The sequence below is a fragment of the Brevundimonas sp. FG8 genome, assembly GCF_057808845.1.
Map to the genome: position 1 here is coordinate 1 of NZ_JBMDIU010000016.1, position 42554 is coordinate 42554.

Sequence of the window (42554 nt, forward strand, 5' to 3'; positions counted from 1 at the left end):
GACGTCCTAACCGATAGACGAAGGGACCGCGGCGCGGGGAAGCGGCGATATAGCCAACGCCTCCGAAGGCTGCAACGCCTTTTTCGAGAAAAGTTCAGATCGCCGTTACGGTCGGGGTCAGGGCTGGGCCATGCGGGGATCGGCGACGTCCTCGATCTCGAATTGCACGCCGCGACGGCCGTTCCAGTCGTCCGCCTTCAGACGACCGACCACGCTCAGCCCGCCGCCGCCCGACAGCAGGGCCTGACCGGTCGGCAGGTCGGCGCAGCGCCAGGCGATGGCCTTGACGGAGGCGCCGTCCGGGCCGGTCAGGCGGCACCGCACATGGCCGCCGTTCATGGCCACGGGCTCGCGCACCTGCACATGCTCCATGGCGAACAGGGGCTCGGGATTGCCCGGCCCGAAAGGCGCCAGGGCGTCGAACTGTTCGAACAGGGCGCGGGTGGCGGCGCGTGGCTCGATCAGGGCGTCGACCTCGACCGCGTCCAGCGCCTCGGCGGCGGCCTGTTCGCCGGCCATGCGGCCGTTCAGGAAGTCGCGCAGCTCGCCGATCCGGTCCGCCTTGACCGTCAGCCCGGCCGCCATGGCGTGCCCACCGCCGGCGAGGAGCACGCCCTCCTCCCACGCCGCCTGCACGGCCTTGCCCAGGTTCATGCCCGGCTGGGACCGGCCCGAGCCCTTGCCCACGCCGTTCACCGCATCCACGCCGATCACGATGACCGGCTTGCGCCAGCGCTCGCGCAGGCGACCCGCGACGATGCCGACCACGCCCGGATGCCAGTCCTCGCCCTCGACCACGACCACGGCCGAGCCGTCGTCATGCGCGCCCGTCGCCTCGACGCGTCGGATGGCCTGATCGGTGACCGCCTTCTCGACCTCGCGCCGGGCGATGTTCAGGCTGTCCAGCTCGCGGGCCAGCTCTGCGGCCTCGGCGGGATCGTCGGTGGACAGCAGGCGCGCGCCCAGATCGGACTTGCCGATGCGTCCGCCCGCATTGATGCGCGGCCCCAGAATGAAGCCCGCGTGATTGACCTTGGCCGGACCTTCCTCGGCGCCCGCGGCGGCCAGCAGGGCCTTGAGGCCCGGATTGCTCCAGCTGGACATGACGTTCAGCCCGAGACTGGTCAGCGCCCGGTTGAAACCGGTCAAACCGGTCACGTCGCAGATGGCGCCCATCGCGGCCAGATCCAGCCACTGGCGGATGTCCGGTTGCTCGCGCGCCTCAAAGAGCCCCCTGCCCCGCGCCTCGCGGTTCAGCGCCGCCAGCAGGACGAAGACCACCCCGGCGGCGGCCAGATTGCCCTGCCCGGAGTTGCAGCCCGGCCGGTTCGGATTGACGACCGCCAGACAGGCCGGCGGCTGCTCGCGCATCATATGGTGGTCGATGACCACGACCTTCAGCCCGATCGCCGCGGCATGGGCGACCGCCTCATTGGCCGCCGCGCCGCAGTCCACGGTGACGACCAGATCGGCGCCGGACGCCTTCAGGGTGTCGAAGGCCTTTGCGCTGGGGCCATAGCCCTCGGTGATGCGGTCCGGGACATAGATGGGCAGCTCGGCCCCCATCTGGCGGAACCAGCGCACCAGCAGCGCCGCGCTGGAGGCGCCGTCCACGTCATAGTCGGCGAAAACGTGGATCGACGATCCGGCCTGCAGGGCGTCGATGATCGCCGTCGCGGCGGCGTCCATGTCGGTGAAGCTGGACGGGTCCGGGAACAGGGCCTTCAGCGTCGGCGCCAGAAAATCCTGCCCCTGATCGGCGCGCACGCCGCGCGACGCCAGCGCTCGCGCCAGCGGTTCATCGAGCCCCAGCGCCTGCATATGGGCGCGGATGACGCCCGGCTCGGCGGGCCTTTGCCGCCATGGGCGACCGGAAAGCGAGCGGGAGACGCCCAGAAAGGCAGACGCCGAGGCCGGGGAGCTCCCGCCGCCGTCCGCCATCAGGCCACCGGACGCGTCGTGCGGATGCGCTGCACGGTGCGGGTCGAGGAATCCATCACCAGCGTATGGGTGGTGACGAAGCCGTCGCGGAAGTGGACGCCGTCCAGCATCGCGCCCTTGGTCACGCCCGTGGCGGCGAAGATGGCGTCTTTCGAAACCAGCTCGTGCAAGTCGTATTTGCGGTCGAAGTCGGTCACGCCGGTGCGGCGGGCGCGCTCGCGCTCGTCATCGTTGCGGAAGACCAGACGCCCCTGGAAGAAGCCGCCCACGCACTTCAGCGCCGAGGCCGCCAGCACGCCTTCCGGCGCGCCGCCCTGACCGAGGTACAGGTCGATGCCGGTTTCCGGCTCGGCGGTATGAATCACGCCCGCCACGTCGCCGTCGGTGATCAGCACCACCTTGGCGCCGACCTCGCGCAGGGCGGCGATCAGCTCGGCATGGCGCGGACGGTCCATGACGCAGACGGTGATCTCGGTCGGAGAGACGCCCTTGGCCTTGGCCAGATTGCGCACGTTGTCCTGCGGGGTGAAGTCCAGATCGACCGTGCCGGCGGGGTAGCCCGGGCCGACCGCGATCTTGTCCATATAGGTGTCCGGCGCGTGCAGCATGCCGCCGCCCGGCGACATCGACAGCACGCACAGGGCGTTGGCCATGGCCTTGGCCGTCAGGGTGGTGCCTTCAAGCGGGTCCAGCGCGATGTCGATGGCCGGGCCTTTGCCGGTGCCTACCTTCTCGCCGATGTAGAGCATCGGGGCCTCGTCCCGCTCGCCCTCGCCGATGACGATCTTGCCGTCGATATCCAAGGCGTTCAGCGCGGTGCGCATGGCGTCCACGGCCAGCTGGTCGGCCTTCTTCTCATCGCCGCGGCCGATCTGGGCGTAGCTGGCGATGGCGGCCAGTTCAGTGACGCGGGCGGCGTCCGCGGCGAGGGTCGAGGCGTAGGGGGCCGTGTCGGCCATGGGCGGTCTCCGTGAGCTTGATCCCCGGATTCTGTCGCCCGGGCGATTCTGAAAGGGGATTAGCGGCGGGCGACCGGCGGCGGGGCGCGGCCCCGTTCGCGCGCGGCCCGCAGATTCGCCTCGATCTCCGCCAGGGTTTCGGCGGTGGCCGGAGCGACCGGCGTGGCGGCGACCCGCTCGCGCACCTGATCGGCGAAAGCGGCGGCGTCGCCGGTGGTCTGCCAGTCGATTCGCGCCGCCTCGCCCGCCAGGGCTCCGGCGGAAACGCGCAAGGTGTTCACCTCGACCGCCAGCTGAACCGGCTCAGGCGCGGCCTCGCCCTTCGGAAAATCCTCCCAGCGGGGATATTCGCGGTTCGCGTCGACCAGCGCCTGGGCCTGCGGCAAGACCGGCGAGCTCATGTCGCCGCGCGGAGAGAACGCGGCCCCGCAGGCCGACAACAGGCCCGCGCCCGTCAGGACGACGCACAGCGCAGCATTTTTCCGGATCAGCGCGTTCATTTCACTGGCGGTCATATGCCATGATCGTGACAGGCGGAAGGGCGGCGCGAGTCCTTTACGTCCAATAATGACGCGCAGCAGGAACCGCAGCATGGCCCGACGCCCCACCGTCCCGCCGCCCGCAGCCTCCTCCGGGGAGGCGGAAAAGGCGCCGCGCCGCTCCGGCCGCCCGACCTCGGCCAAGCCCCCTCGTCCCCGCGCCGCCAAGTCAAAGGCCGCCGCCGCGCCTGAGCCGGATCCCGCTCCCACGCCTCAACCTGAGCCGCGACAGGAACCGGACCCCGGCTCGCAAGCCGGGCCGGACGCCGGGGCCTACGGCGCCGAGCAACGGGAAATGCTCGAGACCCTGTCTTTCAATCTCGCCAAGGCGGTGATGACCGCCCAGACCGCCATCGCGGAGGCCGCGCTCAGTCAGGCGGATCGCCCGGCGGCCCTGTCGCCCGATCCTTTCAACGTCGGCCCGGCCATGACTTCGGTGATGTCCAGCCTGGCCGCGCGTCCCGACCGGCTGTTCAGCGCCCAGGCGGACCTGTTCAACCGCTATATGGACCTGTGGGCCACCACCGCGCGCCGCGCGGTCGGCGATGACGTCGCCCCCGCCGCCTCCCGGGACAAGCGTTTCAAGGATCCCGCCTGGTCCGAGAACCCGATGTTCGACGTCATGCGCCAATCCTATCTGGTCACCGCCGACTGGATGAACGGACTGGTCGCCTCGGTCGACGATGTGGATCCGCGCACCAAGCGCCGCGCCGAGTTCTTCACCAAGCTGCTGACCGACGCCTTCTCGCCTTCGAACTTCCTCGCCTCCAACCCGGTCGCCCTGAAGGCGCTGGCCGAGAGCAACGGCGAGTCGCTCGTGCGCGGGATGCAGAATTTCGCCGCCGATCTGGAGCGCGGCCACGGCAAGCTGAAGATCAGTCAGGCCGACGACGGCGGCTTCGAGGTCGGGGTCAATGTAGCCACCGCCCCGGGTCAGGTCGTCTGGCGCGACGATCTGTTCGAACTGCTCCAGTACGACCCGGCTACCCCGACCCAGCACGCCGTCCCGCTGCTGATCTTCCCGCCGTGGATCAACAAATTCTACATTCTGGACCTTCAGCCGGCGAACTCGATGATCCGCTGGCTCTCGGCCCAGGGCTTCACGGTCTTCGTCTGTTCATGGGTCAATCCGGACAGGGACAAGGCCGATTACGGTTTTGACGATTATCTGGAGAAGGGCGTCTACCGCGCTGTCGAAAAGGTGCTGGAGCAGACTGGCTCCAAGCACGTCAACACGGTCGGCTACTGCATCGGCGGCACCCTGATGGGGGCGGCGCTGGCCCATATGGCGGAAAAGGGCGACGACCGGGTCTCGGCCAACACCTTCTTCGCGGCCCAGCATGACTTCGCCGAGGCCGGCGACCTGCTGCTGTTCACCGACGAGCACTGGCTGGCCGAAATCGAGCAGCAGATGGACGCCGCGGGCGGCGTGCTGCCCGGCGCGGCCATGGCGGACACCTTCAACGCCTTGCGGGCCAACGATCTGATCTGGTCGTTCTTCGTCTCGAACTATCTGATGGGCAAAGCGCCGCCCGCTTTCGATCTGCTGGCCTGGAACTCGGACCAGACCCGTATGCCCAAGGCCCTGCACATGGACTATCTGCGCTCCATGTACGGACGTAACGCCCTGACCGGTGGCGACTTCACCATCGGCGGCGTCACCGTCGACCTGTCGAAGGTAACCATCCCGCTCTATTTCCAGGCCAGCCGCGAGGACCACATCGCGCCGATGAACTCGGTCTATCGCTCGGCCCGCGCCTTCTCCGGCGCCGACGTGACCCTGACACTGGCCGGCTCCGGCCATATCGCGGGGGTCGTGAACCCGCCGTCGGCGAACAAGTACCAGCACTGGATCAACCCCGCCCTGCCCGCCACGCTCGAGGAATGGCAGGCCGGAGCCGTTGAACATCCCGGAAGCTGGTGGAACCACTGGGCCGACTGGCTGCATGACAAGTCCGGCCCGCAGGTCCCCGCCCGCGATCCGAAATCAGGCCCGCTCAAGCCGCTCGAACCGGCCCCCGGCAGCTATGTGAAAGTAAAGTCTTGAAGCGTATCGAACCCAATCTGCTGCTGGCGATCTCGACCGCCAGCGCCCTGATCCTCGTCCTGGCGACCATCCATCTCTTCGGCGCGCCGGGCCAGGATCTGCGCAACATCCTGCTGGTGATCATCTGCACCGGGGGCTTCGTACTGCTCAACCCGATCATGCTCAAGATGATGAAGATCGCGCCGCGTCCGCCGCTGATCCACCCGGACAGCCCGTCGACCATGCTGTGGGCCGCCCTGTTCCCGATGGCGATCATCCTCGCCGCCGCCGTGCCGGTGTTCTGGCCCGGTCAGGATTACGGCCTCCTCGTCCTGATCGCCGCGGTATGGTTCGGCGCGACCGTGGAGTCCGCCCTCAAGGTGCTGCGCCCGCGCTGACTGTTCACGCTCTCGCGGGCTGCTAAGCTACTCGCATGAGCCGTATCACCGCCGCCCTCGCCGCCCTTGCCCTGCTGGCCGCCGCCACGCCCGCGCCGGCCCAGCAGCCGACGCCCGAGACCAATCCGTCCGGCGTCCTGTTCTGGTCGCCCGCCGATCGCGAGCGCGCCTTCCGGACGATGGACACCATCATGCCGCACGCGCCGGTGTCACGCGGCGACGGCCCGGTCCGGCCCCTGCCGCAGGGCGCGCCCCTTGATCTCGACCCGGCCGCTTACATGGTGGATCAGCGGGTCGCCGGGGTGCTGGTCCTTCAGGACGGCAAGATCAGGCTGGAGCGCTACGGCCTGGGCATCGACGCGGACACCCGCTGGGTCTCCTTCTCCATGACCAAGAGCCTGACATCGACCCTGGTGGGCGCGGCCTTGAAAAGCGGCGCCATCGCCTCGCTGGAGGATCCGGTCACCCGCTACCTGCCCGCCCTCGCCGGCGGCGGGTATGACGACGTGACCGTTCGTCAGTTGCTGACCATGACCTCGGGCGTCGCCTGGAACGAGGACTATTTCGACCCGAACGCCGACGTGGCCCGCTTCCTTCAGGAGCCTCCGGTTCCCGGACAGGACCCCGTGGTGACCTATATGGCCCGTCTGCCCCGGGCGGCCGAGCCCGGGACGCGGTGGCGCTACTCCACCGGCGAAACCAATCTGGTCGGCGCCCTCGTCGCCGCGGCCGAAAACAAGCCTCTGGCCCAACTGCTCAGCGAACACATCTGGTCGCGCGCGGGCATGCAGGCCGACGCCGTCTGGGCGCTGGATCAGGGCGGGCGCGAGATCGGCGGCTGCTGCGTCTCCGCCGTGCTGCGCGACTGGGGCCGCATCGGGCTGATGGCGCTGGAGGACGGCGTCCTCGGCGGCGAGCGCATCGTCCCCGACGACTGGTTCGCCCAGGCCGTCCGCAAACAGGCGGAAACCGGCGAGCCCGGCGAGGGCTATGGTTTCCAGTGGTGGACCCAGGACGACGGCGTCTATGGCGCTTACGGCATCTTCGGCCAGAGCATCCGCGTCGACCCCGAGCGCAGGCTGGTCATCGTCCTGCTGTCCGCATGGCCCCAGGCCGTGGGCCGGACCCAGAGCGCCGCCCGTCGCGCCTTCTTCGCCGATGTCGTCCGCGCGGTGGACGCCACGCCGCAGCCGTAAACCCCGACCGCTGTAGCGGTCAGCTCAGGCCAGCACCCTCGTCCAGACCCAGCATCAGGTTCAGGTTCTGGACCGCCGCGCCGGACGCGCCCTTGCCGAGGTTGTCCAGCAGGGCGACCAGACGCACCTGCTCCCCGCCGCGATCGCCGAACACATGCAGGCGCAGGCGATTGGTGCCGTTCAGACCTTCAGGGTCGATCCCGGTCATGGCCTCGGTCTCCTCCAGCGAGGCGACCTCGACGAAGCGCTGACCCGCATAGGCCTCGACCAGCGCGCCGTGCACCACCTCGACCGAGGGCGAGCCCGGCAGGGCCGACAGATGCAGCGGAACCTCGACCAGCATCCCCTGCCGGTACGATCCAACCGCCGGGGTGAAGAGCACCTTGCGCTCCAGCCCCGTGTGCGTCGTCATCTCGGGCACATGTTTGTGCTTCAGCGTCAGGCCATAGGCGCGATAGGCCTCGGCCTCGCCGCTCTCGAACTCGGCGATCATGGCCTTGCCGCCGCCGGAGTAGCCGCTGACCGCATTGACCGTCACCGGCCAGCCCGCCGGAATGATCCCCGCGCTGACCAGAGGCCGCACCAGACCGATGAAGCCGGTCGGATAGCAGCCGGGGTTCGACACCCGCGTCGAGGCCGCGATCTTGTCGCGCTGATCCGGCGCCATCTCGGCGAAGCCGTAGGTCCATTCCGGATCGACGCGATAGGCGGTCGACGCGTCAATCACCCGCACCTTCGGGTTTTCGATCATCGACACCGCTTCCTTCGCCGCTTCGTCCGGCAGGCAAAGGATGACCGCATCAGCGCTGTTCAGCGCCTCGCGCCGCGCCTCGACGTCGCGACGGCGATCGCCCAGCAGCAGCAGTTGAAGATCGGCGCGCGCTTCCAGACGCTCGCGGATCTCCAGCCCCGTGGTTCCGGCCTCGCCGTCGATGAAGATGGTGTGGGTCACGATAGAACTCTGCTCAGCGCCGGAGAGCACGCTCGCCCGCCGGGGGTCACGCACATAGGGCCGGTTTCGGATCGACGCCAGAGTTTCCGCCCTTGGCCGTGCGCCGGACTTCAGAACAGCCCGCGCGCCGTGATCTCCTGCTCGATCAGCCCGGCCAGCACGACTTCGTCCGCCAGTGACGGATGCCAGTCGCAGCCCTGCAGCTCCAGGCCGGTGAACGGCACGACCGTCGCCAGTCCGGGCGTCCGCCCGTTCACCGCCTCGGCCACCTGACGAACATCCCCCACAAAGGCGTCCCCGCCCATCAGGATGAAGCGCGCCTGCGGCTGCCGCCCGGCCAGTTCGCCGAGGAAGGCCACATAGCGCTCACGATAGGCCGCCCGCAGACCCGCATCATCCGCCCAGCGCTCATCGGAATGCAGGGGCGTCGAAAAATCGTTGGTGCCCAGGTTCACGACGATGACCTGCGGCTTCCAGTCGCCCGGTGCCCCGTCCAGCGCCTCGGCCATGTCCGGCTTCAGTCTTCCGTACAGCTCCGGCAGACTCAGATCACGCGACCCGCCGTCATAGTTTCGCACGATGCCGAAGCCGGAATAGGCGTTGATCCGGTAGTCCGCGTCGAAATGGCGGGCCACGCGCGGCCCAAAGGCGCTCTGGGTGTCCGTGGTCGCCGTGATCTCGTCCGGCGAGCACGTCCGCCCGCGCGCGGTATTGCCGTAGCCCACGGTGTAGGAATCCCCGATGAACTCGATCTGGCGCGTCTTCGGGACAGCAGGGAGCGCATGCCCCGCGCCGATCACCTCGAATCCGATGAACCGCCCGCCGCCCGTCTGGCTTTCGCCCTGCTTCTCCAGCCGCACGACGTGGTCGCCGACCGCCATCCCGGTCAGGGTCAGGTCGACCGCGCCGGCCTGCCGGAACACCGCGCGCTCCTGCCCGTCCAGCAACAGTCGCATACCACCGGCCGGAGCCTCAAAGCGGACCCGTACCGCCTCGCCGTGGAACCGGCCCTCGAAGTAAACGCCCGGCCAGCCGAAGCGCAGGCTCCCGTCCGCCTCATGGATCACCCGCCCGCCCATATGCAGCGGCAGGGGCTCGTCCGCGACCGCAGGCGTCGCCGCGACGGCCAGAACCGCAGCGGCGGCGGTCATCAGTGTCTTCAGCATTCTCAGGCCGTGAAGTCTTTGGTTTGGAGCGCCTCGGCCACCGCGCGGATCAGAGCTTCGGCGGCGACCGGCTTGGACACCGCGCCACAGAACCCTTCCGCCCGGAGGTCGGCTTCCAGACCTTCTCCCGCATCGGCCGTATAGGCAAGGATCGGCGTCAGGCGGTTCGGCCCGGCGCCCTCGCGGATCGCCTTCAACGCCTCGCGGCCGCCCAGCCCCGGCATCCGCATGTCCATCAGGATCACGTCATACGTCGTCCGTCCGGCGCACTCCACGGCGGCCAGACCGTCGACCGCGTCCTCGACCTCGACCCCCATCCCGCTCAGGAAGGCGCGGGCCAGCTCGCGGTTGGCCGGGTGGTCGTCGGCGATCAGCACCTTCAGTCCACCCACCTCGGCCGCCGCCATCGGGGTCGTCGCCGGCGCGACTTCCCGCTCGGCGCGCGGCGCGGGAATGTCGAACCAGAAGACGCTGCCCTGTCCCTCGACGCTCTCCGCGCCGATAGCGCCGCCCATGGCCTCGGCCAGACCCTTGCAGATCGCCAGCCCCAGACCGGTGCCGCCGACCGCCTTGTTCTGGGCTCCGTCCACCTGCGAGAACCGAAGGAACAACCGGTCCAGCTTGTCCGCCGGAATCCCCGCCCCGGTGTCATGGACGGCCACGCGCAGCCGCTCGCTCTCCGGCGACCAGCGGACCTCCAGGCGCACCTCGCCGGTGGCCGTGAACTTCACCGCATTGCCGACCAGATTGAGCATGATCTGGCGCAGACGGTCCGCATCCGCGACCACCGGCGGGGCCGGATCGGCGTCCAGCGTCAGGGCCAGATCCTTCGCGCCCGCCTGCGGCGTGAACAGCTCCAGCGTGGCCGCTGACAGCGCGACGACGTCCATCGGCTGGGGCCGGATCACGACCTGCCCGGCTTCCAGCTTGGAGAAGTCCAGAATGTCGTTGACCGTGCACAGCAGGGCCCGGCCCGCATTGTCCACCCGCCCGATGTAGCTGCGCGCCGCGTCCGGCAGGTCCTGCTCGAGGGCCAGTCCGGTGAAGCCGATGATGCTCGTCAGCGGAGTCCGCAGCTCATGGCTCATATTGGCCAGAAACTCGGACTTCACCGTCGCGGCGGCCTCGGCCTCGGCGCGGGCCAATTGCAGCTGCGTCTCCAGCGACTTGCGGCGGGAGATGTCACGGATCACCACCACGGTCTCGACCGGTCGCCCGGCGTCGTCGCGGATCAGCTGCATCCGGGTCTCGCCCCAGACCTCACGTCCGTCACGATGCAGCAGGCGATGCTCCAGTGTCGCCGAGTCCAGCCCCCGCCCCATCTCGGCGAAGGTCTCGTCCAGTTGCGCGCGGTCTTCGGGATGTACGAAGGCCGCCGCCGACCGACCCGCCATCTCGGTCGGCGTCCAGCCCAGCAGGCGCTCGATGGCCGGCGAAATATAGTTCGATGAACCGTCCAGCTGAACCCGGGCGATCACGTCGGCGGCGTGATCGGCCAGCAGCTTGTAACGGCCCCGGCTGCGCTCCATCACCGCCATCGCCTCGCGCTGGTCAGTCACATCCTGGAACACCCCGAACATCGCCGGAGACCGGCCGTCCAAGGACAGTTCCGCCGCCCCCTTGGCCACCACCCGGCGCTTCACCCCGTCGGCCCGGGTGATGCAGAGCTCGACCGAGAACGGCCCGTCGCCGGCCATCGTCCGCTCGCAGTGCTGCGACAGGATCGCGCGATCGGCCTCGGGGTAGAAGTTCAGGGCGCTTTCAAAGGTCGGGCTGTAGGTTTCCCGGGTCAGGCCGTGAATCGCATAGACCTCATCGGACCAGACGACCTTCTGATCCACCATATCGACCCGCCAATGGCCGACACCGGACAGGCCCTCGACCATGGCCAGCATGTGCTGGTTTTCGCGCTGCAACCGATCCGCCCGTGCCCGCTCCAGCTCGCCGACCACCAACCGCGCCAGATCACGCAGTCGGCCCAACAGGGTTTCGTCGGGCCTCGGTCGCGGCTTGGTGTCGATCACGCAAAGGGCGCCCAGACTGGCGCCGTCCGACGCGGTCAGCAGGGCCCCGGCGTAGAAACGGACGTTCATCGACCCGGTGACGTTCGGATTGTCCACAAAGCGGGGGTCCTGCGTGGCGTCCTCGACCACCATCACCGCATGCGCCGGCAACTCCAGGGCGTGAACACAAAACGAATCCTTGCGCGGAATGGAACAGACATCGACGCCGCACACAGCCTTGACCCACTGGATCTCGTCCTCGATCAGGGTCACCAGCCCGATCGGGCAATCCATCAGATGGGCCGCAAGCCGCACCGCGCCCTCGATCGCCGGACCCGGCGGGGCGCCGACCGCTCTCAGCGAGCGAAGAGTCGCGAGGCGTTGGGCTTCGTCCATTGGAACTCTCTCGGGTACGCCCGGTGAATTCTGGAGGACCAAAGCTGACGTTTCGTTAGCGCGCTGACGATCTCAACTCGTCGGCGGCGTCGCGATCACGACCGGAGGCGCCGAAAGTTCCGTCGCCGGACTGACCCAGGCGTCGCCGCCGAGAACCCGCTGACGGCCCAGTTCGAACACCCGCGTCATCGACTCATTGTCGAATTTCAATGACGACGCATCCTCGTCCGCCGGGATGGAGGCGACCCTGAAGGTCACGCCGTTGCGCTCGGCGAAGGCGGCGTTGGCGGCTATGAAGGTCCGCGCCGTCGCCTTGCTCATGCTCTCGTAGGTCCGCGTCAGGATGGAGGACAGGTTTCCCCGCACCACGCCGGACGTCCGCCCCACCTGTCCGTTGACCACCACATAGAGCGACGCCCGCTCCGCGCCGGGGAACCGGTTGGAGGTCGCCAGCAGTTCTTCGGGCACGGCGAGGAAGGGCATGTTCACCCCGCCGTCCACATGCATTTCCTGAACAATCTGATCGCCTTGCAGCGATGAAATCAGAACCGGCGGGAAGACGCCGGGAATGCTGGCCGACGCCACCAGCACTTCACGGAACAGCACCAGCGCCTGCTCGTCGCCCTGACTGGCCAGCTGGCCCATGTCCCAGATGACCGACTCCTGGGTGTCCAGATTGGTCGTCACCACCAGCAGCCGCCGTCCCTTGGCATGCTCCACCGCGATGGCGCGCAACAGCTCGGGCGTGACGTTCTGTTCGACCAGCCGCCGCAGCGGGGCGGCGCTGAACATGCTCGGGCCGACCAACCCCGCCAGCGCGCGCGGACTCAGGATGCTGGAGGCGCCGCCGCCGGTATAGGCCTCGCGCAACTCGTCGTCCCAGTCAGAGCCCAGGAAGGCGAACGGAGCCGAAAGCGCGCCCGTGCTGATGCCGGTGACGATGTCGAACTCGGGCCGGGTTCCCATCTCGGTCCAGCCGATCAGAAGCCCCGCGCCGAACGCTCCGTTGGCCCCGCCGCCGGACAGCGCCAGCATGGCTCCGCTGCCTTCATGTGAGGCCAGCCGCCGGGCCACGAGGTCGATGACCTCATGCTCCAGCACCTGATCGCCGGGGCGAATGCGGGGGTCTTCTGTCGGCAAGACCGAGGCCTCGACCTGGCGCAGGGGCACCGGCTCAAGTCGCGCCACCGTGCCACAGGCCGACAGGGTCATCGCCAGCGCGACGATGATCCCGACACCCGGCCATCCGCTCAGTCCTGATGGGCGAACCATGATCCTCTCCGGCCCGCCCCGATCATCCCGACCGGGGCTCGCGAGGAGGAATGCCTAACAGCACAGGTTGGTTCGCGCCATCACATCGGACCGGTGTTCTGACGCGGACTATTTCCTGTCCGGCAGGTTGCTCCAGATGGAGACGCCGCCGACCACCAGCATGAAGACGGAAAAAAGGCCGACGATGGCGATGACGACGGGGACAGCGGATTCGGGCATGACAGGCTCCTGTTCTGGCCCGCCTTCTCCACCCGCACCCGGAGCAACGCCTTGATCAGGATCAAACGGCGACGCTGGCGGAGCGCAAGATGGACAACAGCCGGTCCTGATCAGGCCTCAACCTCAACGCCGCCCTGATTGGCCGAAGCCAGATAGGCATGACACGCCCGCGGCAGCTCACACCGCAGCCGATCCAGCGTCTCCTCGGACGGATCGGCCTCCATGACCACCCGAACCGATCCGCCCAGGATGGCCGTCAGCATGAAGGCCGCGGACGGCCGATCCTCGAACCGGGCCTCGGGCGCGTGGGCCAACAAGTCCTCGAACAGGCCGGACAGCATCTTCGCGGCCCGATTCATGTGTTCCGACAGATCGAACTCGGCGGCGATGCCGTAGATGGCCCGCGACGAGACCATGTCCGCCAGCTTGGCGTCGAGCCAGGCGGCCGACAGCCCCTCCGCGATCCCCTTCAGATCACTCCCCCTCAGTCGCTCGGCCGCCGCGCACATCGCCGCCTCGATCAGCGCCATCTGCCGTTCGACGATCCCGAACAACAGGGCCTGCTTGTGCGGAAAGTACTGGTACATCGTTCCGACCGAGACACCCGCCCGTTCGGCCACCCGCGTCGTCGTCAGCCGCCCGACGCCCTCGGCCAGCAAAACCTGAATGGTCGCCTGCCGGATCGCCTCGATGGTGGCGGCGGATCGGGCCTGTCGTGGCGATTTGCGGGGCTGCAGCAGCGCGGGCCGGGGCCGGTTCAAATGCGAATTCCAAACCTGAAGGATGCTTCATATTTTGAAGCCTCAGTTCACCCCCCGCAAGGAGTTTCCCATGCAGACCGTCCTCATCACCGGCTGTTCGACCGGCTTCGGCCGCGAGGCCGCGCTCCATTTCCTCGAAAGGGGCTGGTCCGTCGTCGCGACCATGCGCAACCCGGCCGCCGGCGACCTTCCCGCCTCCGACCACCTGCGGGTGCTGCCGCTGGATGTCACCGACCCTGACAGCATCGCCGAGGCGGTCGCCGCCGCCGGCCGCATCGACGTGCTGGTCAACAACGCCGGCATCGGCTGGCTGAACGCCGTCGAAGGCACGCCGATGGAGACCACCCGCCGGGTGTTCGAGGCCAATCTGTTCGGCGCCATCGCGATGATGCAGGCGGTGCTGCCGGGCATGCGCGCCCAGCGCTCGGGCGTCATCGTCAACGTCAGCTCCAGCTCGACCTACAAGCCCCTGCCCCTGCTCTCGGTCTATCGGGCCAGCAAGGCGGCGATGAACGCCCTGACCGAGTCGGCGGCGCCCGAACTGGCCGAGTTCGGCATCCGCGCCCGCGTTGTCCTGCCGGGCATGGCGCCGTCCACCGCCTTCGCCGCGAACGCGCAGGAACAGGTCTTCGGCGCAGGTGGTTTCCCCGAGGCCTACGCCGACTTCACCCAACGCACCATGGCCGCCCTCCACGCCGCCACGGCCGGCCCGGTCACCGTCGCCCGTGATGTGGCCGAAGCCGTCTATCGCGCCGCCACTGACCCGGCCTGCCCGATGCTGCTGCCCGCCGGCCCCGACGCGGTCGCCTGGGCCACCGGCGAATAATCCCACAAGAAGTACCGGCTTGACGGTCTATCCCGGGCACCGCGCCTCGCTGGTGCGACTGAGCAGGCCGATATCCTCCACCGAAATCCGCGCAGCGCCCGACGAACGCAGGGCGAACGGCGTATCGACGGCGGTCACGCCCGCCCGGTCTGGATTGAAACAGGCCAGCGGAATGCGGATCGCTGTCCAGACCCCCGGTCTGGCGTCAGCCAGCAGGGGTGCGAGATCAATCCAGTCGCGGCCAAAACCGAGTTCGAGCGGCCCGGACAGCGGACCATCCAGTCGAACGGACAGCCCCAGGACCATGTCCCCATTACGTTGACGTGACAAATCGACCGTGGGTCCGGTGATCCTCATTTCCGCCCTGTCGCTGAACGCAAGGGCGGCCGCGCTCTCCTGGGCCGAGCCGTCGGTCGGGCGAACGCTCACACGCCCGCGGGGACTCGCCGCCGCCAGGATGGCTCCCGCCCGACTGTCGCCGCCCTCGTCCCGAAGAATGAGCGACCAGGGCGGCAACACCCGACCGTCAGCATAGTAGCGGTCGGCGTTCCCGCGACCCGGCGCGACGCCGGCCTCTTCGGAAAGACGGCCAACAAACTCCGGCCGGGCGTAGCTGAGGCCGTAGCCATAGGCGAATTGGGGGTCATAGCCCGGCGTTCCGACGTTCAGCACCTCCTGCGCGGCGCTCTTCGGCCACGAGAAAGACAATCGGCCGGAGAAGTCGAAGCGCGTGCGGCCATCGGGCCCGGCGACCAGGACATCGGCGACGCCCCCGCCCTCCGTTCCGGGGAGCCAGGCCGCGACAAAGGCGTCCGAGGCGTTGATCTCCGGATTGGTCCAGAGCGGGCGACCGCTCAGGAAGACGGAAACCGTCGGAATACCGGCGGCCTTGTAGCGCCTCAGAAGCGCCAGCGGCGTCTCCGGACCAAAGTCGAGGGTCTCGATATCGCCCTGAAACTCCGCGTAGGGCGTCTCTCCAAACACGACGATGGCGACGTCCGGACGCGTCCGCCAATCCCCGTCGGCGCTGAGTTCGGCCTGTCCCCCGCTCGCTTTCACCGCCGCCTCGAGACCGGCCCATATGGAGGTTCCGCCGGGGAAGTCGGCATTGGTGGTGTCCGCCCCCTGCCAGGTCACCGTCCAGCCGCCGGAGGCCTGGCCGATCGAGTCCGCCGCATCTCCGGCGACGAGAACGCGGGCGCCCGGCCGGAGGGGGAGCACACCATTGTTCTTGAGCAGGACGAGGGATTTGCGGACCGCCTCGCGCGCTAACGCGCGGTGGGCCGGCGAGCCCAGGATGTCCGCACGGCCCTCCAGCGATCGGTCACGATCAAACACCCCCAGCTTGAATTTCACCCGGAGAATCCGGCGCACCGCATCGTCAAGACGCGCCTGCGGGATCTGCCCTGAGCGCGCCTGGGCCAGGGTGTTTGCGTACAGCCCGCGCCAGCTGTCGGGAGCCATGAACATGTCCAGCCCGGCGTTGATCGCCTCGGGACAGCTTTCATTGCCGCAACCCGGAATCTGTCCGTGAGCATTCCAGTCGCCGACGACGAAGCCCTCGAACCCCATCCGGTCCTTCAGGACGTCGGTGAGCAGGGAACGGTTTCCGGTGATCTTGACGCCGTTCCAGCTGGAGAAAGACGCCATCACCGTCAGCACGCCGGCGTCAATGGCGGGGACATAGCCTTGGGCGTGAATGGCGACGAGTTCGGCTTCCGGAATGACGGCGTCGCCCTGGTCCACCCCCCCGGCGGTGCCGCCGTCGGCGAGGAAATGCTTGGCCGATCCGGCGATGTGGTCAGGGCCGAGCGGGCGGCCGGGGACAAGAGCCCCCTGCAGGCCGAGGGTCATCGGCCCGGCATAGCTGACGACAATCTCGGGATTTTCGCCATAACCTTCATAGGCGCGCCCCCACCGGTCGTTGCGCGGCACCGCCAGTGTGGGCCCGAAAGTCCAGTCCGCGCCCGAGGCGGCGACTTCCTGTGCGGTCGCCGCACCGATGCGCCGGATCAGATCCGGGTCGCGTGCGGCCCCCAGGCCGATGTTGTGCGGAAACAGGGTGGCGCCGACGATATTGTTGTGCCCGTGGACCGCGTCGATGCCGAACATCAGAGGGACCGCCGCCCCGGGCCGGGCCGCCGCCGCGTCGCGGAACGCCCGGGACAGCGAGACCCAGTCCTGAAGGGGCGCGCGCTCGTTACCCGCGGGCGCCGAGTTGCCTCCCGCCAGGATCGAGCCGATCGGGTAGGTCGCGAGATCCGCCGGGGTAATTGAGGCGATGTCGGCCTGAATCAACTGCCCGACCTTCTCCTCCAGCGTCATGCGCGCCATCAGGGCGTCGATACGGGCCTCGGTCGCGGCGTCGGTGATCGCCGCCGGGCTGGCGGCGACCGGCCAGACGGCGGGATCGGCGACAGCGGCTCTCGGCGAAGGCCCGCCGGTCGAGGCGCAGCCGGCCAGGACGGCGGACAGCGCGATAGCGGAGACGAGCGCTCGACGGGACGCGGGCATGGGGGACCTCAACACGGCTCGGTACGGACAAGGAAAGGGCGGCGCGATCCGGAGATCCGCGCCGCCCCAGGGTCAGGAGACTAGAAGTTGGCGCGCAGACGCACGCCGAAGGTGCGCGGCTGGTTCAGGAACAGCACATTGACGACCTGATCGGACACCAGCTGCTTCTCAACGACGGTCTCGTCGAACACGTTGTTCACATAGCCCTCGACGCGGTAACGACCGCTGGACGGCTCCCAGCCGGCGCCGAGGTTGACCGTCACATAGCCGCCCTGACGCCCCCAGAAACCGCCGTCACGGGCTTCGGTGCTGCGCAGATAAGGGCTGGTCAGGGGCGCGGTCGGATCAATCGTGGTTCCCGCCACCGACGCCTTGAAGGCGTCATAGGCCGCCTGCCCCGCCGCATCTCCGGGCCGCGCGGTGAACTGGATCACCGGAAGCTCATTGTAGATGTTGAGGTAGTAGGACGAGCGGTAGTTGGCCAGCAGGTGGAAGTCCGCCCGGCCGCCGAACAGATCCATCGTCTGCTGCAGGTGAGCGTTCAGATTGACCTTCGACACGTTCGGCAGATCGTTGCCCCCGATATCAATGTTGAAATTGGGCGTGCCGTCGCCGTAGTCGGTGCCGCGGGTGTCCGTCAGCGACCCTTCGTCCGCCTGGGCGTCGATATAGGCGCCGATGATGTCCAGCCGCATGCCGAACGGCAGGTCGAAGCGGGTCTCGAGCTCGAAGCCCTGGATGGTCGATTGGGCGACGTTGATGTTCTGCTGCGAGAAGCCGGCGCTGGCCCCGCCCGGGCCCGTGCCGAGCGACACCAGGGTCTGGAAGACCTGGTCGGCGTAGTCATAGAAGAAGATGTTGGCGTTGACGTCGATCCGACCGGTCGCGGGACGGAAGGTGTTCTTCGTGCCAAACTCGAACAGCGTCACCGATTCCGGCGCGAACGTCGGTGCGGTCGAGACGCCGTTGACGACGATGGTGTCGTTGAATCCGCCGGACTTGTGACCCGTCGAGACGGTTCCGTAGAACAGGTTGTCGGGGGTGAGATCGTACTCGAAGCCCAGGCGATAGTCGCTGAACGAGTCCTCGTAGGAGCCGACCTGCTCGCCCGGGGCCGTGATCTGGAAGAAGCTGTGCTGGCCGTTGGCGGGGCAGACCTGCCCGCCGCCGCCCGGCTGGGTGTCCGGACGGTTGATGCAGGTGCCGTTGGGGCGCGAGCCGTCGGCCACCCCCGCGATCTGGTCCAGGAAGGTGTCGCGCGCGCCGGGCCGGAAGGCGCCGGCGAAGTAGCGCGCCGCCGCGGCGTTATCGCCCGGGGTCGGCGGAGCGTAGCTGTCCCGACCTGTGAAGATCGGGCGGAAACCCTCCGTGCCCAGACGGGAGGTGAAGCAGCAGTTGAAGGCTTCCGACCCCAGGCCGAGCGACCAGTTGCCGCCGATGCCGCGCCGGGACTTGTTCTCCTCCGTGTAGCGATAGCCGGCCTTCAGGCGCAGCTGATCCGTCACGGGATAGGTGATGTCAAAATAGGCGGCGAACGAATCGGCCTGCACGTCCGGGAAGGTGAACTCGGTTCCGGAATAGAACTGTCCCTTGTCGACCACCGACAGGAAGCCGACCTGCTGGCTTTCCTTGAAGTAGAACAGGCCGGTCGACCAGACCACCTCGGCGTCGGGCGCGGAGGACAGGCGCAGCTCGTGCACATCGGATTCGGACAGGGTCAGCCAGTACTGGGTGCCGAAATTGTCGTAGTCCACATCGCCCGCGCCGTATCCGGGACGCACCACGCCCTCGTTGGCCGCATTGACCTGATAGTAGTCCACGCTGCGTCGGCTGGCGGTGTACTCAAGCACAGCCGGGCCGAAATCATAGGAGGCGTTGAGCGCCAGACCCCAGTTGTCATTCTCCACCAGGCCCTGAGGCCCCCGGTAGAGAACCTCGCGCAATTCCAACTGGTCCGGCGTGCCGCCGCCGACCAGGCCGTTGCGCACGTTCGTCGCCGGATAGCCGGTGCCGCGCTCGGACTCGAAGTCGCCCATGAAGGTCAGGCGGAAGCGGTCATTGGGCTGGTAAAGGTAGGTGGCGCGAGCGGAGAACAGCTGCTGCTCGCCGGTCGGATCCAGACTCTGATCGTTGCCGACGTTCTCGTAGGCCGTGCCGCGATCCACTCCGTAGACCGCCAGACGAAGGGCCTGATCCTCGCCGATCGGCATGTTGACGGCGCCTTCGTAGCCGTAGGTGTCCAGATTGCCGACCTCGCCCTGGACAAAGCCCTCGCTCACGCCGAGGCGCGGCATGTTGGGGATGATGTTCAGCGTGCCGGCGACGGCGTTGCGGCCCCGCAGGGTGCCTTGCGGTCCCTTGGCGACCTCGACGCGGGCGAGGTCGAAGAAGAGACCGCCCAGACCCCGGGGACGCGGCAGGTAGACGCCGTTGAGGTGGGTCGCCGCCGAAGGGTCGCCCAGCTCGGTGTTGTTGGCCGTGCCGACACCCCGGATGTAGATCTGGACGTTGCCTTCCTGGTTGGCGATCGACAGGCCGGGCACAGCCGACTGAAGATCCTCGATCTGGTCGATGCCGACCGCCCGGAGGTCCTCGCCCGAGATCGCCTGGGCGACGCCGGCGTAGTTCTGCAGCGTTTGTTCGCGACGCTCGGCGGTGACAACGACTTCGCCGAGGTCAGCCGCCTCTTCCTGCGTCGCCGGCTCCTGACGCGTCTGGGTGGCCTCGGGAGCTGTCTGGGCCGCGGCGACGCCCGCGCTCAGAGCCAACGACGCGCAACCGAGCAGCAGCGAGCGTTTGAATTCGATCATGATCTTTCCTCCCCGTGGATCCTGTTCTTCAGGATTCCATCGTGCCGCGCCCGGAGGCGCCCGTTTCCCTGGCTCAAACTGTCCTGTTTTGACAGCGCTGTCAAATTCAGCCCGAAAATCACGGCGTCCCTTGGGACGAGCGCCGGACTATAAGGGAATAGGACACTTCCTCGGCCTGCCCGGGAGCGCCGCGGCTTCCGGGGAGGAGCAGCCGGGTGGCCGCGGCCGCCATCTCGGTGACGGGCTGACGGATGGTGGTCAGCGGCGGAGTGCTCAACATGGCGCTGGGCGTATCATCGAACCCGGACACGGCCACATCCTCCGGAATCCGTACCCCCATGGCGACCGCCGCGTTGAGAACGCCAAGGGCCATGTCGTCGTTGCTGGCGAAGATCGCCGTGGGCCTGTCCGGCAGACCGAGACCGAGCAGTTGCTCCCCTGCCCGCCGCCCGGATTCGAAGGTGAAGTCTCCCTCGACGATCAGCCGGGCGGGTGCCTCCAGTCCCCGGGCCCTGAGAGCCGCCTCGAATCCCTCCTGACGCCGACGGCTGGCGGCGTAGCTCGCCGGTCCGGACACGAAGCCGATCTTCCGGTGCCCGAGGGCGATCAGGTGATCGGTCATGTCGCCGGCGGCCTGACGATCGTCCATGAAGACACGCATGCCCCGCTCGGGATGGGTTTCCGCGCCAAGGCGGACGAAGGGCGTCCCGTGGCGTTCCAGAACGTCCATCACCCGGGGATCATCCGAGTTCGGCGGCGTCAGCAGAACGCCGTCCGGGCGGAGCGCCCGCAGGAGGGACGACAGGCGGGTCTCCAGACTCTGCGAGCCGTAGTCGATCAGTTCGACCATGAGGTAGTGGTCGGCCCGGCGGCACTCCACGAGCGCGCCGTACTCCAGACGGCTCAGATAGTCGTTGCCCCGACCGCTACGCCAGTGCTCGAGCGTCAGCTCGGCGTCGACGAAAGCGGCAACCAGGTAGGAAGAGGCTCCCGCCAGCGTCCGCGCCGACAGGTTGGGGCGATAATCGAGGGTTTCAACCGCCGCGCGGACCTTCGCCGCGAGGGCGGGGCGGACATTGGGTTCACGGTTGAGGACGCGGGACACGGATTTGATGGACACCCCGGCAAGGGCGGCGACATCGTAGATCGTCGCGCTCATCGTGGCGGCCTTCTTCCCGGGGCCGCGACACGCGACCGAACTCGCCTGATATGCCGTGGAGAGTTCGGCGCACGCAAGATTCCCCTCGCATCCGGACGAGGCTTTCGACATGGTCCGCCCCCATGAGGGCATCCGTGGATCCCGGGCCTGACCCCGAAACGCCTGTCAGCATCAGCTTTATCGCCCTGCTGACCTGGGCCAACATCGGCGCCTTTATCGCCTTCGTACCGCTTCTGAGCCTTCTCGTGCCGTTGCGCGCGGAGGTGCTGGCGCCCGCCGACAAGGTCGGCCTGCTCAGTCAGGTCGCCCTCTGGGGCGCGGTCGCCGCCAGCCTGGCCAATATGGCGGTGGGCTGGGCAAGTGACCGGACGCGGCACCGCTGGGGCCGCCGCCGCCCATGGATCGCCGCCGGACTGGCCGGGCTCGTTCTTGCTTACGCCCTGATCGCCGTCGCGGCGTCGCCCGGCGCCCTGATCGTCGGCGTCGTGGCTTTTCAGGTGGCCTTCAACATGATGTTCGCGCCCCTGACCGCCACCCTGGCGGATCGGGTGCCGGACCGGCAGAAGGGACGCGTCTCGGCCTTTCTCGGACTGGCCGCTCCCATGGGCGCGGCGAGCGGCGTCCTGATCACGGCGCCGGGAGACGGGGTGCTGCGAATGGCCTTGCTGACCGGTCTGGTTCTGACCGGCGTTCTGCCCTTCCTGCTGGCTTATCGGGAGCCGGTTCGCCCCGCCCCCGAAAGCACGGTCGCGAGCCACGGCGCGCTTTCCCCCGACTTCGGCTTCGCCTGGGCCTCGCGTTTCTGCCTCCAGATCGCGGCCAGCGTCGTGAACGCCTACATGCTCTACTATCTGGCGGACTACGCCCGCTATGCGGAGCGATTCCCCGGATCGACCGTCGAGTCGGGACTGGCGCGCTTGATCGCCCTGTCGACGGTGCTGATCGTGGCGGCGGGCTTCCTGGGAGGGCTGGCCTCGGACCGTTTGAACCGCCGCCGCGCCTTCATTCTTCTGGCCGCGGCCCTGATGGCCGCGGGTCTTTCGGTGTTCGCGATCTGGCCTGCCTGGCCCGGACCGCTGGTCGGCTACGCCCTGTATGGGGTGGGATTCGGCATTTACAGCACGGTGGACGCGGCCCTGGTCGCGCAGGTGCTGCCCTCGCGCCGTGACGCCGCGCGGGATCTCGGCGTAATGAACCTGACCAACACCCTTCCGGCGGTTCTGGCGCCTCTGCTTGCCCTGGTCGCGCTGGGGCCGGACCGACAGGGCTGGCCGATCCTTATGGGCGCCGCCGCCCTTATCGCCATACTGGGCGGCTTGACCGTTCTGGGCGTGCGTCGTGTGCGTTGATCCTTCCTTACCTCTTCTCGCCGCGTCTTGACGCCGACGACCGCTCACGATTGCCTGCGCCGCGTTCCATCCACCGGAGTCATCCGATGTTCCGCCCACTGGGCCAGATCTTGCTGGCGATCGCCCTGTGCCTCGCCTCCCTCTCGACAGTGACGGCGGCGGAGCGTCCCACCGCGCGCGAGGCGGCGGACGGCATGGGCAAGGGCTTCAATCTCGGACAGATGTTCGAGAGCAGCCAGCATCCGCCGACGCTCCTGACCGCCCGTCCCAAGATCGACGCCTATTATGCCCGGGGCTTCCGCGTGGTGCGTATCCCGGTGACCTGGACGGAGTCCGTCCACGGCTCGACCCTGGCCGATCCTGACACCGGCCGCCTCGATCCGGACTCGTCGCGGCTGGCCCAGCTCGAGGCCGTCGTCGACTACGCCCTGTCCCGTCCCGGACTTTATGTCGTCCTCAACGCCCACCATGAAACCCGCTTGAAGGACGGCGCGCGGGGAGAAGTGCTCGCGGCGCTCTGGGCCGACATCAGCGCCCGGTTCGCCGACCGGGACGGGCGGCTGATCTTCGAAATCCTGAACGAGCCCCATCTCAGCGACAAGACGGCGATGGCGCCGGCCTCCCTGCGGGCGATAACCGGTCTGGCCTATGCGCGCATCCGCCAGAACGATCCGCGACGGCTGGTGGTGATCGGCGGAAACCAGTGGTTCGGCGCGCATGAAATGGCCTTGACCTGGCCCGACCTGGCCGCCGTTGGCGGTGGACAGGACCGCTATCTGATGGCGACCTTCCACCACTACGATCCCTGGACCTTCAGCGGCGACAATCAGGGCGACTATGCCGACGCATGGACCGACGCGAACATCGCCGATCCGATGGCGACGATGGCCGCCTGGGCCTCCACCATCGGCGGGGGCATGCCGGTCTTCATCGGCGAATGGGGCGTCGGCTGGAAGAGCACCCTGCCCGCCATGGACTGCAACAACATCAGGCTCTGGTACTCGCGTTTTGATGTCGTCCACGCGCGCGCCTTCCAGATGCCCACGGCGGTCTGGGACGATGGCGGCTGGTTCCAGCTCTACGATCACGACACCGGAGCGTTCTCCAGCAACCTGATCGACTGCCTCGACGGCGCCTGCCTCTGGACAGGCGGCGAACGCTTCGGCCCGAACTGCGGCTGAGTCAGACCACGGCGCCGACCGCCCGTGCCGGCGCCCCGTCCCGCGTCAGCGAGGACTTGCAGGGAGCGCGTGACTCACTCCCACTCGATTACTTCATAGATCGATAAACGTCGGAAAATGAGGGAGTTTTCGACGGTCAGAATTCGTTGATACCCGCCTAATGCCCCGGAAAATACAGTACCGTTGAAAATAAAGAAGAAATCGGGACTATCAAGAATCCGTGATGACTGTATCTTTCGGCACCTTTTTGGGGCAGGCCTGCCAAAAGCGAGGCTTCGGAGCTGCTAAATCCGAATCGCAGATCATCCTATCATCTCTAGGGTAGACCATCGAGAGAACACGTATTGCCGGGCATCCCGGGGACGTCGACAACCATTGACGCATACCTGCCCCAATCCTGAGGACACGCGGCGGGGTGCCGGCCAAGATCGGAGGGGCCGGGACGGTCCCAGCCCCTCTCCAGCTTATCAGGCCCAGACTTTGTTCAAGACAGCGGCCGCAAGCGCAGCTTTATCTTGTGGCAGGAACCGACCGTAGTGCGCTTGAACAGTCGCCGGCGTGTCCTGGATCGCGTAGCTCGCCTGTTCGTAGGAGCCCGTCGTCTTGAGAACGTGGGTGGCGAGTACGTCTCTGACGCTATGAGGCCCATGTGGCAGAAGGCCGGGGATCGCGCCGCGACCGGTGTAGGGATTGTAGATGCCGTAGCGCTGAATGATCAGCCGCCAGGCCTCGTAGAAGGTCGTTTGATTGTAGGCCGCGTCCGTGGATGTCCGCTTTCGGGTTTTCACGAACACCGTGCCGGGATCACTAGCCCCGGCCAGCAAAACTCGCCGGTGGGTTGTCACATAAGCTTCGATCCAGCCGTAAAGCCCATCCAGATCAGGCAGTAGCAATCGAAACGGCCGCTTCGCGAAGTAGGCCGACCCCGCATTCTTGAAGGCGGCGCAGGGCACAAACACTTCCCAGCCAGCGTCTCGATCGCTCCATCGGAGCTCGCCGCACTTCAGGCGCTCGAGCTCCCGCTCCGTCATGGGCGATCGATCCTTTGGGCAGAGGAGCATCTGCCGCAGGTTTTTCTGTCGGAGCCCAAGATGAAGGCCGAGACGGAGCATCAACAGGGACCGAACACTCTCGGCCGCGCCTCGAGGGTAGCGGCGCGCATCCGGCATGCGCTTCAGGATCTCGGCAGTGATCTTACGATACTCGCCGACGGGGCTGGCGGACTCCAAGATGGGAAGAAGCGGCTCAAACGGGTCGCGATGGATGCGCGCCACCCGCGTGATCTCTTTGGCGCGCTGGAGCGCATGCGCATGGAGACGAGCACACGCAGCATCCCAATCTGCACGTCCTTCTCCCGCCTGTTCCGCGCTGATTAACCCACGGATCGGCACAAGTCGGTCCGCCAGCCATGGACTCTGGCGCAACCAGCCGGTCTTCTCCCGGGTCAGCGCTGCGGCCAGCAACAGCATCTCCGCCTCCCAACCGGTGAAGAAGCCTCTCCGGCGCTCGCGCCACTGGACGTACCAGTCCCACACCGAAGGACAGACCAAGTGAGCAAAGGAGAGGCGTTCAACGGACGCTCCGAAGCCTCTGGCTGGTCCATTAGACGAAGCCGCCAGCGCCCCGAAAAGCAGCGCTAGATGCTCACAGCGCTGGGCCGCAGTCTCTTCACCCCAGACGCCCGATCGCTGGTAGCCGATGTCAGTCAGCGTCGCCGACTTGAACCGGATCAACGTTGCCATCTCTTCCTGGAGTTGCGGCGGGGCAATGAGTTCGACACAGCCCTTGCGCCCCCTGCCCCGCCGATGCGGGATGACGTCGTCCTCGAACCGAAGTGAAAAGCGGTGCTTGGAGACCTCGGCATGATAGCGGCTGTAGGCGGTTCCCCCGGTCAGGACGTTGGTCCGTACCCAGGCTAGGATCTCGTCCCTCTCCCGGATCGATCTTGATCGGAAGTCGTCCGGCAGGTGCCACGCCAGCCTGCGCGACTCCGACGGCTCGACGCCGGCCGGCGCTAGTCCAGCGATGGCGCGGCTCTGGTTCAGCCGCGATCGGAGGTAGCGCTCCGGCAGCCGGTAGCGGCGCTCGATCAGTTCGACCACCTTGAGGCTGGCCGGCGTTTGGGGAGTCTTGATACCGCGTCGCCAATCGGAAATCGTCTTCCGGTCAGTAAGGCCACCCGCAGCTTTGACCGCGCGGTGGAGGCGGTGAGCTGGCTCGCAGTGGCGACGCATCTGCATGTCCAGCGCGCCGTGAAAGTCTAGCGGGTGGACCTTGGCCTCCCACAGAGGGGTCGGGTACTCGACAATGGGGATTGGCGGTCGGCCTCTAGGGCGTTTCACCTGGGTCGAAATGCAGTTCAGATCCGGCATTGTCTCTCCTTAAACCGCCGCCTTACTAGCGGCGTGGGGAGAGACGAACGGCAAGGCTGGGGCCCCTAAATCAGATCCCCTATATTCCCACCAGCTTTCGTCCGAGATGCGCCAAAAGCGGACACACCTGCCCCGCCCAAAAGCGGACCTATAGGTGCCGGTTGACTAAGCCGTCCAAGACCAGCCTGGCGCTCTCGCGGACATCAGCCTCTGCTGCGCCGCCGCGCGCGGCGACCTTCAGGCCGGACTTCAGGCTCAGCAGCATGCGGCCGACTGCGTTTGGATCCAGGTCAGAGCGGAGCTCACCCGCCGCCATACCGGCGTGAACCCGATCGGCAAACAAAGCGACCACCGCCGTTCCCGCCCTGTCGCCCAAGGCATTGATGTCGGCGTCCGAACGGCCGAACTCGGCGATGGAGCCGACGCCAAGGCAACCGCTCTCCACATCGGCGCCGCAACCAAGATCTATCATCAGGGCGGCTTCTGCGCTTCGGTCCTCGAGAGCGATGTCATCACGAAGGATGTCGGTGACGCGTCGGGTCCCTGCCTCGGCAGATGATACTCCTGTTTCGTCAGGCCTGCGCTATCAGCGGACGTTGGAACGCGGCGAGGGGCGGACATCGGCCCTGAGCCGCTTATCAAACTCTCTGGAAAGGTTGCGGCGCCCTTACGCGGCGCCGCGTTCGCGATCAGGGTTTCGCCTTCACCGGCAAACGGAACGGCGCGCCCAAACTTGCCAGCAGTTCTCACGTTGAGCACTTCTAGCTCGTTTCCAACCCGTTTCAGTTGGCACCGACAAAACAACGAGACCACTCAAGATCGGCTCCCTGCAGGCACTGCGGGACTCCCGTGATTTTTAGTTTCGATGCGGCTCACAGATCACCATTGCCGCGCCCGAAGCGGCGCCCACGCTAGAGGACAGGCCCGGGCGGGGCGCCAGAGCGCCCCGCCCTTCATCAGAAGATCTTCAAAAGTTTCAAACGCAGCCCGTTCATGGTCTCGCCGTCGCTGAACGCGCCCTCGTACTCTGTCGTCCAAGACCAGCCGTTGGTCGCACTCCAGCCCAGGCTGAGGCCCAGATTGAGGCGCGAGCGGTTCCAGCCGTCCTGGCCGATAGAGAACCCGGGCCCTTCCAGCCAGTCGGCGTAGCGCAGGGTCTGGGCGTCTGCGTCGCTGAACTCGTGGGTCCACTCCAGCCGTGCGCCCGGAGTCCAGCGGCCGTCGGGGCGCACCATCGAGCGCTCGTAACGCAGGCCCAGCGTGCCCTGTCGCGACCGGACCGAGCGCGCATCGTAGCTGAGCGACCAGAGCGGCGAGCCCGTCTCCGCGTAGCCGTCGAGGTCGGCGTCCAGCGTGTCCACCCGCCCATAGCCGATCCAGCGTGCGCCCCCCGCGGTCCGGTCGATCCCGGCCGAGAGCGAGCCGAACAGGACCGTGCCGTCGCGCCGGCCGAACACCAGGCTCCGGTCGACCGGGGTGCGACGACGCATGTCGAAGCCCAGTTCGCCGTAGCCCAGCAGGCCGTCCAGGAAGAGGTCGCCCTGCGGACGCCAGCTGCCGTAGGCGACGCCCAGCCATGTGTCCGCCTCAAGACGCGAGTCCTCGACCCCGACATCGACGTTCTCCTGGCCGAAGCCCACGCCGACGCCCAGGTCCAGGCCCTCGGCCACGCTCATGTCGACGCCGACGCTGATCCCCGAGGTAGTGATCGACATCTTCGCCGTCTGCGTGGTGGGGTCGCGGTCGCCCAGGCTGATAGCGCCGCCGGCCCAGACCCGCAGCCCGTCGGACGGCTCGCCGGACGTCGCGCCGGGCCCGGATTGTGGTGCAGCGTTAAGGTCGGCCGTCCCGGGTGCCGCGTCCGGCGCAGCGCCGCGCGCGCCCTGCACCATACGGCTCAGCTCTTCGCGAGCGGAGCGATCGCGATCGCCCTCCCCCGACCGGGCCAGGGCCTGACCCAGCTCGCCCATCGCCGCGCGGCTTTCGTCCAGCGGCGTGAAGGCCGCACCGTCAAGCGTCAGGTTAAGCGAGACGGCGTTCTGACCCTGGTCGCCGCCGTGAAGCTGCTCGAGGCGGCGTCCGAAGGTGGTGATCTGGGTCCCCACCATGCGGCGGGTCGCCTCCGCCTGCGCCGAGTTCAGTCCACGCACGTCGGGATCGGCCGCCGGGTCCGGACGACCGGTCACCACCAGGCTGAGCGAGACCGATCCGGTATTGCCGAAGTCGTCTGTGGCCGTGACGGTGAAGGCGAAAGCGCCCGCCGTCGTCGGCCTGCCCGCGATCAGCCCCGCCGGGCTGAGGGTGAGTCCGGCCGGAAGGGCGCCGGAGGTGACGGCGAAGGCGTAACCGCCCTGTCCGCCCGTGGCCGTCAGCTGCTGGCTGTACGGCATGCCCGCGAAGACCTCCGGCAGGGACGTCGGCGTGACCGTCAGGGTGGCCGCTGCAACGGTCACCGAGACGTCGGCGACGCCGGAGTACGGCCCTGCCCCGGTAGCCGAGTCGGTCGCCCGCACCTGGAAGACGAAGGTTCCCACTGCGGTGGGCGTGCCGCTGATCTGGCCCGTGGTCGACAGGGTCAGGCCGGCGGGCAAGGCGCCCGACGCGACGGCGTAGCTATAAGGGGCTACCCCCCCGGACGCCGAGACGGTCGCGGTATAAGGCGTGCCACGAGTCCCTGTTGCGAGCGTGGTCGGTGTCACTGCGATGGGCGAGGCCTCGACCACGAGGGTCAGCTCCTGCCCTGCCGAATAGGGCCCGGCGCCGGTGGAGGAGTCGGTGGCCGTCACCGTGAAGGTGAATCTGCCGCCCTGCGTCGGCGTGCCGGACAGGGCGCCCGCCGGCGAGAGAGTGAGCCCGGCCGGCAGGGCGCCAGCCGTGATGGCGTAGCTATAGGGACCGACGCCGCCCGAAGCCCAGACCGCCTGGTTGTAGGGCTGGGCTGTCGTCGCATTCGGCAGCACCGACGGCGTCACTACCAGGGTCGGCGCCGCGATCGTGACCTCGTGCACCGCCGACACGCTGAACGGGCCCCTGCCGGTGGAGCTGTCCGTCGCCGTGACGGTGAAGCTGAAGGCGCCGCCCGCGGTGGGCGTCCCAGAAAGCGTCCCGTCCGACGTCAGGCTGATCCCGGCCGGCAGGGCGCCGCCCGTGACAGCATAGCTGTAGGGCGCGGTGCCGCCTGCGGTCGTCAGTGTCCGTGAATAGGCCACGCCCACCTGTCCCGAGGGTTGGGCGCCGCCGGTCAGCGTCAACGTCGGCGATTGGATGACGATCGTCACCCTGGCCGACGGGGACACGGCCCCCCCAGCCCCGTCTGCGGCGGGCGCCGCATCGGGACCTGCACCGTCCTCGAACCCGATGGCGCGGTAGGTGAAGCTGTCCTGACCAAAGTAGCCGACGGTCGGGACGTACCGCACGCGGAAGCCGTCAATCGTCGCCGCGCCGTGAGCGGGCGGGGTGACAATCTCGATCCGGGTCGCGTTGCGCACGGCGCGGGACAGATCGATCTCGGTCGGTTGAGCCGCGCCGCCGGGATTGGCCGTGACCTCGACGTCGTCGACGTCGGTGACCACAGGCGGCGCCGGCGGCGCCACGGTCAGGCCTAGCGCCCGGCCGGTCGACAGACCGTTGGCGTCGGTCGCGGTCACCGTGAAGTTGAAGGCCCCGCTGGCCGTCGGCGTGCCCGAAAGCGCGCCGGCCGTCGAAAGGCGCAGGCCGTCAGGCAAGCGCCCGACCGTGACGGCGAAGCCGTAGGGCGCAGAACCGCCGGCGATCTGGACATCGGCGGCATAGGCCACGCCGACCTGGCCGGACGCCAGGGTCGTGGTGATGATGGTGACCGGCGAATAGCTGAACCGCACCGTGCTGGAGGCAGGCGAGGCGTTGCCCGCCGCATCCACGGCGACCGCCGAGAGGGTGTTTTCACCCGACGGAAGGTCCGATGGCGGCGTGTAGGACCACGCGCCGCCGTTGACGGTCACCGTGATCGGCGCGCCGCCGTTGATCGACAGCTGCACCGTGGCGTCGCCGTCGGCCGTGCCGGAAATGGTCGGCGTGCCGTCGTCGGTCACCGAACCGTCGACGGGAGCGGAGATGACCGGCGCGGCCGGGGCCGTCGCATCCACCGTGAAGGTGATAGGCGCCGAGGCGGGCGACGCGTTGCGCGCGGCATCCGTCGAGACGGCGCTCACCGTGTGCGGCCCGTCGGCCAGAACACCGGACGTGAAGCTCCAGGCGCCGGCCGCGTCGGCGGGCGCCGTGCCTGCCGCAACGCCGTCGATCACGACGGCCACAGAGGCGCCGGCTTCGGTCGTGCCGGAGATGACCGGCGTGGCGTCGCTGGTGAGGGAGCCGTCGACCGGCGAAAGGATGGTCGGGGCGGCCGGCGCCGTGGCGTCGACCGAGAAGCTGCGAGCGGAGGACACGGGCGAGGTTAAGTTCGCCTGATCGCGCGCCTGAACCGTGAAAGCGTGGGTTCCGTCTGCCAGGTTCGCAACCGTGTAGCGCCAGTCGCCGCCGCCGTCGGCCGTCGCGGTCAGGGTCTCACCGTCCAGAACGATCAGAACGGTCGCGCCGGCCTCCGCCGTGCCGCTCAGGACGACCGAACGGCTCGCGCTGGTGGAATCCTCGGTCGGCGTCGAGATCGTCGGCGTCGCCGGCGGGCTCGCGTCGAGCACGATACCGAACGTAACGGCGGGGGACAGGTTCCCCACGTAGTCGTAGGCGATCACTTCCACTCGGACGGCGCCCTCGGGCAGATCGCGATCGGCGGCGAAGCTCCAGTTTCCCGCGCCGTCAACCGGCACGTATTGAAAATCATAGTCGATGAACGTGCTGAATAGGAGGTGAACAGTCGCGTTCGGCTCGGCCGTGCCGGAAAACGTGGGACGAAGGTGGGCGAACACCTGACCGTCGGTCGGGCTGGCGATGACCGGCGCCGCCGGCGCGACGGTGTCCACCGTGAAGTTCACCGCTGCGCTGAGCGCCGAGGTGTTGCCCAGGGCGTCGGCGGCCCGGACGGCGACGGTGTGCGGTCCTTCGGCCAGCGGCGTGCCGGTGACCTGGATGAACCAGTCGTGCCTGTCGGTTGCTTCGACCGTCGTATAGTCGACGCCGTCAATGACCACGGTGACCTGGCTGCCCGCCTCGGCCCGACCTATCATGCCGGGCAAGTTGGGCACGGACTCCCCCTCCATCGGAGAGATCACGTCGGGCACGGCGGGCGCGGTGCGGTCGATGGTGAAGGTCCGGCCGCCGGAGGCCGGCGAAATGTTGCCGGCCGCGTCCCGCGACGTGACGGTCGCCACGTAGACGCCGGTCTCCAGAGCGTCGGCCGGCAGGGCGAAGGTCCAGGCCCCGGCGCCGTCCACGGCGATGCCGGAAGCGACCGGATCGCCGTTCAACTGCAGTTCCACCTGCGAGAGCGGCTCCGCCGTGCCCGAGAAGACCGGCGGGGCGACCGTCGCCGGCCCGTCGTCCACAGGCGCGGACAGTGTCGGCGCGACTGGGGCCGTCGTGTCGATGCGCAGGCTCACGGCGCGGCCCGGCGAGGTGGAGCCCCCTCGTGTTGCGGTCACCTGGTAAATGTACTGGCCCTCGGCCTGCGCCGGCAGATCGACCGACCACGCGCCTGCGCCGTCGGCGTTCACCCCGGCCTGCTCGATCCCGCCCGTCGCGATGGCGACGCGAGCGTTGGCCGCGGCCGTCCCGGTGAAGGTGGGAGTCCGGTCACGGGTGTGCGATCCGTCCGCCGGCGTGGCGACGACCGGAGCGGCCAGCGGCGCGCCGTCGAAGGTTAAGGCATAGGATGGGGACCGGCCGGACAGATTGCCCGCCTGGTCGCGCGCCTCGACGGTCACCCGCACCGCACCGGATGCGGCGAGCGTATAGCTCCAGACGCCCCCGGCGTCGGCGATCGTGGTACCGGCCAGGGCGCCGTCGGCATAGACCCGCACCTCGGCGAAGGCCTCCGCGCTGCCGCCGATGACAGCGGACGTGGCGTAGATCACATTGGCCGTGCCGGGGCTCAGGATCACCGGCGTCGGCGGCGCGATGGTGTCGACGATGAAGCTGTTCGTCGCGCTCTGCGGCGAACGGTTGCCCGCCGCGTCCTCGGCGATCGCATGGACGGTGTGAGATCCCTGCGACAGCGCGGGGCTCGTAAACGTCCACGTTCCGCCGCCCGTGGTGTTTCCAGCACGGGTCGTGACGCGGGCGCCGTCCACATAGACCTCCACGCTGGCGCCGGCCTCCACCGCGCCCTCTAGGGTCGGCGTCGCCGTGTTCACCCGCGCGCCTTCAGCAGGCGAGATCACGGTCGGCGCCGCAGGGGGCGTCCCATCTGCGATGAAGCTGATCGTGGACGAGGGCTCCGACGTGCCGAGCAAGGCGGTGAAGGCGGTGGCGTAAACGGTGTGCGGCCCCGTCGCCAGGTCGACCGGCTGCTGCAGGGTCCATCCGCTTCCGTCCGCCACCGCTGTGCCGATCGCGACGCCGTCGACGTGGACCGTGACCGTATGGCCGCTGGACGCCGAGCCCCTGTAGATCGGGCGCAGGCCCGTCATCGCCAGATCGCCGGGCGACGCGATCGCCGGCGGAGGCGGGGCGGGGTTGTAGAGGTACGCGTCCTGGCGGGCTCGGGTTCCACCCGGCCCGATCACCTGAACGGCCTTGTACCCTGCACTGGCTCCCGGCGGCGTGGTGGCGGTGATGGCGGTGTCGCTGTCGACCGTCACATTGGTCGCGGCGACGCCGTCGATGGTCACTGCGGTCGCGCCGGTGAACCCCGTGCCGGTCACGGTCACAGACTGGCCGCCGGCCAGGGGACCGTTGTTCGGGCTGGTTCCGATGATGGACGGGGGGGCGTAGATCGTCAGGGTATTTGACGCTGTCGGCTCCGCGACGAGGGCCAATGCCGTGGCCGGTGTGCCGGAACTGGTCAGGGCGCCCGGCACGAACTGGAACGCTCCGGCGCCAAAGGCGTAATGCTCGGTGGTCAGCGTGCAGCTGGCGCCCGCGGCCAGGGTCTGGCCCGAGAACGATATGCCCGAGTTGAGGCTCGCTTCGCTGCTGGTTCCGCAGCGGGATGTCACCGACACTGAATACAGCGGCAGGTTCACTGCATTCCTTTCGAGCGCCACATTCTCGAGGGCGACGCCGTTGGGGTTGGTCACGGTGAACGTGAACCCGGTCCGCCCGTTGAGCGCGACCGCATTTGACGAGAACGTCACCGTCATCACCGGCGGCAGGATGTAGCGGTAGGCGCCGGCCGCCGTGACGGACCCGCCCGCGTTGGCTACCCTGACATCGACCAGACCGCCGGTCGCATTGGCGGGCGGGGTCGCCACGATGCTGGTCGGGCTTTCGCTGACGATGGTCCCCGACGCGCCACCGAAGGTGACGCTGTTTCCACTGGCCGAAAAATTCGTTCCGGTGATCGTGACGTTCGCCGGACGGTTTGTCGCGTGCGCGATCCCCTCCGCCGGGCTGACCGAACTGATCGTGGGCGGGGCGACGTAGGTGTACCCGTCCGCAAGCGATCCGATTCCGGCCGAGTTCTCGACCTCGACGGTAACCACGCCTGCCGCTCCGGGCGGTGTGACGGCCGTGATCTGTTTGTCGCTGTCGATCGTGAAACTGGGCGAAGTGGGGCCGTTGAAGGCGACCGAGGTCGCGGTCGTGAAGCCGGTTCCCGTGATCGTCACCAAGGTTCCGCCCGTGTATGGCCCGCTGCTCGGCGAGACCGAGGTGACCGTCGGCGCGGACGGGGCGGGGGCACAGGTCACAGACATCCACAGCTGACCGGACGCTGTCGTGCCGGTGGTCCTGGCGGTGCGCACCCCGATCGACGTCTCGGAGCCTGTGACCGTGTAGGTCCTGGTCTGCGTGCCGTCGATGTTGACCACAGCCTCGGTCCCCGCCACGTCCGCAGCCGAGGTCGCCGTGGTCCCGACGCGAAAGCGAGGCGTAATCGTCCCGGTGGTGACGTTTTGGGCCAACACGGTCATGGTGAGGACATCGCCCGCGGCGAAGGCGAAACTGCCGCCGGAATCGTATTGAGCCGTGCCGCCGATCGGGTCGCTGTTCGCGGTGATCCGGACCGAGTTGTAGGCCTGGTCGCTGATTGCGCTCCACCAACGGGCGTTAGTGGAGCCCAGGTCGCCGGACCCGTAGAAGGTATGATAGTTAAGGCTGCCGGCGTTCACGCGGGCGCATCCCGCCGACTGCGCGACGGCGGCGCCCGGCGCCATGGCTGCCGCCGCGACAATCGCGACCAGCACCGCCAGCTTCACCTTCACGGCCGCTTCCCGGAATGCCGACGACAGCTTCAACATCTTGACTATTCCCCAGACGCCACGCCCCGTGACGCCACCACCCCGCCGTCCCCGCGGACGGCGTTCGACTAGAGGTTTCGCCTAACATCGGCGGTGGGACCGGGTGAATGCCTGCTGATCTCTGGCGTCTGCGACGCACAGACACGCCTGTCGGCGCCTGGAACAGGAAGCCTGACGCTTCTGTTTCCTCTATGTGTTTCAGGGATTTGGTGTTGAGGATCTTTGTTCGTGACCGTTTCCGCCTTAGAGACCCGGCCGCCCCTGACCCGGACCATCGCTTGGGATGTGTCCACGGCGACCGTCCCGGACGCCCTTGATCGCTATCTGGTCGCAATGGCGGATTTCTACGAAGTGTCGGGCATCAGCGCGCGCGACCAGGCCAGGTTTTTCAACCGGACGCGGTCAACCCTGAGCGCCGTCGGCGGGATCGGCGAAGGCCATTCGGTTCGGCAAACCTTGACCCGCAGTTCCGACGTCCTGAAGCGATCGGACGTGGACGGACTTAATCTAGTCATCAACCACGCGGCGACTGTCGGGGATTACGACGGGCGAGACGGTCGGGCCGAAGCCGGCGCTGTCCAGTTTCGCGATATGAGCCGTCTGTCGGCGACACGGCTGGACTTGGTCGATCTGATTTCCCTCATGGTGCCGCGCAATCTCGCGCCGCCGGCGCTGCTTGGTCCGGACATGCATGGCCTCATTCTGCAGCCCATGACGCCCGGAGTCCGGTTCATCCAGTTGCAGATGAGAGCCCTGGCCGCGGAGGCTGAGCATATGCCGGGCGATATTCTGGATACGGCGATCCAGGCCCTTTTGCTGGTAGTGGCGAGAACCGTCGGCGCCGATGTGATCATCGGCGCGCCCGAGACGTCGGCTCTGCAGGGCACCGTGCGTCGGGTGGCCGTCGATTTCATCGAACGTCAGTTGAACGTCGGAAAAATGGACTCCGATGTCGACGCGCTCGCCGCCATGGCCGGGGTATCACGCGCCACCTTGTACCGTGCTTTCGATGGCGAAGGCGGTGTGAACCGCTATATCCAGGACCGGCGTCTCCACCACGCTCGCGAGGCGATCCGCCGGCGCACAGGGCCGAAGCCGACGATCGCGGACATCGCCTGGGATTTCGGCTTCGCCTCGCAAAGCCATTTCAGCCGGCTGTTCCGCGACCGATACGGATATCCTCCGTCTGAGGTCGCTCAAGCCGGAACTCCCGTGAAGATCATGCTTTCGGAAGGCCCCATCCGCCACGACATACTAAGTAGCTGGATCAGTGAGATCGGGAAGCCGTGATGCAGGAACAGGCGGTCCGATCGCAGCGCGGTGAACCGCGACAGGTCCGCGGGTTGGCCGACCTGCATAGGGGGCGCGCAGAACCCCTCCCAGGCGATATAGGCGCCCAGCCAGAAGAGGCGCATCGAGCGGGGATTGAAGCGGATATAGCGATAAGCGCCGGCGTCGAAGATGAACTTGCCGTCGGCGTGATTGTCGTTGTGAACCTGGAATTCGAGCTGCAGCTCGCGGACCATGGCGTCAAGTTCGTCGCGGCGCTCCGGCGCGCAGCCGACGAAGAGGTTCATGACGGCGGCCTGCACCACCTGGTCGTTTCGCATGTCTGTCATGGACTGTCCTTGGGACAGCGGCGACCCGGTAGTGACGCCGGCTATCGCATGCGATTGCCGCTGTATCAGCTTCGTCGACCGTGTAGTCTAGGTCCAACGCACACGCCTCGCCGATAGCAGATCTTCCCGAGGTCTCCTAAGAGTCATTGTCGGACTTCAGTGGGTCGTCGGTTCGCAACCCTCTATTCACACCGAATGGGTCCGTCGCGCGCCAGCACCAGCAGCTGGGGCCCAGGGTCCGGACTCATTTGATCCAATAGCAGATGACGGCTGCGATGAGGACGCCGGAGAGGAAGGTGTCGGCTCGCTTGTCGTAGTCGGTTGCGACCCGGCGGTAGTCCTTGAGCCGCGCCCAGAGACGTTCGACGGTGTTGCGGTCCCGGTAGGCGATGGGGTCGTGGGGCGCGGGATGCTTTCGTTTTTGACCGGGCGGGAATGACGGCTTCGGCGTGCCGTTCGGCCAGCCGCTGCCGGAAGTGCGGTGGCGCGAAAAACACATCCCTCGCCCATCACAGATCGCTTCCTGGCCCCTGTTGTCCCGGCACGCGGCGGCGGCAATCCCCGCATCGGCACATCGGGAGAGCTCGGCTTCGATCTGTGTCACGCCGTTAGGCAGGTCGGTCCGAACGCGCGTCCAGCCACGCACGCGGCGAGGCCTTGCCGGGCCTTCCTGCGACGGCGACTTTCCGGCCGCTCGGGAGGGGCGCACGCCCGCCGCCCTCCTGCGACGCGTACAGGCGGCGCCCATGATGAGCCGGCTGTTTGATCGTCCGGGGGCGGCGGTCGCCGCCGGCGGCTATTGCGCCACGGACCGGGCGCGGCTCGGTTCTCCCGCAGGCGAAAGCCGGCTCGCCTGCGGGGACGCCGCCCTGTCTTTTGATCCGCTGTCCGCCCAAGGCCTGTCCAAGGCCTTGCCGCAGCCGAGACCGCCGACGGGATGCTGGACGGGGATCCGCACGCCGGTGCGGCCCATGCCGAAGATCTCCATCGAGTCTGGGCGGTCTATCAGGGCCACCGCTCGGCCTTGGCATGGCGCCCGGACACGCTAGTCCGACCTGACCGTCTGAAGCCGGAGGCGAGCCAGACCGCGCAGTACGGACACGTGGAGCGATGAGGTCCGGCGTGGCCGCCGCCCGCATTTTTGGGCGACCAACCGGTCATTCACGGTGGACCGTCCCTCCCGCGTTCCGCAATCGGCCCTTTTGCGGCAAGGTCGTCATGGAGGTGATTCATGCCGCGTGCCCCATCCGTGGATCCGGCGGCCGAAGCGCGGATCAACCAGGCGCTCGGACGGCGTTTGCAGGCCGCGCGACAGGCGGGCGGACAGACGCGCCGGGACGTCGCGCGCGTCTTGGGCGTCAGCTATCAGGCCTACCAGAAGTATGAGCTCGGCAAAACCACGGTCGGCTTCCCGCGTCTGGTCGCCCTCGCCGACGCCTTCGGCATGACCGTCGCGGAACTGCTGGCCTTTGACGCTCCCCTCGGGTCCGATGATCCGGACCGCAATCGCCAGGCCCTGGAGATCGCCCGGCTGTTCCAGCAACTGGAGCGCCGCGACCAGCGATTGCTTACAGCGGTCGCCGTCGATCTCGCGCGGCCGCGACGCTCATGAGCGTGGGTTTTCCAAGCCCGAACGACCGCCCCTGTCGGCCAGGACTCTCATGACCAGCCGTCTGACGCGTCGTGAAGTTCAGTGCGTGCGCCTGGCGGGCGAGAGCCTCTCCAACAAGGACATCGCGCGGCGACTGACCCTGTCGCCGCATACGGTGAACAATCACCTGTCGAACGCCTACGCCAAGCTGGGGACTTCGGACCGGTTCGCGGCCGCGGCCCTGGTCGCTCTCGAGTACCCGGATTACTCCCGGTTCACGCCCATACCCATGGCGCCGGCACCGCAGACCGCCCCTGCTGCGCCCATGCCGGACGGTGACCCCGACGGCGGGGGCCGCGAGGGCGAGCCCAGTCAGACCTGGCCGCTTCCACCTCCGCCGCGGGGGGCCGTGCGTCTGCTGCTCGCCCTCGTCATAGCCGCCGTCGCCGCGATCATCGTCAGCGGGATCGTGATGATGATGACGGCGAGCCTTGAACTCTCCGCTGAAAGCGCGCCCGCGGACGCCGTCCGGACGATCTGAGCCGTATCGAAAGGACACCGAATGACAACTCTCCGGATGGGCGCACGGATCGCCCGACAACTTCAGACCACGGAACGCACAGTGGACAGCGCCATGGTGGCGACGAGCGCGCTTATCCAGGCCATGATCGAAGGCCGGCTCGAAGCCAACCTCGCGGCCGAGGTCGGCCATGCCGAACTCACGGATGCGGTCGGCGCCCTCACCCGTCTGGCTGACGCTCGCACCCTGGTGGTGCGCAGCCACGGAGGCCTGGGCCAGGTCGCCGAGACGCTCGGCGTCGTCTGGCGCATGGAGGGCCCCTATGAGGAGAAGATAAGGCCCGCCGCCCTCACCCCGGCCGCGACCCTCGGCTGAGGTGTCGGACGCCGTCTACAGCCTGGCTCAGCACGGCCTCGCCGTCGTCAGCTATGCGGCGATCGCCCTGCTCCTGTGGAGGGGGCGAACGCCGGAACGGATCGCGGCGGCGGCCTTTCTGATCGCCATGTTCGGCACCCCGCTGTTGGCCGGCGTGATCATCGACGGCGTCCGCTACGGCGTCGCCGTACTGGCCGCCCTGCTGGCCGCGACCCTCGTTGTTCTCAGCCTGCGGACAGATCGCTGGTGGCTGATCGCCGCGACAGGCGTCCAGCTGTTGTCGCTGGGCACCTGGCTCGTGGCCATCTTCAGCGATGTGCAGGTCTGGGCCGCGGTGACGGTGCGCATGATCGTATGGCTGCTGCTGATGCTGCTCGCCCTCCTAGGCGTCTGGGAGGCCCGGTCGGCCCCGTACGCCAGACCCTCACTCTGACGCGGCTCCGCCGCAGGAACTCAACATGTCCAGAACCCTCAATTTCACCCGCGCGGTCCAGCTTTGGCGGCAAACGCGCGCGGACGCCGAAACGCTTTGGGACGACTTCTCCCGGGCCGAGGCCGCCATTCTTGATCACCGGCCGGTGTCCTCGGCCGAGGCCGGCCAGATCGTTGAGGTGCTGCTCGATCAGGGCGGCGATCCCCGCTGCGACGGACGGGACCGTACGGCCCTCCAGCGCCTGCATGATTTCCTGACGGCCCAGACCCGGCTGTCGCCCCGGGCGACCGACCCGGTTCCCGCGCCCCTGAAATCCTGACAAGCGTCGACCGGATTCCGCCCCGCGGGGCGCGGAGACCTTCGGACAGGACCAGACCGGACCCCGTCCCGCAGGCGCTTGACGGCGCTGAATGAAGACTCCGTCGGGTCGGGTCCCGGGGTGAAGAGAGCGAGCGGGCCGGTCTCGGCGCGCTGAGGCCGGTTCTTTCCGCCGGTGGCCGGACCGCCGCCGCTTCACGCCCCCCCCCGTCCCCCTCGTCAGCCTGAAAACAAGCCGATGGCGACGCCAAGCTGGACGAGGATCAGCACGACCAGAACGCCCACCAGCACGAACTCCTTGAGGTCGACGCCGGAACGCCAGCCTTCCCGTGGCTGACCGTCGTTTTTCATCCATGCGTCCCGCAGGCGGGTCCACCAGGGTCGGGGATCACTCACACCCCACCCCGTCGTCGTCCCTGTCCAGATGAGGCCCATATCCCGGCTCGCCGGCGTAGACAGGCGCGGCTCCGGCCGCCCGGGCCGCGGAACAATTGCGATAGGCGCCGCCGGGTCTCCGGTTGAATCCGCCGCGAGCGGGCGAGGCTCCCGCCCCGCCACCGCCACCGTCACCGCCGTAGCTATAGAGTGGAGCCGGTCGGACGGGTGGCGGGCTTTCCCCCAGATATCTGCTGGACACCCAGCAGGGGGGCGACCGATCCAGCAGCGACCAGCCGCCTTCTCGACGGACGACGCCGACGAAGGTGGCTTCCCGCAGGGACTCTGTGCGGAGGGCCGAGGTGTTGGGGGCCGCCCGACAGTTCAGCGTGGGAGCCTGTGTCCAGAGATGGGCGACGGCGCCCGCCGTCTCCGGTTCCGACGATGTCCGCCCGGACACGGCGTTCGTCTGGGTGTCTTCACCGCCCATGCACCGGCTGAGTCCGAAAACAATCAGAGCCAACACCAGTACAGGCGCGCAACCGATCCCCGTCTTGTTCGCCATGGTCCCACCCCGCAGGGATCGTCGGCGGGACAACCGCAAGTGTCAATACAGACGCCTCCCGGACCCGCGCGCACAGGCGACGTCCAGAGGCTGTCACGAGATCGGACGTCTGCGGATGAAATCGCATCCGGCCCCGGGCTCCCGCCCGCCACGCGCGCCGAGGAACCACTCGCCTGTCAAGCGAAAAGATGCCTTGCGGTTGTGCGTGGCCCCGTAGCAGGCTGAGGGTGTGGAGGCCGCATCCAGATCGAGGCCGCTTCCGGACGACGCCTCCGCCCGGTGCTCGCGCCGGGTCTCGACCGCCAAAGGGCTCCCCCCGGCGTATCGACTGCCGTGGACGCCCGAGGATCCTGTTTCTTTTGTTTGAGGGAATTTCGTCATGACCTGTCCGAACGGCGCTCAGGAAATCCTGGATTCCATCAACAACTTCAATCGCCTGCTTAGTCAGTTCGCGCCGACCGCCGCCGGGCTGGTGTCGGGCTATGCCGCGGGGGCGGGATCGGGCCAGGTTCAGGACCTGACCATCTACAACTGGCTGTCCGGAACCGGAGTCACGACCGCCGCCAGCATGGGCGTGGGGCAAATCCTCACCAACCGGGGCATGTATACGGCCGGTCAGCTTACAGGTCTCGGCGAGCCGGCCTTCAACGCGGCGAACGGGGCCCTGGATTCCAACCCCGGAGGCGCGGCGAGCCCCTGCGATCCGAACGACCCCGACGATCCGAACAATCCCGACAACCCGGATGACCCCGATAATCCGGACGACCCGAACAACCCTGACGATCCGAACAACCCGGACGATCCGAACAATCCGGATGACCCCGACAATCCGGACAATCCGAATGACCCGTCCGGACCGGGTGGTCCGGGCGGGGGGCGCGGCGGCGGCGGCGGCGGCGGCGGCGGCGCTCCGACGCCGGTGGACCCCCTGGTCATCGATCTGAACGGTGATGGCATCAGCCTGCTGAACGTCACCCAGAGCGGGGTCCATTTCGACTTCGGGCGCGATGGTTTCGCCGAACTCACCGGTTGGGTCGCGCCGGGCGACGGCTTGCTCGTGCATGATCGCGACGGCAACGGCGCCATTGACGGCAGCGAGCTGTTCGGTAGCGCCTCGATCGACGGGTTTGACGTCCTTGCGACCTATGATTCCAACGGCGACGGCGTCGTCAACAACGCCGACGCCGATTTCGCGGCGCTGCGGGTCTGGGTCGACGCCAATTCCAACGGCGTCACGGACGCCGGCGAGCTGCGTTCGCTTCAGGACGTCGGCGTGACCGGCTTCAGTCTGAACACGGTGGCGGCCGGCGTGACCAATGCGGGCAATCACATCGCCCGAACCGCGCAGGCCACCCTTGCCGACGGCGGCGTCGCGACGACGGCGAGCGTCTACTTCTCGGCGGACATGCAATCGACCCGCTACGTCGTCCCCGAAAACTTCACCTATGCCGACGCCGCCTATCTCCTGCCCAAGCTGAAAGGCTATGGCCAGGTCGCCGACCTCTCGGTCGCGCTCACCCTCCGGCCGGACCTTCTTCAGGCCGTGACGGATCTGGTCGCCGACAGCTCAACCTTGACCTTCGAAGGTTTCCGGGCGCGCGTGGAGGATCTTGTCGGCCAGTGGGTCGATGTCCCGGACACTCTTCCGTCGCGCGGCGATGTCGATCCCGTCCATGTGGCGATCGTCGAGGCCTTCCAGGGCGTTCCGTTCGGCGACCCGCAACTGACGGCCTTCCAGATCCGGACGGTTGAGCAAACCTACCGCAATATCATCGACGGCCTGACCGGGCGGCTGCTCGTGCAGATGGCCAATGCGGACTACGCCCTGGCCGTCGTAAACGGCGAACAGCCCGGCCTGCTGGATCATCCGCTGTCGGCGTTCAGCGTCTTCTTCTATGACAACGACACAGACACCATCCAGGGGCGCAGCGATTTCTTCGTCACCATGGCCACCGCGGTGTTGCAAGGCGACCGCGCCGAGCAGCTGATGCAACTCGATTATCTGTCGAGCTTCCTGCCCGCCCTCAACACCGTCTTCTTCCCGCGCGGCGACGTCACGTTCGAGGCGCAACTCGAGGCTCTGGTGCGGGAGGATCTGAACTTCAGCACATTGACGCTGTCGGATGTCAGGCTCGCCCTGGCCAAACACGTCGTCGTGGGCGACGCCGACGCCGATCTGCTGGTGCTGGACGCCGGTCGCGGCGACAGCGCGATCTTCGGCTTCGAGGGGAACGACCAGATCACCGGGGGAAGCGGGTCGGACACCCTCATCGGCGGGCTCGGCGACGACCAGCTACAGGGCGGCGCCGGCGCCGACACCTACATCTACAATTCGGGCGACGGCCATGACGTCATCACCGAAGCCCTGTCCTACGACACCACCACC

General features: G+C 67.9%; 30 protein-coding genes and 1 pseudogene. 13 read left to right on the top strand and 18 right to left on the bottom strand.

Going from position 1 to position 42554, the window contains the following annotated elements:
- Positions 1–117: 117 nt before the first annotated feature.
- From recJ to ACODRV_RS16670, 3 genes are read right to left on the bottom strand one after another with little or no spacing between them, the layout of a single operon-like run.
- On the bottom strand, positions 118–1941 hold the full coding sequence (recJ, locus tag ACODRV_RS16660) for a single-stranded-DNA-specific exonuclease RecJ (RefSeq protein ID WP_488909082.1): 1824 nt from the start codon (positions 1939–1941) through the stop codon (positions 118–120).
- On the bottom strand, positions 1941–2900 hold the full coding sequence (gene glpX, locus ACODRV_RS16665; protein ID WP_141626905.1) for a class II fructose-bisphosphatase: 960 nt from the start codon (positions 2898–2900) through the stop codon (positions 1941–1943). The genes recJ and glpX overlap by 1 nt, the downstream gene beginning before the upstream one ends.
- A 59-nt stretch (positions 2901–2959) precedes the next feature.
- Positions 2960–3415, bottom strand: coding sequence for a hypothetical protein (locus ACODRV_RS16670; protein WP_488909083.1), 456 nt, complete (start codon positions 3413–3415; stop codon positions 2960–2962).
- Positions 3416–3491: 76 nt separating this feature from the next.
- Here ACODRV_RS16670 and phaC point away from each other — a divergent pair, with 76 nt between their 5' ends.
- Genes phaC through ACODRV_RS16685 form a run of 3 tightly spaced genes read left to right on the top strand, consistent with a single transcriptional unit; the run spans position 3492 to position 7059 of the window.
- The gene (phaC, locus tag ACODRV_RS16675) at positions 3492–5486 is read left to right on the top strand and encodes a class I poly(R)-hydroxyalkanoic acid synthase (protein ID WP_488909084.1); all 1995 of its coding nucleotides are present in this window, start codon (positions 3492–3494) and stop codon (positions 5484–5486) included.
- Complete coding sequence (locus ACODRV_RS16680) at positions 5483–5863, top strand: hypothetical protein (RefSeq protein ID WP_141626907.1); 381 nt, start codon at positions 5483–5485, stop codon at positions 5861–5863. The genes phaC and ACODRV_RS16680 overlap by 4 nt, the downstream gene beginning before the upstream one ends.
- 35 nt (positions 5864–5898) lie before the next feature.
- Positions 5899–7059, top strand: coding sequence for a serine hydrolase domain-containing protein (locus ACODRV_RS16685; RefSeq protein WP_488909085.1), 1161 nt, complete (start codon positions 5899–5901; stop codon positions 7057–7059).
- A 19-nt stretch (positions 7060–7078) separates the two neighbouring features.
- Here ACODRV_RS16685 and argC read toward each other — a convergent pair whose 3' ends face one another.
- The 5 genes from argC to ACODRV_RS16710 form a co-directional block, all read right to left on the bottom strand.
- Positions 7079–8011: an N-acetyl-gamma-glutamyl-phosphate reductase gene (argC, locus tag ACODRV_RS16690; protein ID WP_488909086.1), complete on the bottom strand. Its 933-nt coding sequence runs from the start codon at positions 8009–8011 to the stop codon at positions 7079–7081.
- 110 nt (positions 8012–8121) lie between these two features.
- On the bottom strand, positions 8122–9162 hold the full coding sequence (locus tag ACODRV_RS16695; RefSeq protein WP_488909087.1) for an SGNH/GDSL hydrolase family protein: 1041 nt from the start codon (positions 9160–9162) through the stop codon (positions 8122–8124).
- 17 nt (positions 9163–9179) lie between these two features.
- On the bottom strand, positions 9180–11576 hold the full coding sequence (locus ACODRV_RS16700; RefSeq protein WP_488909088.1) for an ATP-binding protein: 2397 nt from the start codon (positions 11574–11576) through the stop codon (positions 9180–9182).
- 72 nt (positions 11577–11648) lie between these two features.
- On the bottom strand, positions 11649–12848 hold the full coding sequence (locus ACODRV_RS16705) for a patatin-like phospholipase family protein (RefSeq protein ID WP_488909089.1): 1200 nt from the start codon (positions 12846–12848) through the stop codon (positions 11649–11651).
- Positions 12849–13177: 329 nt separating this feature from the next.
- Positions 13178–13828, bottom strand: a complete 651-nt coding sequence (locus tag ACODRV_RS16710; RefSeq protein ID WP_488909090.1) for a TetR/AcrR family transcriptional regulator — start codon at positions 13826–13828, stop codon at positions 13178–13180.
- Between the two features lie 70 nt (positions 13829–13898).
- On the opposite strand from ACODRV_RS16710, the gene ACODRV_RS16715 reads away from it, so the two are divergent.
- Positions 13899–14654, top strand: a complete 756-nt coding sequence (locus ACODRV_RS16715; protein WP_488909091.1) for an SDR family oxidoreductase — start codon at positions 13899–13901, stop codon at positions 14652–14654.
- 27 nt (positions 14655–14681) lie between these two features.
- Here the strand turns inward: ACODRV_RS16715 and ACODRV_RS16720 are convergent, their stop codons facing one another.
- The 3 genes from ACODRV_RS16720 to ACODRV_RS16730 all read right to left on the bottom strand — a co-directional run bounded on the left by ACODRV_RS16720 (position 14682) and on the right by ACODRV_RS16730 (position 21137).
- Positions 14682–17168, bottom strand: a complete 2487-nt coding sequence (locus ACODRV_RS16720; protein WP_488909092.1) for a glycoside hydrolase family 3 protein — start codon at positions 17166–17168, stop codon at positions 14682–14684.
- Between the two features lie 80 nt (positions 17169–17248).
- Positions 17249–19978 (bottom strand): TonB-dependent receptor, encoded by a 2730-nt coding sequence (locus ACODRV_RS16725; protein ID WP_488909093.1) that lies wholly within the window; start codon positions 19976–19978, stop codon positions 17249–17251.
- A 118-nt stretch (positions 19979–20096) separates the two neighbouring features.
- The gene (locus ACODRV_RS16730; protein WP_488909094.1) at positions 20097–21137 is read right to left on the bottom strand and encodes a LacI family DNA-binding transcriptional regulator; all 1041 of its coding nucleotides are present in this window, start codon (positions 21135–21137) and stop codon (positions 20097–20099) included.
- A gap of 134 nt (positions 21138–21271) precedes the next feature.
- On the opposite strand from ACODRV_RS16730, the gene ACODRV_RS16735 reads away from it, so the two are divergent.
- A complete protein-coding gene (locus ACODRV_RS16735; protein ID WP_488909095.1) occupies positions 21272–22486 on the top strand; it encodes an MFS transporter in 1215 nt (404 codons plus the stop codon).
- A gap of 86 nt (positions 22487–22572) precedes the next feature.
- Positions 22573–23667, top strand: a complete 1095-nt coding sequence (locus tag ACODRV_RS16740; RefSeq protein WP_141626919.1) for a glycoside hydrolase family 5 protein — start codon at positions 22573–22575, stop codon at positions 23665–23667.
- Positions 23668–24134: 467 nt separating this feature from the next.
- Here the strand turns inward: ACODRV_RS16740 and ACODRV_RS16745 are convergent, their stop codons facing one another.
- From ACODRV_RS16745 to ACODRV_RS16755, 3 genes are all read right to left on the bottom strand, one after another.
- The gene (locus tag ACODRV_RS16745; protein ID WP_488909096.1) at positions 24135–26039 is read right to left on the bottom strand and encodes a hypothetical protein; all 1905 of its coding nucleotides are present in this window, start codon (positions 26037–26039) and stop codon (positions 24135–24137) included.
- Between the two features lie 148 nt (positions 26040–26187).
- On the bottom strand, positions 26188–26511 hold the full coding sequence (locus ACODRV_RS16750) for a hypothetical protein (protein ID WP_488909097.1): 324 nt from the start codon (positions 26509–26511) through the stop codon (positions 26188–26190).
- Positions 26512–26995: 484 nt separating this feature from the next.
- Positions 26996–34372: an Ig-like domain-containing protein gene (locus ACODRV_RS16755; RefSeq protein ID WP_488909098.1), complete on the bottom strand. Its 7377-nt coding sequence runs from the start codon at positions 34370–34372 to the stop codon at positions 26996–26998.
- 228 nt (positions 34373–34600) lie between these two features.
- Between ACODRV_RS16755 and ACODRV_RS16760 the strand changes: the two genes are divergently transcribed.
- Positions 34601–35662 (top strand): AraC family transcriptional regulator, encoded by a 1062-nt coding sequence (locus ACODRV_RS16760; protein ID WP_488909099.1) that lies wholly within the window; start codon positions 34601–34603, stop codon positions 35660–35662.
- Here ACODRV_RS16760 and ACODRV_RS16765 read toward each other — a convergent pair.
- Together ACODRV_RS16765 and ACODRV_RS16770 are read right to left on the bottom strand one after the other, a co-directional pair.
- The gene (locus ACODRV_RS16765) at positions 35569–35991 is read right to left on the bottom strand and encodes a hypothetical protein (protein ID WP_488909100.1); all 423 of its coding nucleotides are present in this window, start codon (positions 35989–35991) and stop codon (positions 35569–35571) included. The genes ACODRV_RS16760 and ACODRV_RS16765 overlap by 94 nt on opposite strands.
- A gap of 244 nt (positions 35992–36235) precedes the next feature.
- Entirely contained in the window at positions 36236–36595 is a 360-nt protein-coding gene (locus ACODRV_RS16770; RefSeq protein WP_488909101.1) for a transposase, read from the bottom strand.
- Positions 36596–37222: 627 nt separating this feature from the next.
- Here ACODRV_RS16770 and ACODRV_RS16775 point away from each other — a divergent pair.
- The 5 genes from ACODRV_RS16775 to ACODRV_RS16795 are packed head-to-tail and all read left to right on the top strand — an operon-like array spanning position 37223 to position 39229.
- The gene (locus ACODRV_RS16775) at positions 37223–37603 is read left to right on the top strand and encodes a helix-turn-helix domain-containing protein (protein ID WP_488909102.1); all 381 of its coding nucleotides are present in this window, start codon (positions 37223–37225) and stop codon (positions 37601–37603) included.
- Between the two features lie 49 nt (positions 37604–37652).
- Entirely contained in the window at positions 37653–38123 is a 471-nt protein-coding gene (locus tag ACODRV_RS16780) for a helix-turn-helix domain-containing protein (protein WP_488909103.1), read from the top strand.
- A gap of 21 nt (positions 38124–38144) precedes the next feature.
- On the top strand, positions 38145–38477 hold the full coding sequence (locus tag ACODRV_RS16785) for a hypothetical protein (protein WP_488909104.1): 333 nt from the start codon (positions 38145–38147) through the stop codon (positions 38475–38477).
- 1 nt (position 38478) lies between these two features.
- Positions 38479–38910 carry a hypothetical protein gene (locus ACODRV_RS16790; protein ID WP_488909105.1) on the top strand — a complete coding sequence of 144 codons (432 nt, stop codon included), beginning with the start codon at positions 38479–38481 and terminating at the stop codon, positions 38908–38910.
- 25 nt (positions 38911–38935) lie between these two features.
- Entirely contained in the window at positions 38936–39229 is a 294-nt protein-coding gene (locus ACODRV_RS16795; RefSeq protein ID WP_488909106.1) for a hypothetical protein, read from the top strand.
- 218 nt (positions 39230–39447) lie between these two features.
- Here ACODRV_RS16795 and ACODRV_RS16800 read toward each other — a convergent pair whose 3' ends face one another.
- Positions 39448–39579 carry a hypothetical protein gene (locus ACODRV_RS16800; protein ID WP_488909107.1) on the bottom strand — a complete coding sequence of 44 codons (132 nt, stop codon included), beginning with the start codon at positions 39577–39579 and terminating at the stop codon, positions 39448–39450.
- Positions 39580–39616: 37 nt separating this feature from the next.
- Positions 39617–40168 carry an excalibur calcium-binding domain-containing protein gene (locus ACODRV_RS16805; protein ID WP_488909108.1) on the bottom strand — a complete coding sequence of 184 codons (552 nt, stop codon included), beginning with the start codon at positions 40166–40168 and terminating at the stop codon, positions 39617–39619.
- 379 nt (positions 40169–40547) lie between these two features.
- Here ACODRV_RS16805 and ACODRV_RS16810 point away from each other — a divergent pair.
- Positions 40548–42554: pseudogene (locus ACODRV_RS16810) on the top strand (hypothetical protein); the annotation flags it as partial.

Coding starts and splice junctions, on each gene's coding strand:
- recJ (WP_488909082.1), bottom strand. CDS start 1,941: ATGGCGGACGGCGGCGGGAGCTCCCCGGCCTCGGCGTCTGCCTTTCTG.
- glpX (WP_141626905.1), bottom strand. CDS start 2,900: ATGGCCGACACGGCCCCCTACGCCTCGACCCTCGCCGCGGACGCCGCC.
- ACODRV_RS16670 (WP_488909083.1), bottom strand. CDS start 3,415: ATGACCGCCAGTGAAATGAACGCGCTGATCCGGAAAAATGCTGCGCTG.
- phaC (WP_488909084.1), top strand. CDS start 3,492: ATGGCCCGACGCCCCACCGTCCCGCCGCCCGCAGCCTCCTCCGGGGAG.
- ACODRV_RS16685 (WP_488909085.1), top strand. CDS start 5,899: ATGAGCCGTATCACCGCCGCCCTCGCCGCCCTTGCCCTGCTGGCCGCC.
- ACODRV_RS16695 (WP_488909087.1), bottom strand. CDS start 9,162: ATGACCGCCGCCGCTGCGGTTCTGGCCGTCGCGGCGACGCCTGCGGTC.
- ACODRV_RS16700 (WP_488909088.1), bottom strand. CDS start 11,576: ATGGACGAAGCCCAACGCCTCGCGACTCTTCGCTCGCTGAGAGCGGTC.
- ACODRV_RS16705 (WP_488909089.1), bottom strand. CDS start 12,848: ATGGTTCGCCCATCAGGACTGAGCGGATGGCCGGGTGTCGGGATCATC.
- ACODRV_RS16715 (WP_488909091.1), top strand. CDS start 13,899: ATGCAGACCGTCCTCATCACCGGCTGTTCGACCGGCTTCGGCCGCGAG.
- ACODRV_RS16720 (WP_488909092.1), bottom strand. CDS start 17,168: ATGCCCGCGTCCCGTCGAGCGCTCGTCTCCGCTATCGCGCTGTCCGCC.
- ACODRV_RS16725 (WP_488909093.1), bottom strand. CDS start 19,978: ATGATCGAATTCAAACGCTCGCTGCTGCTCGGTTGCGCGTCGTTGGCT.
- ACODRV_RS16730 (WP_488909094.1), bottom strand. CDS start 21,137: ATGAGCGCGACGATCTACGATGTCGCCGCCCTTGCCGGGGTGTCCATC.
- ACODRV_RS16740 (WP_141626919.1), top strand. CDS start 22,573: ATGTTCCGCCCACTGGGCCAGATCTTGCTGGCGATCGCCCTGTGCCTC.
- ACODRV_RS16745 (WP_488909096.1), bottom strand. CDS start 26,039: ATGCCGGATCTGAACTGCATTTCGACCCAGGTGAAACGCCCTAGAGGC.
- ACODRV_RS16750 (WP_488909097.1), bottom strand. CDS start 26,511: ATGATAGATCTTGGTTGCGGCGCCGATGTGGAGAGCGGTTGCCTTGGC.
- ACODRV_RS16755 (WP_488909098.1), bottom strand. CDS start 34,372: ATGTTGAAGCTGTCGTCGGCATTCCGGGAAGCGGCCGTGAAGGTGAAG.
- ACODRV_RS16765 (WP_488909100.1), bottom strand. CDS start 35,991: ATGACAGACATGCGAAACGACCAGGTGGTGCAGGCCGCCGTCATGAAC.
- ACODRV_RS16775 (WP_488909102.1), top strand. CDS start 37,223: ATGCCGCGTGCCCCATCCGTGGATCCGGCGGCCGAAGCGCGGATCAAC.
- ACODRV_RS16780 (WP_488909103.1), top strand. CDS start 37,653: ATGACCAGCCGTCTGACGCGTCGTGAAGTTCAGTGCGTGCGCCTGGCG.
- ACODRV_RS16785 (WP_488909104.1), top strand. CDS start 38,145: ATGACAACTCTCCGGATGGGCGCACGGATCGCCCGACAACTTCAGACC.
- ACODRV_RS16795 (WP_488909106.1), top strand. CDS start 38,936: ATGTCCAGAACCCTCAATTTCACCCGCGCGGTCCAGCTTTGGCGGCAA.
- ACODRV_RS16800 (WP_488909107.1), bottom strand. CDS start 39,579: ATGAAAAACGACGGTCAGCCACGGGAAGGCTGGCGTTCCGGCGTCGAC.
- ACODRV_RS16805 (WP_488909108.1), bottom strand. CDS start 40,168: ATGGCGAACAAGACGGGGATCGGTTGCGCGCCTGTACTGGTGTTGGCT.